This window comes from Pseudoalteromonas sp. G5_S1_54_S4, from assembly GCF_054968565.1.
The window spans coordinates 1-52,128 of sequence record NZ_JBQKUL010000030.1 but is presented as its reverse complement, the minus strand read 5'-3'; the positions used below and the strand labels follow the sequence as shown (position 1 = coordinate 52,128).

Annotated in this window: 48 protein-coding genes, 1 tRNA gene, 1 other RNA gene and 2 pseudogenes; 31 read left to right on the top strand and 21 right to left on the bottom strand. The window is 40.0% G+C overall.

What is annotated here, in order from left to right; translation table 11 throughout:
- Positions 1-82 precede the first annotated feature (82 nt).
- Positions 83-523, top strand: coding sequence for a type II toxin-antitoxin system RatA family toxin (locus ACTRWE_RS12395; protein WP_290218556.1), 441 nt, complete (start codon positions 83-85; stop codon positions 521-523).
- Positions 520-843, top strand: coding sequence for an RnfH family protein (locus ACTRWE_RS12390; protein WP_013465524.1), 324 nt, complete (start codon positions 520-522; stop codon positions 841-843). Before ACTRWE_RS12395 ends, ACTRWE_RS12390 begins: the two co-directional genes overlap by 4 nt.
- Before the next feature lie 50 nt (positions 844-893).
- Here ACTRWE_RS12390 and ACTRWE_RS12385 read toward each other — a convergent pair whose 3' ends face one another.
- Positions 894-1,253: an outer membrane protein assembly factor BamE gene (locus tag ACTRWE_RS12385; RefSeq protein ID WP_013465523.1), complete on the bottom strand. Its 360-nt coding sequence runs from the start codon at positions 1,251-1,253 to the stop codon at positions 894-896.
- A 106-nt stretch (positions 1,254-1,359) separates the two neighbouring features.
- On the opposite strand from ACTRWE_RS12385, the gene ACTRWE_RS12380 reads away from it, so the two are divergent.
- The gene (locus ACTRWE_RS12380; RefSeq protein WP_069438684.1) at positions 1,360-1,701 is read left to right on the top strand and encodes a GIY-YIG nuclease family protein; all 342 of its coding nucleotides are present in this window, start codon (positions 1,360-1,362) and stop codon (positions 1,699-1,701) included.
- Here the strand turns inward: ACTRWE_RS12380 and ACTRWE_RS12375 are convergent.
- The 4 genes and pseudogenes from ACTRWE_RS12375 to ilvC form a co-directional block, all read right to left on the bottom strand.
- Positions 1,647-2,420 carry a M28 family peptidase gene (locus ACTRWE_RS12375; RefSeq protein WP_249362427.1) on the bottom strand — a complete coding sequence of 258 codons (774 nt, stop codon included), beginning with the start codon at positions 2,418-2,420 and terminating at the stop codon, positions 1,647-1,649. The two genes, ACTRWE_RS12380 and ACTRWE_RS12375, sit on opposite strands and share 55 nt — an antisense overlap.
- A gap of 139 nt (positions 2,421-2,559) precedes the next feature.
- Positions 2,560-3,749, bottom strand: a pseudogene (locus ACTRWE_RS12370) (tetratricopeptide repeat protein).
- Positions 3,750-3,826: 77 nt separating this feature from the next.
- Complete coding sequence (locus ACTRWE_RS12365; RefSeq protein WP_350608051.1) at positions 3,827-5,746, bottom strand: methyl-accepting chemotaxis protein; 1,920 nt, start codon at positions 5,744-5,746, stop codon at positions 3,827-3,829.
- 155 nt (positions 5,747-5,901) lie between these two features.
- The gene (gene ilvC, locus ACTRWE_RS12360) at positions 5,902-7,374 is read right to left on the bottom strand and encodes a ketol-acid reductoisomerase (RefSeq protein ID WP_024602049.1); all 1,473 of its coding nucleotides are present in this window, start codon (positions 7,372-7,374) and stop codon (positions 5,902-5,904) included.
- A 137-nt stretch (positions 7,375-7,511) separates the two neighbouring features.
- Here ilvC and ilvY point away from each other — a divergent pair, with 137 nt between their 5' ends.
- The 6 genes from ilvY to ACTRWE_RS12330 all read left to right on the top strand — a co-directional run bounded on the left by ilvY (position 7,512) and on the right by ACTRWE_RS12330 (position 12,850).
- Entirely contained in the window at positions 7,512-8,417 is a 906-nt protein-coding gene (gene ilvY / locus ACTRWE_RS12355) for an HTH-type transcriptional activator IlvY (protein ID WP_024602050.1), read from the top strand.
- A 90-nt stretch (positions 8,418-8,507) separates the two neighbouring features.
- A complete protein-coding gene (locus ACTRWE_RS12350) occupies positions 8,508-9,554 on the top strand; it encodes a GGDEF domain-containing protein (RefSeq protein ID WP_024602051.1) in 1,047 nt (348 codons plus the stop codon).
- 111 nt (positions 9,555-9,665) lie between these two features.
- Positions 9,666-10,505 carry a MipA/OmpV family protein gene (locus ACTRWE_RS12345; protein ID WP_024602052.1) on the top strand — a complete coding sequence of 280 codons (840 nt, stop codon included), beginning with the start codon at positions 9,666-9,668 and terminating at the stop codon, positions 10,503-10,505.
- A 13-nt stretch (positions 10,506-10,518) separates the two neighbouring features.
- Positions 10,519-10,884 carry a DUF3019 domain-containing protein gene (locus ACTRWE_RS12340; protein ID WP_024602053.1) on the top strand — a complete coding sequence of 122 codons (366 nt, stop codon included), beginning with the start codon at positions 10,519-10,521 and terminating at the stop codon, positions 10,882-10,884.
- Positions 10,885-10,898: 14 nt separating this feature from the next.
- Positions 10,899-11,591: a response regulator gene (locus tag ACTRWE_RS12335; protein ID WP_024602054.1), complete on the top strand. Its 693-nt coding sequence runs from the start codon at positions 10,899-10,901 to the stop codon at positions 11,589-11,591.
- A 26-nt stretch (positions 11,592-11,617) separates the two neighbouring features.
- On the top strand, positions 11,618-12,850 hold the full coding sequence (locus ACTRWE_RS12330) for an ATP-binding protein (protein WP_462880094.1): 1,233 nt from the start codon (positions 11,618-11,620) through the stop codon (positions 12,848-12,850).
- Between the two features lie 372 nt (positions 12,851-13,222).
- On the opposite strand, the gene ACTRWE_RS12325 is transcribed toward ACTRWE_RS12330, so the two are convergent.
- Both ACTRWE_RS12325 and ACTRWE_RS12320 read right to left on the bottom strand, forming a co-directional pair.
- Complete coding sequence (locus tag ACTRWE_RS12325) at positions 13,223-13,444, bottom strand: DUF3820 family protein (protein ID WP_010387988.1); 222 nt, start codon at positions 13,442-13,444, stop codon at positions 13,223-13,225.
- A 287-nt stretch (positions 13,445-13,731) separates the two neighbouring features.
- Complete coding sequence (locus ACTRWE_RS12320; RefSeq protein ID WP_024602056.1) at positions 13,732-15,303, bottom strand: cation:proton antiporter family protein; 1,572 nt, start codon at positions 15,301-15,303, stop codon at positions 13,732-13,734.
- Positions 15,304-15,612: 309 nt separating this feature from the next.
- On the opposite strand from ACTRWE_RS12320, the gene ACTRWE_RS12315 reads away from it, so the two are divergent.
- A complete protein-coding gene (locus ACTRWE_RS12315; RefSeq protein ID WP_013465509.1) occupies positions 15,613-16,356 on the top strand; it encodes a sporulation protein in 744 nt (247 codons plus the stop codon).
- Between the two features lie 49 nt (positions 16,357-16,405).
- Entirely contained in the window at positions 16,406-16,849 is a 444-nt protein-coding gene (locus ACTRWE_RS12310) for a GNAT family N-acetyltransferase (RefSeq protein ID WP_462880093.1), read from the top strand.
- Positions 16,850-16,903: 54 nt separating this feature from the next.
- Here ACTRWE_RS12310 and ACTRWE_RS12305 read toward each other — a convergent pair whose 3' ends face one another.
- The 6 genes from ACTRWE_RS12305 to ACTRWE_RS12280 all read right to left on the bottom strand — a co-directional run bounded on the left by ACTRWE_RS12305 (position 16,904) and on the right by ACTRWE_RS12280 (position 23,003).
- Complete coding sequence (locus ACTRWE_RS12305; protein WP_024602058.1) at positions 16,904-18,259, bottom strand: sodium-dependent transporter; 1,356 nt, start codon at positions 18,257-18,259, stop codon at positions 16,904-16,906.
- Positions 18,260-18,463: 204 nt separating this feature from the next.
- Complete coding sequence (locus ACTRWE_RS12300; RefSeq protein WP_462880092.1) at positions 18,464-19,753, bottom strand: HAMP domain-containing sensor histidine kinase; 1,290 nt, start codon at positions 19,751-19,753, stop codon at positions 18,464-18,466.
- Between the two features lie 86 nt (positions 19,754-19,839).
- Positions 19,840-20,544, bottom strand: coding sequence for a response regulator (locus ACTRWE_RS12295; protein WP_028834012.1), 705 nt, complete (start codon positions 20,542-20,544; stop codon positions 19,840-19,842).
- A 57-nt stretch (positions 20,545-20,601) separates the two neighbouring features.
- A complete protein-coding gene (locus tag ACTRWE_RS12290; RefSeq protein ID WP_016899250.1) occupies positions 20,602-20,988 on the bottom strand; it encodes a DUF3019 domain-containing protein in 387 nt (128 codons plus the stop codon).
- Positions 20,978-21,835, bottom strand: coding sequence for a MipA/OmpV family protein (locus tag ACTRWE_RS12285; protein ID WP_024602061.1), 858 nt, complete (start codon positions 21,833-21,835; stop codon positions 20,978-20,980). Before ACTRWE_RS12285 ends, ACTRWE_RS12290 begins: the two co-directional genes overlap by 11 nt.
- 358 nt (positions 21,836-22,193) lie before the next feature.
- Entirely contained in the window at positions 22,194-23,003 is an 810-nt protein-coding gene (locus ACTRWE_RS12280; protein ID WP_013465502.1) for a hypothetical protein, read from the bottom strand.
- Between the two features lie 115 nt (positions 23,004-23,118).
- Between ACTRWE_RS12280 and ACTRWE_RS12275 the strand changes: the two genes are divergently transcribed.
- Positions 23,119-24,270: a serine hydrolase domain-containing protein gene (locus ACTRWE_RS12275; RefSeq protein ID WP_033104098.1), complete on the top strand. Its 1,152-nt coding sequence runs from the start codon at positions 23,119-23,121 to the stop codon at positions 24,268-24,270.
- Positions 24,270-24,758, top strand: a complete 489-nt coding sequence (locus ACTRWE_RS12270) for a SixA phosphatase family protein (RefSeq protein WP_033104099.1) — start codon at positions 24,270-24,272, stop codon at positions 24,756-24,758. Before ACTRWE_RS12275 ends, ACTRWE_RS12270 begins: the two co-directional genes overlap by 1 nt.
- Before the next feature lie 58 nt (positions 24,759-24,816).
- Here ACTRWE_RS12270 and yhbY read toward each other — a convergent pair whose 3' ends face one another.
- The gene (yhbY, locus tag ACTRWE_RS12265) at positions 24,817-25,113 is read right to left on the bottom strand and encodes a ribosome assembly RNA-binding protein YhbY (RefSeq protein WP_008112687.1); all 297 of its coding nucleotides are present in this window, start codon (positions 25,111-25,113) and stop codon (positions 24,817-24,819) included.
- Positions 25,114-25,201: 88 nt separating this feature from the next.
- Here yhbY and rlmE point away from each other — a divergent pair, with 88 nt between their 5' ends.
- The 8 genes from rlmE (at position 25,202) to ACTRWE_RS12225 (ending at position 33,347) form a co-directional block, all read left to right on the top strand.
- On the top strand, positions 25,202-25,831 hold the full coding sequence (gene rlmE, locus ACTRWE_RS12260) for a 23S rRNA (uridine(2552)-2'-O)-methyltransferase RlmE (protein WP_013465499.1): 630 nt from the start codon (positions 25,202-25,204) through the stop codon (positions 25,829-25,831).
- A gap of 66 nt (positions 25,832-25,897) precedes the next feature.
- Complete coding sequence (gene ftsH, locus ACTRWE_RS12255) at positions 25,898-27,841, top strand: ATP-dependent zinc metalloprotease FtsH (RefSeq protein ID WP_033104106.1); 1,944 nt, start codon at positions 25,898-25,900, stop codon at positions 27,839-27,841.
- Between the two features lie 95 nt (positions 27,842-27,936).
- Positions 27,937-28,782 carry a dihydropteroate synthase gene (gene folP, locus ACTRWE_RS12250; RefSeq protein ID WP_033104100.1) on the top strand — a complete coding sequence of 282 codons (846 nt, stop codon included), beginning with the start codon at positions 27,937-27,939 and terminating at the stop codon, positions 28,780-28,782.
- On the top strand, positions 28,783-30,132 hold the full coding sequence (gene glmM / locus ACTRWE_RS12245; RefSeq protein ID WP_013465496.1) for a phosphoglucosamine mutase: 1,350 nt from the start codon (positions 28,783-28,785) through the stop codon (positions 30,130-30,132).
- Between the two features lie 72 nt (positions 30,133-30,204).
- A complete protein-coding gene (gene tpiA, locus ACTRWE_RS12240) occupies positions 30,205-30,954 on the top strand; it encodes a triose-phosphate isomerase (RefSeq protein WP_013465495.1) in 750 nt (249 codons plus the stop codon).
- A gap of 1 nt (position 30,955) precedes the next feature.
- The gene (gene secG / locus ACTRWE_RS12235) at positions 30,956-31,309 is read left to right on the top strand and encodes a preprotein translocase subunit SecG (protein ID WP_013465494.1); all 354 of its coding nucleotides are present in this window, start codon (positions 30,956-30,958) and stop codon (positions 31,307-31,309) included.
- Between the two features lie 78 nt (positions 31,310-31,387).
- Positions 31,388-31,472, top strand: a tRNA-Leu gene (locus tag ACTRWE_RS12230).
- 249 nt (positions 31,473-31,721) lie between these two features.
- A complete protein-coding gene (locus tag ACTRWE_RS12225; RefSeq protein ID WP_462880095.1) occupies positions 31,722-33,347 on the top strand; it encodes a methyl-accepting chemotaxis protein in 1,626 nt (541 codons plus the stop codon).
- A gap of 98 nt (positions 33,348-33,445) precedes the next feature.
- On the opposite strand, the gene ACTRWE_RS12220 is transcribed toward ACTRWE_RS12225, so the two are convergent.
- From ACTRWE_RS12220 to ACTRWE_RS12210, 3 genes are all read right to left on the bottom strand, one after another.
- Positions 33,446-33,853, bottom strand: a complete 408-nt coding sequence (locus tag ACTRWE_RS12220; protein ID WP_462880091.1) for a type 2 periplasmic-binding domain-containing protein — start codon at positions 33,851-33,853, stop codon at positions 33,446-33,448.
- A gap of 12 nt (positions 33,854-33,865) precedes the next feature.
- Positions 33,866-35,011, bottom strand: a complete 1,146-nt coding sequence (locus tag ACTRWE_RS12215; RefSeq protein WP_350608068.1) for a porin — start codon at positions 35,009-35,011, stop codon at positions 33,866-33,868.
- 241 nt (positions 35,012-35,252) lie between these two features.
- Positions 35,253-35,849, bottom strand: a complete 597-nt coding sequence (locus ACTRWE_RS12210) for a LuxR C-terminal-related transcriptional regulator (protein WP_033104102.1) — start codon at positions 35,847-35,849, stop codon at positions 35,253-35,255.
- 374 nt (positions 35,850-36,223) lie between these two features.
- Between ACTRWE_RS12210 and ACTRWE_RS12205 the strand changes: the two genes are divergently transcribed.
- Complete coding sequence (locus ACTRWE_RS12205) at positions 36,224-38,446, top strand: TonB-dependent receptor (protein WP_462880090.1); 2,223 nt, start codon at positions 36,224-36,226, stop codon at positions 38,444-38,446.
- A gap of 72 nt (positions 38,447-38,518) precedes the next feature.
- Here the strand turns inward: ACTRWE_RS12205 and ACTRWE_RS12200 are convergent, their stop codons facing one another.
- Positions 38,519-38,884 (bottom strand): hypothetical protein, encoded by a 366-nt coding sequence (locus ACTRWE_RS12200; protein ID WP_013465487.1) that lies wholly within the window; start codon positions 38,882-38,884, stop codon positions 38,519-38,521.
- Between the two features lie 48 nt (positions 38,885-38,932).
- Between ACTRWE_RS12200 and ACTRWE_RS12195 the strand changes: the two genes are divergently transcribed.
- Entirely contained in the window at positions 38,933-39,478 is a 546-nt protein-coding gene (locus ACTRWE_RS12195) for a GNAT family N-acetyltransferase (RefSeq protein WP_028834019.1), read from the top strand.
- A gap of 111 nt (positions 39,479-39,589) precedes the next feature.
- A complete protein-coding gene (gene ggt, locus ACTRWE_RS12190; RefSeq protein WP_033102934.1) occupies positions 39,590-41,254 on the top strand; it encodes a gamma-glutamyltransferase in 1,665 nt (554 codons plus the stop codon).
- A gap of 77 nt (positions 41,255-41,331) precedes the next feature.
- Here the strand turns inward: ggt and ACTRWE_RS12185 are convergent, their stop codons facing one another.
- The gene (locus ACTRWE_RS12185) at positions 41,332-42,534 is read right to left on the bottom strand and encodes an aromatic amino acid transport family protein (protein WP_081844651.1); all 1,203 of its coding nucleotides are present in this window, start codon (positions 42,532-42,534) and stop codon (positions 41,332-41,334) included.
- 568 nt (positions 42,535-43,102) lie between these two features.
- Entirely contained in the window at positions 43,103-43,981 is an 879-nt protein-coding gene (locus ACTRWE_RS12180; protein ID WP_033102935.1) for a flagellar protein MotY, read from the bottom strand.
- Positions 43,982-44,499: 518 nt separating this feature from the next.
- Between ACTRWE_RS12180 and rnt the strand changes: the two genes are divergently transcribed.
- Positions 44,500-45,174: a ribonuclease T gene (gene rnt, locus ACTRWE_RS12175; protein ID WP_010388028.1), complete on the top strand. Its 675-nt coding sequence runs from the start codon at positions 44,500-44,502 to the stop codon at positions 45,172-45,174.
- A gap of 62 nt (positions 45,175-45,236) precedes the next feature.
- Here the strand turns inward: rnt and ACTRWE_RS12170 are convergent, their stop codons facing one another.
- Positions 45,237-46,862 carry a DUF342 domain-containing protein gene (locus ACTRWE_RS12170; protein ID WP_033102936.1) on the bottom strand — a complete coding sequence of 542 codons (1,626 nt, stop codon included), beginning with the start codon at positions 46,860-46,862 and terminating at the stop codon, positions 45,237-45,239.
- 249 nt (positions 46,863-47,111) lie between these two features.
- Between ACTRWE_RS12170 and ssrA the strand changes: the two genes are divergently transcribed.
- The 6 genes and pseudogenes from ssrA to ACTRWE_RS12140 all read left to right on the top strand — a co-directional run.
- Positions 47,112-47,468: a transfer-messenger RNA gene (ssrA, locus tag ACTRWE_RS12165) on the top strand.
- Positions 47,469-47,642: 174 nt separating this feature from the next.
- Positions 47,643-48,878, top strand: a complete 1,236-nt coding sequence (locus tag ACTRWE_RS12160) for an integrase domain-containing protein (RefSeq protein WP_462880089.1) — start codon at positions 47,643-47,645, stop codon at positions 48,876-48,878.
- Positions 48,879-48,885: 7 nt separating this feature from the next.
- Positions 48,886-49,251, top strand: a complete 366-nt coding sequence (locus tag ACTRWE_RS12155) for a hypothetical protein (RefSeq protein WP_462880088.1) — start codon at positions 48,886-48,888, stop codon at positions 49,249-49,251.
- Positions 49,238-50,131, top strand: coding sequence for a PDDEXK nuclease domain-containing protein (locus ACTRWE_RS12150; RefSeq protein ID WP_462880087.1), 894 nt, complete (start codon positions 49,238-49,240; stop codon positions 50,129-50,131). The genes ACTRWE_RS12155 and ACTRWE_RS12150 overlap by 14 nt, the downstream gene beginning before the upstream one ends.
- Positions 50,132-50,341: 210 nt before the next feature.
- On the top strand, positions 50,342-51,331 hold the full coding sequence (gene cas1f, locus ACTRWE_RS12145; protein WP_262975984.1) for a type I-F CRISPR-associated endonuclease Cas1f: 990 nt from the start codon (positions 50,342-50,344) through the stop codon (positions 51,329-51,331).
- Positions 51,328-51,984: pseudogene (locus ACTRWE_RS12140) on the top strand (type I-F CRISPR-associated helicase Cas3f); the annotation flags it as partial. The gene cas1f and the pseudogene ACTRWE_RS12140, both read left to right, overlap by 4 nt.
- Positions 51,985-52,128: the final 144 nt, after the last annotated feature.

Below are 52,128 nucleotides of genomic sequence, written 5' to 3'. Positions count from 1 at the left end.
CGAAGGATTCATTTAAGCGCGATGAAAGTTTGGGGAAACGCACAAAGCTTGCTAAAATTCCTGCACACAGTTGGGAGTGAGTATGCCACAAATAGAGAAAAGTGCGCTGGTTATGTACAGCACTAAAGAGATGTTTAATCTAGTCAATGATGTAGAAGCTTATTCGCAGTTTTTACCTAATTGTTCAGACTCAAAAATTATTAAGCAGCATGATAATAACATGACCGCCAGTTTAGAAATATCTAAAGCCGGTATAAAAAAATGGTTTACCACTGAAAATACGCTAATTGATGAGCAAACAGTGATGCTTCGCTTGGTCGATGGGCCTTTTAAAACCTTACAAGGTCGCTGGCATTTTCAGCAATTAGATGCGCATGCGTGCAAAGTGCATTTACAGCTAGACTTTGAATTTTCTAGTAAGTTAATAGAACTTGCGTTTGGTAAAATTTTTAATGATGTAGCTAAAAATATGGTGAGTGCCTTTACTCAACGTGCAAAAGCGGTATATGGAGAGCGTGCATGATCAATATTGAAATTGTGTTTGCGTTGCCAACGAAAGCAACCACGTTAAATATAGAAGTATTCCAAGGTACCACCGCAGAGCAAGCGGTGATCCAATCAGGTATTATTAAGAAGTGCCCTGAAATTGATGCAACCGCTTTAACTTTAGGTGTATGGAACAGAACGGTAAAGCTTAATCATGAGCTTAAAGACGGCGATAGAGTTGAAATTTACCGCCCATTAATTGCCGACCCTAAAGATGCCCGCAGAAAGCGCGCCGAAAAAGCCAAAGAAGAGGGCCGCGCAAATAAAGTAACTGGTGGCCGACCGTTAGATCGTTAGATACAAAAAAGGTGAGCCATGCTCACCTTTTTAAATTAAACCCAAATGGCTTATTGCTCTAAAGGGGTTGTAAAGTTTTCTGGTTGCTCATAGTCACCAGAGACCGTTACCAACTTTTCATTTTCAAAGTTTAATACTAATGATTTATATTGTTCATTAGCGCGCCCTTTATTAAAGCTATAAACGTAACGCCAGGTATTTTTATCGAAGGCGTCTTCGGCAATCGGTCTGCCTAGTACATAAATTACTTGCTCGCGAGTCATATTAACGCGAAGCTTATCAACGTCTGATTGTTCTAAAAAGTTACCTTGAGGGATGTTGATTCTGTACACCCAGCTAGAACAACCTGCGGCTGAACTAAGCGTTAAAGCGACAATAAGCCAAAGAGAAAAAGTTTTTAACGACTGCATTGTTAGTTGTGATCCTTATTTTTTATAATCTGCATGATACCGATTAGTCACTCAAGGTAAAACCCTTTTGAGTAATTGTTTTTGTTTAGCGCGTTAAGGCGAGGTTTTGACCATTAATAATCAAAAAAGTTTAAACGATGAGTTGTGCAATAGTAAAAGTAAACCGGCTGTTTGGTCACTGTATATTGTGCAAACACGGTTTGGTCATTGGTATACCGGCATTACAGTTGATGTAGCGCGTCGTTTAGCAACGCACCAAGCGGGTAAAGGGGCAAAAAACCTCAAAGGGAAAGGACCGCTGGTGCTCATTCATCAGCAACAAGTTGGGACTAAAAGCGACGCAAGTAAATTAGAATATGCGATTAAAAAACTTCCACGGGCAAAAAAAGAGGCTTACGTTGCTGCTTTTAAGGGGGGGCTGAATACCTCAGGGTTTGTCAAAAGCTGATTAATAAATTCCTCAATTAGCAATACGGCTTCTTGATAGAGGGGAGTGTTAATATTTTCGAGCGTATCTTTGGCACTATGGTGGTAGTTATCTGCCCCCATAGAAAAGTACACATACGGAATTTTTTGTTTAGCGAATGAATAATGGTCGCTGGCTCTGCGCCAATCTATTTGTTTCGTGTTGGTGAGTCGGCTCATTTTTCGTGATGAATAAACAGGCTTTAATTTGATCTTGTCCCCGTTAATCTGAGTAAATAACGGATTAAGCTGGGCTTTTAAAGATCGACTTGTTAGCGCGTATAAACGCTTATGTGACTTTTTAATTGCCAACATATCTAAGTTAATATTTAAAACAATCGGGAGCTGGCGTATTGTTTTAGCAAAGTGCTCACTGCCGTGTAAACCATTTTCTTCAGCGTCTGTTGCAACAAACATAAAACGATATGAAGAAGAATCCGTTAGCGCATTCGATAAATAAAGTAATGCAGCAACACCCGAGGCATTATCGTTAGCACCTGGGTGTAATTTTCCTGCTTTTAGACCTAGATGATCATAATGCGCAGTAATAACAATTACAGGTAAATCTTTTACAGTATTAGTGGCAATAATATTAACGCCTTGTGCGCTAGAGAACAGCCCTGAGGAATAAGTAAAAGGTTGTTCACTTACTGTAAGTTGATGCTCTTTGAAGCGTGTTTTTAAATACTCCCTTGTGAGCAAGGCTGCCTGGCTATTCGTTTTTCTACCAGCTAACTCCGAGCTGGTTAATATAGTTAAATCAGCTAATAATTGCGGCTCAATCTGTTTACAAAGGCCGCTCCAACTTATAAAAACTATGATACAGGTTAAGCTAAATAATTTAATGATGATTCGCCTTAGCGGTGAGTGACTTTAATGCGATAAGCTTATTGTCATAGCGCTGTTTTTCATGATCAAAGTCTGCTTTTTTTCTAGCTTTACGCAAATGAAACTCCGCTCTAGTTATATTATTTAATTCAAAATAACTGCGCGCTAGCCCAAAGTGGCTTTCATGAAGTGTCGGTGACATAGCGTTTGCTTTTTTATAATGGCTAATTGCATTTGCGTAATCACCATTTACATAGTCACTGTTACCAAGCGATATATGATAGTAAGGGTTTTCTTGGCGCTTTTTGTCAAGCTTTGCCAATAGCTTTTCGCCTTCGGCTACTCTATCTGTAAGTTTATATAATAATGCTAAATTACCTTGCGCAGTATTATCATTGGCGTTTAAGGCAATAGCATAGCTGTACATTTGCTCCGCTTGCTTTAAATCATCTAATTGTTTAAAGAGTACCCCTAAATTGCCCCAGCTAGCACTAAATGAAGCATCGGTATTAATTGCGGCTTTGAAATAGCTATACGCTAAATCATAGTGTTTATTTACCAGTGCCTCACCGCCTTTATTATTATAAAACATGGCGGTCACTCGTTTTTTGACAGCGATGAGGTTGCAAAACGGGCTTGTCGGCTATTGGGGTCAAAATCAATAATTAAGCGCTTATTACGCTGATAAACAAGTGAGCTGTCTTTGAGCTTAGTTTTATTGTCTATGGCAAGGTTGATGTGCCCAGTGAGTAAATTAAATCCTTGATTTAACGCCCAGTACTCAGGAACATGTACTTTTTGAAAGCGGGCTTTAAGGCCTAAATGTTCGGCTAAGCTATACGCTAAAATAGAGAGGGAAAGACAATTAGCATTTAAATTTTGATAGCTTTGAGATGCAGTTTGTGTGCTAGTAGATTGGTAAGATAGTGAGTTATCACCATTTGTGAGTAAAAAACTAAGTAGACTATAGGCAATTTTATCAGCCGATTTATTTTTTTGTACATAAGCACTTAATTGCTGTTTGAGACTCTGGTCGAGTTGAAATATTTGCTGCTCAGACTCGATAGGCTGCTGTTGAAGTTGCATTGGGGGGGTAATAATAGGGATTGGCACGCTTAAATTGGCGTTATTTGTAGTGCTACACGCACTTAAACTCAGCAAGCAGACAGCCAGTAAATAATGTTTACCTTGAACAGCACTCATACACACCTCTGTACAAAAAACACACTTAAGTATAGTGGTTATTTTGTACAGAGGTTATTTAAAACGTAACAAACTATTTAACGCTGCTGATTAAACGTGGCAACGAGTGCATCAAGTGTTTGTGCGCTGGTGGCTAAATCACGAATTGCTTGTTCGGTATTTATTTGTTCACTCATTGATTTATCACTGATCTCACTAATTTGCTCAATACTACGACCCACATCGTTCACTACACTGCTTTGTTGTTCGGTGGCTGTGGCAATTAGAGTTGCCATATCGTTAATTTCATTCGCTGTTTCAGTAATAGTATTAAGTAACTCAACCGAGTTTTGCATTGCGCTAACGCTTTGTTGGGCTTTATTTTTTGATTGGCTAATATCATTTACAACATCATCTGAAATTTGAGTGAGCTCTTCAATCATTGATTGAATTTCAGTGGTTGATTGCGACGTACGATTCGCCAGCGCTCTTACTTCGTCAGCAACGACAGCAAAACCTCGACCATGTTCACCTGCACGTGCAGATTCAATGGCTGCATTGAGAGCCAGTAAGTTGGTTTGCTCTGAAATCCCTCTAATTGAATCTACAATACTGGCAATGTCTATGGTTTTTTTAGAAAGCAGTGCAACTTGCTCGGTAATACCATCGATGTCGCTGGCAAGGGCTGAGATTGTCGTCTGGCTTTGTAATACTTGTTGATGGCTTTGTTTGGTATTATCGCGACTATCGTTGGTTAACTTAGCTGCATTCGCTGCACTTTGTGCTATTTCTTGCACTGTAGCGCCCATTTCATTGATCGCTGCAGCAACTGAAATAGTTTGCTCTTTTTGTTTATCCAGCGCTAAGGAGTTTTGTTTTGCTTGCGCAAAGACATGATCAGAACTTTGACGAATACCATGGCTTTCATCAGCGACTTGCACAATGGCGGTTTCTATTTTCTCAATAAACTGGTTGAACCCTGACGTTAAATTATTGAGTTCAGGTTGAGGTGATGCTGGTAGACGATACGCTAAATTAGCATCACCGCGGCCTAAACGAGAAAACAACTCCGCCATTTTTGATAACGGTGAGGCTAAAGAGCGAGCTAACAAGTAACTTATCACGCTTGCGATAAGTGCTGTAATGATAGTAAATGTGAATATTTGCCACTCGAGGGTGTTTACACTTGCGAATACCTCGCTTTTTGGTACTTGAGCCAACACAAATAAGTCGGTGTTTTTAATTGGTGTGGCAGCAATCAGCGTCGCTTGTCCGTTAATATTTACTTCTTCTAAAGTAAAACCATTTTCATCAAGTAATTTGTTATGAATATTAGCACTGTAAATACTATCTATATTAACCTTAGCGACTTTAGCTGCATCTTTGTGTAGCTGAATTAAGCCACTTTTATCGGCAATAAACACAAACCCTGATTGCTCAATTTTAAATTGTTGTAGCAGCTTTTGCATATCTGTAATGCTTTTTGCTAAGCCTGCCAAGCCTAAACCATTAGGTTGTTGGTGGTTAACAAACATTTTTACATCGTTTTCAGACTCTTGATAAATACTAATTGAGTAAGGTTGCTTTGATTGTGTAAAAGCAAAAAACCAGCCATCTGCGGCATCATTTTTTAAAACACGTAAAAAGCCATCTTGATTCCAATATTGTGCAGTGTTTTTATTCGCCCATGAAGCCGTGGCAAGATCGTATTGGTCAACCAAACGATTGAGCTCTTTAAGTAATAGCGTGTCGTTGTTGTTGCCAGCATTTGCCCAATCTAAAATAAAGGTATTTGCCGAAAGCTGCTGTGCTGCACCAAGAAGTTCATTGATCTCGCCACCAATATGATTACTGATTGTTTGCAATTTACTTGGCAATTCAGATTCGATCATGCGTTGCTCAATAATATTCTTTGAGTTATGCAAAGACGTCAAACCAATTAATACAGCAACACAAATAGCAATAATGCTTCCAAGGGCTGTTATTTTTTGAGTAATAGAGAGATTTTGTATCGTCATGATAGTGCTTATATTTACAACTGAGGCAATGAGGGGAATTATTTTAGCACATTATTTATTTTCAGCTATTGATGATTAATTTGCACTTAAAAAAGCCCACAGCAAAATGCAAGTGGGCTTGGTTTCTAACAAGTGAAAGTTCTAGGACCCTTGGGTTAAACTATTTTTTTCATTGCAGACATGTAGCCGCGTAATTTTGCGCCTACTTTCTCAACAGGGTGCTCACGTAGAGCCGTATTTATTTGAATTAAAGTTTGGTTATCAACTTGATTACTTTGTTCATTTAATCCTTTACCAATAACATCAGTATCAATACCTTGCATAAATTCTTGTAGAAGCGGCAAACAGGCATGGTTATATAAATAGCAGCCGTACTCAGCGGTATCTGAAATAGTGCGGTTCATTTCAAATAACTTTTTGCGTGCAATAGTATTGGCTATCAGCGGCGTTTCATGCAGTGACTCATAATAGGCAGATTCTGCAATAATACCGGCCGCTGTCATGGTTTCAAATGCCAGTTCTACACCCGCTTTTACCATTGCCACCATTAAAATACCGTGGTCAAAAAATTCTTGCTCAGCAATTTCTACATCGCCTGCAGGGGTTTTTTCAAAATGAGTTTCTGCAGTTTCAGCACGCCATTTTAGTAAGTTAGCGTCATCATTTGCCCAGTCTTCCATCATTACACGTGAAAATGTGCCATCGATAATGTCATCTTGGTGTTTGTTATAAAGAGGACGCATAATTACTTTAAGCTCTTCACTTAGCTCAAACGCTTTAACCTTTGCAGGGTTTGATAAGCGGTCAAGCATGTTTGTCACACCGCCATATTTAAGTGCTTCTGTGATCACTTCCCAGCCATATTGAATTAGCTTTGAGGCATAACCGGCATCAAGGCCTTTATCAATCATTTTATCAAAACATAAAATAGAGCCAGTTTGTAGCATGCCACATAAAATGGTTTGCTCGCCCATCAGATCAGATTTCACTTCAGCGATAAATGATGATTTAAGTACCCCCGCGCGATGACCACCTGTACCTGCTGCATAGGCTTTTGCTTGTGCCAAGCCATGGCCCTGAGGATCATTCTCTGGGTGAACCGCAATTAATGTAGGTACACCAAAGCCGCGTTTATACTCTTCACGTACTTCTGACCCCGGGCATTTTGGTGCAACCATAATAACGGTAATGTCTTCACGAACTTGCATGCCTTCTTCAACAATATTAAAGCCATGTGAATAGGCAAGGGTTGAGCCGTGTTTCATTAATGGCATGATGGCATTAACAACTGCAGTATGTTGTTTATCAGGTGTTAAGTTAAGTACTACATCGGCTGTTGGGATTAACTCTTCATATGTACCCACTTTAAAACCATTGTCAGATGCATTTAAGAATGACTGACGACGCTCAGCAATGGCTGAATCACGTAGTGTATAGGCTACATCTAAACCAGAATCACGTAAGTTTAAGCCTTGATTTAGGCCCTGAGCGCCACAGCCTACAATTACCAATTTTTTACCTTTAAGTGCAGCAACACCGTCGTTAAATTCGTCTGCGCCCATAAATTCACATTGTGCCAATTGCGCTAATTGTTCGCGTAAAGGTAAGCTATTAAAATAATTTGCCATGATAAGTTTCCTATTAATTCAGTTTGTTAGATGCATTGCTTTTGCTTTGCTTGGAATAACAATATGGAAAATCTTTTCTTGCGTAAAATGATATATTTGAATTAAAGTGTTTCATAATATGAAATACTGGTGTTGTTATGGATCATAAGCATTTAAATTACTTTTTGGCGTTGGCAAAAACGCTTCATTTCTCTCGTGCCAGTGAGTTATGCCACATAAGTGCGCCCACTTTAAGTCGTAATATTAAGCAGTTAGAAGATGAAGTAGGGGTGATGTTATTCCAGCGTGATAATCGCAGTGTAAAGCTTACCCGCGAAGGCGTTGCATTTAAGGAGTATGCCAGTGCAACACTTAGTCATTGGCAGCGGTTTAAAGCTAATTTAAACGAACCGCAACAACATATTTATGGCAATGTGAGCCTTTATTGCTCCGTTACCGCGTCTTACAGTTTTTTGCATCATATTTTAGAGCAACTGAGAGCTCAGCATCAGCATATTGAAATTACCTTAAATACGGGCGATCCCGCCTTGGCTATTAACCGAGTGTTAGATGGACATGAATCTATGGCCATTGCAGCCAGACCAAGTAAATTACCAGCACAAATTGCATTTGTAGATATTGGCTACTCGCCATTGGTATTAATTGCACCCACTATTCAATGTCCGATCACAGAAAAATTAGCCACTAGTAGCGAAACTATTGATTGGTCTGAGCTTGAATTTATCGTTGCTGAACAAGGATTTTCAAGACAAAGGTTGGAGCAGTGGTGGCGAAAAAATAATGTCCAAGGAAAAATTTACGCGCAAGTGGCAGGGCATGAAGCTATGGTATCTATGGTGAGTTTAGGGTTAGGCGTGGCCATGATCCCAAAAATTGTACTCGATAATAGTCCGCTTAACGATAAGGTTCAGGTTTTAGAGTATAAAGGCGAACCACCACAAGGGTTTAAAATTGGTTTGGCTGTATTACATAAAGAACTAAACGACCCTGCTATTAGTGCACTTTGGAATATTGCACAAAATATGGGGGAAAACATAATATAGGCTTGTTGGATGATAAAAAACTGTTAATATAAACCGCTAATATTTATGTGTTTATTAACATCTTTGTTGTGATGTCTAAGAGTTTTAATTATGGATAATACGGTTTCACTTGCTCATTCTGCCCAGTGTTTAAAAAAAGCCATTCCGTTGATGGTTAAATACAAAATGCCTGTAACGCCAATAAATTATGCTATTTGGTACTGTTATGTACAGGGCGACAACCCACAACTAAACACAGAGCTTGATAAAGTCATCTCTTTGCACAATACGTGTTCAGCTCAAACCGCCCAAGAAATTTTTAATAAGCATATTAATGACGAAGAGCTTGCATTTTTTCAACAAATGTCTGAAAGGTTTCATGGCACCGTAGAGCAAATGCAGTTTGATCTTAGTGACTCCATTCAATATTCGAAAAGCTTTACTACCTCGTTAGTTGATTCACAAAATGAATTAAAAACGCTCTCTAGTATTAACTCATTTAATGAGATCCTTTCTTGCGTTGAGCGCCTAACTGACGAATCAATTGCGATGCAAGATTACGCCCGTGGATTCCAAACCAAATTAGCGCAAGCGTACAACGAAATTAAAGATTTAAAAGAAGCGCTTAGCGTGACCCAAGAAGCGGTTGATAAAGATTCCTTAACCGGATTATTTAATCGCGGTAAGTTTGATACAGACATTGTTGAGTTTTGTTTGCACGCCTCTTCACAAAATGAACACGGTAAATTAGCGGTGTTGATTATGTTCGATATTGATCATTTTAAACGTTTTAATGACGATTTTGGCCATCAAAAAGGCGATGAGGTACTCAAGCTAGTCGCTCAAAAAGTGCAAAATAGTGTACAAGAGCAATACAGAGCTTATCGTTTTGGTGGTGAAGAATTTTGTATTACGGGTTACTTTGAAAGCATTAATGATGCGATGGCATTTTGTAATCAGCTTCGTTTGAGCATTGCCAAATTGACGATTCGTAAAAAAGAAGACAGTAATAATAAACGTAATATTTCAGCCAGTTTCGGCATTGCTTTAATGGAACCCTTTAGTAAAAGCTGTTTATTAGTTGAAAAGGCAGACAGAGCACTTTATTTAGCTAAAACCCATGGTCGTAATCGGGTCGAAATAGCGGCCGATATGTAAACGTGTTCTGTTTGTATCAAATTTGTTAATGATTGTAACCCTCTAGAGCTTGTGTTCATACTACTTGCTACTATAGGGTCAAAGCCACTTTATAAACTAGCGATTAACTTCATGCGGTTCCATCTGAGAATAAACACATGCCTGTTATTAGTGCTATTAAGCACTAATGCGATTGCTCAGAAGCAGCAACATATATCCACTGATGAGCTTAACCTTAGTGTGAGTGTTGGTGTTGGGGTGATCACTAATCCTCTGTATGGTGCAGATAACATCCCCTTAGTTGTTATTCCGCAAGTGGCCTATTATGGTCAAAATTGGTTTTTTGATAATGGCCGCCTTGGTTATTCTTTTTTACAAAGCAAACAACATAACGTTAGTTTTGTGTCAGAAATTAACCCTGAGTCACGCTTTTTTATTGATTGGCATCCACAAAATATTTTCCCCTTTAAAACAACCGCTGAGAACGAGATATTAGAATCGCTACACACTGACTCACCTCGTCAAGTAAATATAAATAATATACAAAAAAGACGAGTCGCACTTGATGCCGGTATCAGCTATTTTTTTGTAAAGCAGCAGCAAGTATTTTCTGCGCAATTATTGCATGATGTAAACAGCGTTTATAATGGCTACAGGGGATCGTTGCAATGGCAATATCATCATGAGTTTAAGCAATTAACGTTAAAGTCGACTTTAGGCGTTAATTACAAATCAGCCCAACTAAATAACTATTTTTATGGTTTAAATAGCGCTGAATCTATTTATGGTGAAATAGAAGTTGGTAGTAGTTGGCAACCTTATGCTAAAATCGACGCCCGTTGGCCTGTAGATGAAGTCAACGCGCTTCGTTTTCATTTAGCCTATTATGACTATTCAGCAATGGATAGCAGCCCGCTTTTTGAACATGACTATTCAATGACCGCCTTTATAGGATTCGAACATACATTTTAATATGAAGTGTTTTATGTTGGTTGTGCTTGCAGCTTCATTTTTTAGCAACGTTAGTTTTGCAAAAGCCTCTTCACTTAACGTATCACCCAAAGTCTGTGTGGTTTCCGAACAACAAGAATTTTGTGATCTTGAGTTAAAATTTAAGTGGCAACTGTCAGCGGCTAGCGATGTGTGTTTATACCAACAAGATACACAATTACAATGCTGGCAAGGTGCAAAAAAAGGCCAACTTAGTTATAAAGCGCGTGTTCAGGTGGAGACCATATACTCCCTGATTAATCCCCATACAGGTGTATCGTTAGCGAGTGTGCAAATAGAAGTGCAAACCGCATACGCTAAGAAAAAACATCGGCTACGCTCACCTTGGAGCTTTTTTTAATTTAGGAGCAGTAAATGCCAAAGATATTACTTGTTGAAGATGATTTAGGGTTGCAACAATTAACCAAAGACTATCTTGAGCATAATGGCTTAGAAGTTGACGTTTTAGAACGCGGTGACGAAGTGTTTCCTTATCTTAGTGAAAACCACGTCGACTTGATCATTTTAGATGTAATGTTGCCAGGAAAAGATGGCTTTAGCGTGTGTCGACAAGTACGCGATAAATACACTCTCCCTATTTTAATGCTAACAGCAAAGGGTGAAGACTTCGATCAAGTTATAGGCTTAGAGCTCGGGGCTGACGACTACGTTATAAAACCGGCAGAGCCGCGCGTACTACTTGCTCGAATTAGTGCATTACTTCGCCGTGGACAGCCAAGCGTTAAAGCAATTGAAGAGCTACAATTTGGTGACTTATCAATAGATAAAACCAGCCGTATTGTAAAGCTGAGCGATGTTGAAATTGTCCTGACTTCTCATGAATTTGAATTGCTGTGGTTATTGGCTTCAAATGCTGGTGAAGTGCTCAGTCGAGAGCATGTCCATCAACATATGATAGGGCGTGAGTACGACGGGTTAGACCGCACGGTGGATGTTCGTGTATCACGCATTCGTAAAAAGCTCGGTGATAACAGTGATAAACCCTACCGAATTAAAACGGTGTGGGGGCAAGGCTATTTGTTTGTTTCTGATGCTTGGGATATGTAATAAATGCAAGGTATTAGGCTAGGTTAATGGGAAAGCTATTTATAAGCCTTTACGTGTATATTATTGCCTCTTTGTTTATTGTTAGTGGCGTTATAGAGCAGTTTTGGCCCTATGATGAATCTCAGCAAAGTGTATTGTTAGATGACGAATTCGGGCAGTCTTTATGGCTGCTTTCACAAACCCCAGATGGGCTTGAGCAGCTTAAACATAATTTTGATAGCCAAGTCATTGCCCTGCAAGATCTGGTGCTCCCACCAGAACAGCAAGCACAACTATTTCAAAACCATTACCTTTATTTATATGATAAACAGCAGCGTATCGTTTGGTATGTAACGCTAAATAATTCACAATTGCTACAAGTAGGCCCTGTAGGTGTTAAACACAGCAGCTCCGGGACTGTGTTACCGTATTTACTGGTGTTGTTTATTATAAGTTTACCAATAGGTTTGTGGAGCTTTTTGTTGTGGCGAGACTTTGCAAAGCTGAGTCATGCATGCGAGGCAGTGGGTGGCTCGCAAGACTTTCAATTAAGCCATGGCTCAAAGTCATTCTTCTTACCCATCACCGATACATTGCAAGTAATGCAGCAACGTATTGAGTTTTTACTTAGTGCTCAGCAAGAGCTCACCTCTTCTGTATCTCATGAATTTAGAACGCCATTAGCGCGGTTGAAGTTTGCTATTGCAATACTCGAGGATAAAACTCACGATACCAAAGCACAGCAGTATTTATCTGACATGCAAATGGATATTCATGAACTGGAGTCCTTGGTATCTGAAATGTTGGAATACGCCCGTTTAGATACACAGCAACCTAGTCTACAATTAGCCCCTTGCGATATCGTTGCATTAATTAAAACTAATATTGAAAAAGTAAACTTTGATACCCGTATTAAACTAACAACAACGCTCCCCACTCAATTTATTTACTTATGCGATAGTCATTTTATGTCGCGGGTGCTGCAAAACTTAATCAGTAATGCACTTAAACATGCCTCGAAAAGTGTACATATTAGTTTAAGTAGTGCCGATGAAAAGTTACTGCTAGTGGTTGAAGATGATGGCCCTGGTATTGCCTTCTCTGAGCGCGAAAAAGTATTTAAGCCGTTTACACGCTTAGATAAAAGTCGTGATAAAAAAACCGGTGGGTTTGGGTTAGGGCTGGCGATAGTGAGTAAAATTGTGTCATGGCATAAAGGGCAGTGCACGATTGAAGACTCTACACTGGGTGGGGTTAAGTTTATTATTAGCTTAGACTAGGGTCTGTTGATCTTTCAAGGTTGAATTTGCAGCAGTCTGTTTGGTATTTAGGCAAGGCAGAGCCTATGTGGTGTATTCCCCATAAATAGGCGATAACGCAGCATCAATGTCAAACAGGCGCTGCCCGAAGGGTTCTGCCTAGGGGCGATTTACTCTTTGTTGCTTGGTTTTTACTTAGCCCACTAGGTTACAAACCTCGCGCCGCGATTAAACCGCCCCTAGTTTGAACAAATTTTAATCCGCAAAGGTCAACAGACCCTAGTAAATTCCACACAATAAAAAAGCGCCGTAAAGGCGCTTTTTTGCGGTTTAAAACCAAAAAATCAACAAGTAGCAAATAGATAGACAGGCCACTTATAGAAAAGTTCTATTTTATTTACTATTTTTTTCTAGTAATGGCATCAACATTTGCTCTAAACCATTAAGCTTCACTTCGTACATCATTGCAAGTTGAGAGCCGAGCTTGCTATCAGGAAAGCCTTGCTGTTTAAACCACACTAAATAAGGCTCAGGCAGCAAAAGTAAGGGGCGTCCCGCATATTTACCAAACGGCATAATGGTATTAATGGCGACTTTAAGTTGTTGAGGATCCATTATTGACATCTTTTATGAGTAGAGGTGTTAAGTGTAAGGGATAATAAAGAAATAAAATAGGCTGTAACGGGCAAGTAACAGCCTATTGATAGAGGGAGTAGGCCCTCTAATTTGAGAATCTTATTGGTTAATTAAAAGCAAGGGGTCCAGTTGTGTATATTTTATTTAAATACACACTTAGGTATTAGCTTTACTAAACCAACACAGACATTTTACCTTATTTTTAAACGTATAAAATACGCAGATGTAAAGGAATGTAAATGCAATCTATTTGCATCTAAACCCTATTAAGGAAACAGGGTTTGCTTTACATGCTCTGCAAAACCGCTACCTGCCTCTAAGTAAAAGTTGTAAGTAGAGTCTATTCCCATTTCTTCTAATTCTTTTTGCTGATCGGGGTAGTTGGCAATCGCCGTTACTTGCCCTTTATAACCCGATGCTTGTAATTGCTCTAAAGCAAAAATATTTTGCATGTGCTTAGGCATAGCTAGCATTACCATTTCAACGTGGGAGTGGTTAACACGTTGCCAAAAATCAGGATCGGTGGCATCGGCAATTAATACTCGGCGACCTCGCTTTACATGCTTATCAACTACCTCAGGCTTAATATCAATACCTGCAACAACATCCGGATGAGTTGCGTTTATTGTTTCATAGGCACCTGTGCCAATCCTACCCATACCAAAAATAACAATTTTTGTGTCATTTAAGTTTACTGGGAGCTCTTCAGCTAAGCGGGTTTTGCTTTCAAACTTTAATAAAAAGCGTTCAATTTTAACGTATAGCTCGTTAGAGCGTTTATTTAAAGGAGAAGCAATTACAAAGGTGATCGACACCGCAATCGCAATAACAGCAAGCCACTCAGAGGTAACCATGCCGGTAGATGCGGCAACTGCACACACAATCAAACCAAATTCGCTAAAGTTAGCTAGGCTAAATGCTGTTAACAAAGAGGTACGCGCACGAAGTTTAAATAGGTTGGTTAGTATGTAATAAAGCAGGGTTTTAATTGGAATAATTAATACCAGCACTAAAGCGACGACTAAGGAGTGGGCAGTAAGCTCTGCACTTAAACCAATGCTTAGGAAAAAGCCAACTAGCAATATATCTTTTAGGCTAAGCAATGACTTAGACAATTCACCGGCTTTTTTGTGTGGTGCGAACATCATACCTACAATCAAAGCACCTAAATCACCTTTGAGACCTGCAAATTCAAAGGCGTTATAACCTGCTACTAAGGCAAAGAAAAACCCAAATAGCGGCAGTAACTCACCATGTTTAGAGCGGTTTAACACCCAGTACATAACAGGGCGAAATAAAGGTAAGGCAATAATTAACCCTAAGGCCCAAATATTCGGCAACTTACCGGTACTGACCGCTAAAAATATAACCGCAAATATATCCTGCATAACTAAAATACCAATGGCTATTTTACCGTGCAGGCTTGCCATTTCACCGCGCTCTTCAAGAACTTTTACCGCAAATACGGTGCTTGAAAAGCTCAGAGCAAAACCAACTAACAGCGCACTTTGCCAACTTAAATCGACGAATAATGGCAGTGCAAAAACACCCAGTAGTAGCATAAAGCCACTAAATAAAGCGCTGCTTAGAATAATATGTAAGGTGGCCGGAGCCCAGACTTGAGGTTTTATTAAATTTGAAATTTTAAGCTTGAGGCCAATACTAAAAAGTAGCAGTGTAACCCCTAAAGATGCAATTGTTTCCAGCAGTTCCGTGCTTTTATAACCAGCTAAATTAAGAATAAATCCAGCCATAAGAAAGCCGATAAGTGGCGGCAATTTTAGCTGGTATATACCAAAACCGCAGACGAAGGCGGTAGCAAAATAAATTAGTTCCATAGTTATTAATACCACTTTTTTAGGCACTGTAGTGTAGCGAAAAACAATGCTTATTGACAATTAATCTACTTATTTAACGCAGTTAGTTACGTGATAGTGAGTATTTATCAAATGATTGCTACTGTCAGTTTATGCAGAGGTAAAGTAGCTTTAGTGTATAAAAAATGCACATATATGGCTAGTTTTATGGTAAACAGCATGTAAATAGCAGTTTTTCGCTGACAAGAGCTTTTAAATGTGGTTAAGATGCCATAACGAAGGAGTTTAAGCGTAAGCAAACATTAGAGTTGCTTAGCTTAAGGAGAAAATATGTTTAAAAAGATTTTAGCATCGGTAGGCATTGGTGCCGCCAAAGTAGATACTATTTTAGAGACCGAGCATCTTCAGCCGGGGCAATTATTTAACGCGCAAATTGTAATTACTGCAGGTGATGTGAGCCAAGAAATTACCGGTTTAGACTTAATGTTAGTTACCCGTGTAAAAGTGGCGAGTGAAGACGGTGATTATTTCACTAATCATGTGATTGACCAGTGGCGCATTACCGATATTGGTATTATTGAGCCCGGTGAAGTAAGAACTATTCCGTTTGAAGCCCGTTTACACTCAGAAACGCCTATAACTGAAATTAATGCAGGTTATAATCAATCTTATGTATGGTTAGAAACAGGCCTTGATATTGACCTTGCGCTTGATCCAACAGATAAAGACCATTTACACATTTATCCTAATGAAGCGGTTAAAACATGCATGCAAGCGATGGAAAAGCTTGGTTTTAGTTTAGTTAAAGCCGATGTAGAACAAGGCCATTTACGTGCCCCTACTTTTCAATCTGTATCGGGATGTTATCAAGAGCTTGAGTATCAGCCTAATAGCCGCAGTTTGTTTGGCATAAAAGAAATTGAGTTGTCGTTTATTCCTGAAGCGCATAAAACCCATGTATTGATTGAATTAGACAGAGCGTTTAGAAGTGATGGCTATGTTGATTTAACCATAGAGCATGACCATGTTAATTTATCGCAGTTATGTGATCAGCTAGAACGGTTATTTGCTTAACAAAGTGATAGGGGCTTTAAGCAGCCCCTGTAATAAAAAAGGTGTTTAAATGGCGTTTAAATGTGAGCCATTCTCTGCGCTCGACTCCCAAACCCTATTTTCAATCATGCGTGAACGTGTCGATGTATTCGTTGTAGAACAAGCATGTCCTTACCCCGAACTTGATGATCACGATATCGCAGACACTACACATCATGTCTATTTACTTGATGGGCTATCGGTGCATGCCTATGCCCGTTGTTATGAAAAAGATGCTCAGTACAGTGCGATAGGGCGTGTATTAGTTGCTCAATCACAGCGAAGTTCTGGATTAGGCAAACAGTTAGTCAATGAAGCAATAGCATGCTGTAAGGCGCAATGGCCGACTCGCGGTATTTATATTGGCGCACAAACCTACCTACTGAATTTTTATCGCTCATTCGGTTTTGAATGTGTTGGTGATGAATATATAGAAGATGGCATACCCCATCAGGATATGATTTTAAAGCAGTAGTATTGATCCACTAAAAAGGCCCACTGATGTGGGCCTTTTTTATGCATCTTTAAACTAGCTTAGTAGGGAATGTAAAAATACTAAGCTAATGGCAATAGGGCATACAAACTTAGTATACCAAGGCCATATCTTCCAAAATAACGTATTATGCACCTCAGGGTTACCTTGTTGAATCGCTTTAAGTAGTGACGATCTGTACCAGATCCAACCTACAAATATACAGCACATAAGCCCTAATAAAGGTTGTGCAACTTTGGTTGTTAGGGTGATCACCAAGCCAAATAAAGTGCCTAGGTTACACACTATGGTAATGCTCACTATGGCAATTAAAGCGCCTATTAACCACGTTGCTTGAACACGTTTCATCGCAAAGCGCTCTACCGTGTACGACACTGGCGCTTCTAACATGGAAATAGATGAAGTTAGTGCGGCAATACTCATCAATGCAAAAAAAGCAAAGCCAACAAATAAACCTACACCACCCATGCCATCAAATAAGGCAGGCAATACCTGAAATACGAGAGTATCTTCAGAGAGAAGTTTACCTGTAGTTGCAGAGAATATTTCAACACCTTGCGCTTGTGCCACGTACATAGCAGGGATGATCAATAAACCCGCTACAAACGCTATAAACACATCAATTAAGGTTACATACGCGCCAAGGGACACAAGGTTTTCTTTTTTACTGATATATGAGCCATATATAATCATCACACTGGTGCCCAGTGACAATGAAAAGAAAGCTTGGCCTAAGGCACTCACTAACAATGTAGGGTCAAAAATAGAAGAAAAGTCAGGGACTAAGTAAGCTTTTAACCCCTCAACAGCGCCTTCTTGAGTCATCACGTAGGCAATTAGGGCAAACAAAATACCGAGCAGAGCGGGCATTAAGCGTTTAGACCATTTTTCGATGCCGTTTTCTACACCGCGGCTGATAATAGCAACAGTTAAAATAATAAATAAAACAGTGAAAAGAATATTACGAGTAAGCGATTGCTCACTTAACCATAAAGAGGCGGCATCAGCGCCGACCAATGTGGTTACCGGTTCTAAAGTGGCACTTAACATCCAACCGGCAACAATGGCATAAAAACTTAAAATAAATCCAGCACATAAAATACCACCAAAACCGACAGCAAAGGCAAATTGCTTTTGCCATGGTCGCGTGGTTAATTTAGTTAATGAAGAAACCGCATTAGCTTGCCCATGGCGACCTATCATCAGTTCTGCCATTAGCGCGGGGTAGGCTAAAAAGAAAGCCAGTACTAAATACGCGACTAAAAATGCAGCGCCCCCATTACTTGCTGTTTGGGTCGGAAAACCCCAAATATTACCCAAGCCAACAGCTGATCCTGCCGCAGCCATTATAAAACCAAAGCGGGAGCTAAACTCACCTCTTACTGCACTCATATTATTCTGCTTCTCTATTTTTTCGACGCCGTGACAATCTACTGGAATTATAATTAAATAAAAAGTGCTTATTTGTCTCTGTTGCACAATTATTGCGTTTTATTTAGCTGTATAAATAACACGTGCGTATTTTGATTATAAATAGCACAATTTTTTTAATTATATTTCGTTTATCAGCTGTATTGAGCATCTTTGCATTGTTGATTAATGTTCAAACTGAGCGATGGTTAATGTGAAACAGGCGCCTGAGAGCCGTTCACTTTTACTCACTTTTACGGTGCCATGATGCCAATCGGCAACTTTGGCGACGATTGCTAACCCCAAGCCATAACTATTATCACTGCGATTACGGTGGCTGCGTTCACGAAAAAATGGGCTAAATACTTTATGATTATTTTCTTGAGCAATGCCTGGTCCGTCGTCGGCGATGTTCACCACCAGAAAACGTTCTTGTACTGAAGCGGTTACTTGAATGCTGTGATTTGCAAAGTCGCAGGCATTATTAATTAAGTTGGTGATTGCTCTTGCCAGCCAATGTAAGTCAGCATAAACGGTATGATCATCACATTCTAAAGAAATATTAAGCGAGCGAGAGGTTATTCTAGGCTCAAGTTGCAATACAATATCACTTAGGTATTGTTTAAGGTTTGCTGATGAGTAAGTAAGCTTATTCGCATTTTGCTCTAAAGTAGCAAACGTTAAATAGCTTTTTAGCATTGACTCCATATGGTCTAAGTCGGTTTCCATGCGAGTTAAATAATGCTTTATTTTACCCTCGTCATGACTATCAAGAGCGGCGTCGACACCAAAGCGTAAGCAAGCAATTGGAGTTCTAATATCATGCGATAAGCTGGAGGCCATTAGCTTGTTTTCAGCAACTAGCTTTTCAATTTGACTCGCCATACTGTTAAAGGTCAGTTCCACATCTTTTATATAGGTAAATCGAGAGGGGGTAATACGCGCTTTAACATTACCAGATGCAAATTGCTTTGCTGCTTCGTTTAACACCGTAAGGCGCTTTGCTAAAGGGGTAATAATAAAACCCATAAAAACACATAAGCCAGTATAAAATAATAGCGTTAAAATAATATCGTTTCGTTGTGTGGCCTCATAGGGTTTATCTAAACGCATGGTTAAATGATAAGGACTTAACTCATCATTTGTGTAGAGCATATAAAAGCCTTGCTCGTCTTCGAGTATTAATCCTCCTTGGGTTTGCATTTTATCTAATAGCGCTAAGGGCAGTGCCAGAGACTGATTTAATTTGTAGTTAAGTATAAGGTCAAAGTCAGCGGCGAGCTTTGATACTTGTTGTGGGCGAGCATCGGGTTTTAGTGTCGTGAGCTGTTTACTTAACCCGACAATAATCTGACTTTGTACGCTAAACTCATCCAAAGGCGCATGCGCTTGTTGGCTAAATGCATCAATAAGCCAACCTAAAACAATAATTGAAAGCAGCGCACTGCCTAGTAGTGAAATGTAAAACTTTTTCATTGATGCTATTCCATAATAGGCTGGGTGTATTGAAGTGACTTTTATTACTATCGCGCTAATTATTTTAAGCACTTAGGCATTAAAACTTACCACGCTGTAGTCACAAACAAATAACCACGTCCCCAAATGGTTTTAATTTTTTCTGGTTTTTGTGGGTCATCATTAAACTTTTTACGCAAGGCAGAAATAAGCACATCAACGCTTCTATCTAAGCCATCATATTCCCTGCCTTTGGTTGCTTTAAACACCGCATCGCGGGAAACAACTTGTCCAGCATTACTGGCTAAGTAATGCAGTAATAAATACTCTGCGCTTGAAATGTTCACATCCTGTTGGTTAAGGGTAACGTTGCGTGACTCGGTATTAATACTTAATTGACCGATATTGATCATATTTGCTTGATCATCGGTTTTAGGCGTGTCGCTACTGTAGCGCAAGGCAGATTTAATGCGTGCAAGCAATGCGCGAGGGCGTACTGGTTTTATTATATAATCGGTAGCACCGACTTCTAGCCCAATGACTTCATCCATTTCTTCATCGCGGGCAGTAAGCATTATAATTGGGGCATGATAAAAGCTACGTAGCTCACGACATACACTAATACCATCAAGCCCTGGCAGCATAATGTCGAGTAAAATAAGTTGTGGGTTTAAACGTTTTACTTGGCTTATTACCTCATCACCTCGATGACATACGTGTACAACATAGCCTTGCTCTGTTAAATACTCAGTGACCCATTGTGCAAGAGAAATATCATCTTCAACCAGTAAAATAGTACCGTAATTATCCATAAGCTTTCTTCGCATACCTAAATGATGTTTAGCTATCATAATGTTTATAGTGTGTGACTAAAATAACCGCCAACGCCGCTTTTTTTGCCTATTTTGATACACCCATTGTAATTTTACTTCTGTGACGGCAATGACTTGTGATGTATTACTGTCAAATAGTTCAAACGAAATACTTTGCGTTGAGTCAAAGGCATAATTAAACGAACCTTGTCGCTGTTTAAGCCAGCACTGCATAATGTACTTTGAGGTGGCATCGCGTAGACAATAATTTCCCACTTCTACTTGCTGCCATGACAAAACAACATCGGCGTAACAGTGACGCCCTTCACGTAAGGCCACACAGGTATCAGGTACTGCACTCAATTGAGCGGGTATTTGCACTGGGGCTGCCAGCAAAGAGCCTGAATAACTAAACAATAAACAGTAAAAAAATCTAAAGTACATAACGCACGCCTACCTTGGCTTTGTGTTGATATCCTTGGGAAATAATTGGGCTGTCATCAATTTCTTTTGAAAACCACGTCGTTAACCAGCCTGCTAAAAAGACCCAATCTTGATTAATGGGATATTCAGCATGAAATTCAAACATAATACTGGTACTGGCATTGGTTTGATAAATAGGGCGAGTTGCGTTTGCTTCATCGCTATCAATACCAAAATAATAGTTTGTAAAATCTGCAGAGTAGGCACTTAGGCCAATACCAGAGCGAAACTCCCAATTACGCCAAGGCTGAATATGACTAAAAAATACGTTTGCCACCCAGCCATTATGAGCACCAGATATGTCATGTAAGTATTCAAGGGAAATTTGTGAGTTTTCAAATCGACGTGTTAATCGAAGGCCAGTATCAAAATCATAGTTACGTTTTTTGATACCGCGCAGTGGCTCAATAATGCCATCGTTATAAATACCTAAGCCTTGCTCGTCAAACCCGGCTTGCGAATTAGTACCTAATAAATCAAGGCCCCAATCGTATTTGTTAATTAAGCTATAGCCTAAAACAAGTCCACCGCTGAGTTGATTATGATCAAAATCAAGGTAAAAATTATCGTAAGAAACCGCAAGGCTTAAATCTAACTCGGCGCCAACATCATAAGAATTCATGCCCACCAAATAAGAATCTTCTATGTAATAACCAGCTCCTGCACTCCAGTCCCAGGCAAACCCTGTAGTGGGTTCCAATGTGTTATCGGCATAGTAACGATTGCTTGCTGTGCTCTGGCCACTAAAAATGAGCGCAAACAATAAGGCTGCACAACGGAAAAAATGTCTTTGTGGGAAATGCTTCATCCTTGGAACCTAAATTAGAGTTTGCTAAAGAGGCTAGGGTCTGTTGACCTTTGCGGATTAAAATTTGTTCAAACTAGGGGCGGTTTAATCGCGGCGCGAGGTTTGTAACCTAGTGGGCTAAGTCAAAACCGAGCAACAAAGAGTAAATCGCCCCTAGGCAGAACCCTTCGGGCAGCGCCTGTTTGGCATTGATGCTGCGTTATCGCCTATTTATGGGGAATAACCACACCACATAGGCGCTGCCTTGCCTAAATACCAAACAGACTGCTGCAAATTTAACCTTGAAAGGTCAACAGACCCTAGTATATTGTCAAACTCTTGGCTAAATCTGTAAAAAAATGTAGCGGTCGTCCTGCAACTACTGAACCTTAATTTTATCGATAAGTATACTGCTTAAGTAAAATTGCATCATGGGAGTTAATGCGCTGATCTCAGTACGTGTACATGGCCCATTTAATTTAGTTAAACGACTCAGTTTAGTAATGGTTTTATAAGCAGGGGCCGTTACTTCATTTTTAAGTTCAGCACGCTTAAGCCGAGCCTGTTCGGTATTATGTTTATGAATAAACGCAACAACTTCTAACTCGTTAGTGATCTTTTTTTCTTCAGTAAAGCTATAGATTAGGGGCTCACGGTGAAAGCTTGCACTATCTATTGATGATTTGGCAAACCAAACTACATCTCCCGATGCTTTGTGTGTAAGGCGCATACTAACTTGTGCCAGTATATTTGCGCATTGTTGAGAAGGGAATTGCTGTGCTACTTTTGAAAACAATGAATAAGGTTTTTCTGGCTGCGCTAAGATGTACTTAGCATCATCTATAAACTCAAGGTCAACTTGATGGATAGCTAACGTGTAATCACTATTATCGGTTGTGGTAACTTTTAGTTGTTTATCGTTAAGTGCTTGGCTAATTTGAGATACTAATGTGTCGGTGACACTTGCACGGTCTACGATCACTCTGACAGTCTGATTTTTTTTAATGTTATGTGCAGGTAATTGCACCGATTTTACTTTCGGTGAAGCATGCTCGGTTTCATATTTAAGTTGGTAAGTTTGACTCTTAAGCAAAGGTTTTGCAGGCATTGCTAAAGGTTCTGCAGGCTGCTTAACTACGGCACAACCTGAAGCTAATACAATAAAAAGTGATACAACTAAAAAACGCATAAATATTTTACATCCACTCAAAAGCCATTAATCGAACATATTGTACGTTAGTCCGAGCAAAAGTTCATGATATTATAGAGGCTGATTATGACTAAAAAAGAAAAATTAGCTAAGAATGAAGTATTTTAACTCCTTACCCTTTTATTTTTTTGCTTTATGTATTTTAGGGACGCATTTACAGGCAAGCGCAAGCACAGATCCTGACTGGGAAGCTTTTGTTAAAAATTATGGGCGCTACGTAGAAAAAAAACTAAAAGTAAAAAAGATTCCGGGCGGAGCGCTTTCCATCGTCAACGCACAAGCGCGTGACTATATACATACTATGGGGCATACCAAAGTGCGCAGTGGGCAAAAAATTAATCCACACACTCGGTTTCGTTTGGCCTCAGTATCTAAAACGTTTGCAGGGTCGTTAGCGGCAAAACTTGCAAATGAAGAACAACTTAATTTGTATTTTCCTGTTAGTCATTACATTCCTGAATTTAAACAAACCGACTACAAAGATGATTTAAAGGTTTTTCATATTTTAAGCCATTCTAGTGGGCTAGTACCGAATGCATACGATAATTTAATCGAATCGCGAATGGGGTATAGCGATATTGTAGAAAAGCTATTAAGTGTAAAACCTATATGCGAACCCGGTGACTGTTATGGCTATCAAAATGTCATGTTTAGTTTAATTGATGACGTGATTTTAAAAAGCACCAACAAAACTTATACTCAGTGGCTCAATGACGCATTTTTTATCCCTCTAAAAATGAACGATGCAAGCTTAGGCTACGATGCCATGGTGCAAGATAGTAACTACGCACACCCTCATGTGCGAGGGAAAAAGCGTTGGTACAGTGCCCGTTTGAAAAAGAATTATTATAAAGTCGCTCCGGCGGCTGGGGTAAACGCCAGTGCGTCAGATATGGCTATTTGGTTAAATGCGCAACTAGGGCAATATCCATCGGTATTATCCTTAGATGCATTGGCCACGCAAACGCGTCCTTATACACATACTAAAAAAGAACGCTACAGACGAGTATGGCGAGAGCACATGAACGAAGCCTACTATGGGCTAGGCTGGCGTGTGTATGATTATGATGATGAAACGCTTTATTACCACAGTGGTTGGGTGCAAGGCTACCGCAGTGATTTGGTTGTGTTTCCACACTTAAATGTAGGCTTTAGTTTGATTTTAAATGCAGAAACTGGACTCATAAATGAGCTTACAACTGAGTTTATAAATCGCCTATTAGTATATAAACGAGAGAAGCAATAATGAACGCCCACATAAAAACATTGTTAATAGCATTATTACTTATTTGCCAACCCGCCTTTTCTGCCCCTGAACAGGTTTACTTGTTTCGACATAGCGAAAAACAAACAGGGGAAAATCCATTTCTAACTGCCCAAGGCCAAGCGCGTGCTGAGCACTTGGTTTCGTTAGTTAACACCTATCCAAACATAACGTTATTCAGCAGTAACTATAACCGCACCCTAAGCACGGCAGCGCCATTAGCCGCGTATTATAATATTAAAGTTATTACCTATGATGCTGCTGATCTAACGACATTGAAAAAACAATTATTAGCACAAAATGGCGTTGTGGTAGTAATAGGACATAGTAATACCACACCGCAGTTGGCTTCATTATTGAGTAACCAAGCTATTGAAAGTATGGATGAGAGTCAGTACGGGCATTATTATTTAGTGAGTAAGCTAGAAAATAATAGTTATGAAGTTAAAACGCTGACAATGGGTTTTTAAGCAGGCATAAAAAAACCAGCAATGGCTGGTTTTTTTTGTTTTACCTTTAAATGGCTTATTAGCCACGAGGTAATTGAATTTTTTTCTCAGGGCTTTGACGATAAAGCACAATCGTATGACCGATAGTCTGTAATTTAGTAGCCCCTGTTTCGCGAACAATGGCATCAAAAATAAGCTTTTTGGTTTCACGATCGTCTGTTGGCACCTTCACTTTAATTAATTCGTGAATTTCTAGTGCGCTTTGGATTTCAACTACTACGCCTTCGGTTAAACCGTTAGAACCTAGTAAAACTACAGGCTTAAGGCTATGCGCCTGACCTTTTAAAAACTGCTTTTGTTTGTTTGATAATGTCATGATATTACAAATTTTGCTGAATATGGCTTGAATTAAGGGTATTCTAACGCCATCTAGAGAATATTACTAATTAGTTGCGTGTTAATTTATGACAAATAAAAAACAGTCAGCCAGTTCACAACGTTGGCTTAAAGAACATTTTGATGATAAATATGTTCAAGAAGCGCAAAAAAAAGGCTGGCGCTCTCGAGCTGTTTTCAAATTAGACGAAATCCAAAACAAAGATAAGTTATTGCGTCCAGCGATGACCGTTGTTGATTTAGGCGCGGCCCCAGGGAGTTGGTCACAATACTTAGCTGAAAAAGTGGGTGACAAAGGCCAAGTGGTTGCGTGTGATATTTTACCTATGGATTCTTTAGCGGGCGTTGACTTTTTACAAGGCGATTTTCGTGAAGAAGCGGTACTTGATGCATTGTTAAAACGCATTGATGGTAAAAATGTAGATGTGGTATTGTCTGATATGGCACCTAACATGAGTGGCAATAACTCGGTTGATCAGGCAGGCAGCATGTACTTGGTTGAGCTTGCACTTGATATGTGCAACCAAGTTTTAAAGAAAAATGGCGCGTTTATTGTTAAAGTATTCCAAGGTGAAGGCTTTGATCAATATTTGCAAGATGTACGTAATAGTTTTAAAGCAGTGAAGATACGTAAACCGGATGCCTCGCGTCCCCGTTCTCGGGAAGTATATATAGTAGCGACTGGATACAAACTGTAGTACAGTTGCTTGGCGTTTAGTTGAATTTAAATTAATTGGATACAAGAGGTTAACCCCTTGAGCGATATGGCGAAAAATCTAATACTCTGGCTGGTTATTGCAGTAGTGCTTATGTCAGTATTTCAGAGCTTTAATGGCGGCGATCAAGTTGATCGTCAAACAAGTTACAGTCAATTTGTAAAAGACGCCCGTAGCGGCTCTATACAAGAAGTGTCCATTGAAAGTGGTAGTGGCACAATTACTGGCATAAAAAATAGTGGCGAGCGTTTTCAAACCATTATGCCTATTTATGACAAAGACATTTTAAATGATTTGTTAAAAAGCGATGTGAACGTTAAAGGTGTTAAACCTGAAGAACAATCGTTTTTAGCAAGCATTTTTATTTCTTGGTTCCCTATGATCCTGCTTATTGGTGTGTGGATTTTCTTCATGCGTCAGATGCAAGGTGGCGGTGGAAAAGGCGCCATGTCATTTGGTAAAAGTAAAGCCCGCTTAATGAGTGAAGATCAAGTCAAAACGACCTTTGCTGATGTAGCTGGTTGTGATGAAGCCAAAGACGATGTAACCGAGCTGGTGGACTTTTTACGTGACCCTTCTAAGTTTCAAAAATTAGGCGGTAGTATTCCTAAAGGTGTACTTATGGTCGGTCCTCCAGGTACAGGTAAAACATTACTTGCTAAGGCTGTTGCTGGTGAAGCAAAAGTACCGTTCTTTACTATTTCGGGTTCTGACTTTGTTGAAATGTTTGTAGGTGTAGGTGCATCACGTGTACGTGACATGTTCGAACAAGCTAAAAAAGCAGCGCCTTGTATTATCTTTATCGATGAAATTGATGCGGTAGGGCGTAAACGTGGCGCTGGTATGGGGGGCGGCCATGATGAACGTGAGCAAACTCTAAACCAAATGCTTGTTGAAATGGATGGCTTTGAAGGTAATGAAGGTATTATCGTTATTGCTGCGACAAACCGCCCTGACGTACTAGACCCTGCGTTGCTTCGTCCTGGTCGTTTTGACCGTCAAGTAGTGGTCGGTTTACCTGATATTCGTGGTCGTGAACAAATTCTCAAAGTACATATGCGTAAAGTGCCATTAGGCGATAACGTTGAAGCGGCCGTGATTGCACGTGGTACACCAGGATTCTCGGGTGCTGATCTCGCTAACCTTGTAAATGAAGCGGCTTTGTATGCTGCACGTGGCAATAAACGTGTTGTTAGTATGGCTGAATTCGACGCTGCGAAAGATAAAATCATGATGGGCGCTGAGCGCAAGACCATGGTTATGAGTGAGCAAGAGAAAGAAATGACGGCTTACCATGAAGCTGGCCACGCAATTGTAGGTCGTATGGTGCCAGAGCACGACCCGGTTTATAAAGTATCTATTATCCCACGTGGCCGAGCGCTAGGTGTGACTATGTATTTACCAGAACAAGATCGTGTTAGTCACTCTAAAGAGCTTTTAGAATCAATGATTTCAAGCCTTTACGGTGGTCGTATTGCTGAGGCAATCATTTATGGTGAAGACAAAGTAACCACGGGTGCAAGCAACGACATTGAACGTGCCACTGATATTGCGCGTAAGATGGTGACTCAGTGGGGCTTAAGCGAAAAATTAGGTCCATTACTTTACGCTGAAGATCAAAGTGAGATGTACATGGGTGGCGGCGGTGGTCGCTCTATGAGCATGTCTGATGAGACGGCGAAAGTAATTGATGCAGAAGTACGTTTATTCTCAGACCGCAACTATCAACGTGCAGAATCAATATTGAAAGAAAACATTGATATTCTGCATGCAATGAAAGATGCATTAATGAAGTATGAAACCATTGATGCGAAGCAAATTGATGATTTAATGGCTCGTCAGCCTGTACGTGAACCACGTGATGCGCATGACCGTCATGAAGCTAAACCAGAAAAAGAAGATGTTTCTAAAGACAAACCAGTTGATGAAGTACAAAAACCAGCTGATGAATCTAAAAAAGATGAAACAAACCTTGATGATAAAGCTGAATAATCGTTAAAATAACATATCCAAAAGCCCCGAAGTTCGGGGCTTTTTTGTATCAGTTTGATGTAAATAACTAAAATTATCACATATTAAGGTTAGCGATGAATAATAAAATTAACCTTGCGCGTGGCCGAACGCTTGATTTTGCAGAGCCTGTGATTATGGGGATCGTGAATGTTACCCCTGATTCATTTTCTGATGGCGGTCAGTTCTTAAATACAACTGCCGCGCTGAGTCATGCGATACAATTACTTGATGATGGTGCGACCATTTTAGATATCGGTGGCGAGTCAACACGCCCAGGCGCACCTGATGTTAGCCTTGAAGATGAGCTAAAGCGTGTTATTCCTATTATTAAAGCTATTCGTGAGCAAAGTGACTGCGTTATTTCAATCGATACCAGTAAAGCTGAGGTGATGCGCCAAGCGATTGAAGCCGGTGCTGATATTGTCAACGATGTACGGGCATTGCAAGAGCCCGGCGCAATCGATGTGGTTGCACAGTTTCCTGAGGTAGCAGTGTGTTTAATGCATATGCAAGGGCAACCTCGTAGTATGCAACACGCTCCTCACTATAATGACTTAGCGGGTGAGATAAACGATTTTTTTAGCCAGCGAATAGCCGCATGTGAAGCTGCTGGCATTAAACAAAGCCAGTTAATTTTAGATCCTGGTTTTGGTTTTGGAAAAACACTAAAGCATAATTATCAAATATTGGCTCAATTTAACGATTATGCAAAATTGGGACTTCCTTTGCTCGCGGGATTATCGCGTAAGTCAATGATTGGTAATTTATTAAATAGAGACACAGACGATAGATTGGCAGGCAGTTTAGCTGGAGCACTGATCGCCGCACAAAACGGTGCACACATTATTCGTGTGCATGATGTAAAAGAAACCGCAGATGTGCTTGGCGTATATCAAGCCTGCAAACAAGGAGTACTTTAAATGAAAGAAAGAAAATATTTTGGCACGGACGGTGTGCGTGGTTTAGTAGGTCAAGGTCCTATTAACCCAGAGTTTGCGATGAAATTGGGTTGGGCCGCAGGGCGTGTACTCTCACTTCATGGCACTAAAAAAGTCATTATAGGTAAAGACACTCGTATTTCAGGTTACATGTTGGAGACTGCCCTAGAGGCTGGATTAATTGCAGCAGGTATTGATGTTATTCTTTTAGGGCCCATGCCAACGCCTGCAGTTGCTTATTTAGCGCAAACGTTTCGCGCTGAAGCGGGGATAGTGATCAGCGCATCACATAATCCTTATTATGATAACGGCATTAAGTTTTTCAATGGCCAAGGTTTAAAGTTAGATGATGAGGTAGAGCTACAAATTGAAGCGATGCTTGACGAGCCTATGACCTGTGTTGCTTCTGACAAGTTAGGTAAAGCAACACGTTTATCTAGCGCTGATGGCCGTTATATTGAATTTTGTAAAAGCCAGTTTCCACAAGGATTGTCCCTTGAAGGAATTAAAATTGTTTTAGATTGTGCTAATGGTGCTACATACCATATTGCCCCTTCTGTAATGCGAGAGCTTGGTGCAGAGGTGATCACCCATGCATGTGAGCCAAACGGTGTAAACATTAACCATGAATGTGGCGCAACCCATGTTGATACATTAAAGCGTAAAGTACTTGAACACAAAGCGGATGTCGGTATCGCCTATGATGGCGACGGCGACCGTGTGATGATGGTTGATCATAATGGCCGCGTATTCGACGGTGATGATTTGGTTTATATTATTGCTTGCCAAGCTGCACAAGATGACAATTTAGGCGGTGGTGTTGTTGGCACGGTTATGTCGAATATGGGACTTGAAAATGCGTTAAAAGCAAAAAACATTGCTTTTGCTCGCAGTAAAGTCGGTGATCGTTATGTGATGGAACTGCTGCAGCAAAAAGGCTGGAAAATTGGCGGTGAAAGCTCAGGGCATGTGTTGAATTTAGATTTAATCAGCACGGGTGATGGCATCATCTCAAGCTTACAAGTGCTTGCTGCTATGGTAGCACAAAATCGTACACTTCAAGACTTAGGAGCCGGTTTTACTAAGTACCCAATGAAAATGATTAACGTACGTTACACTGCCGGTACTGATCCGACCCAAGCACCCGAAGTGCTCGCTGCAGTTGCTGAAGTAGAGCAAAGCTTAGCAGATAAAGGGCGCGTATTACTGCGTAAATCAGGCACTGAGCCTGTAGTACGAGTAATGGTTGAAGCTGAGCAAGAAAAAATAGTAATAGATAGTGCACAGAAAATAGCAGCGGTTGTCGAATCTATGAGCAAACAAACTGATTGATAACAATAACCTCTTGTAACTTTGGGCGAGTCGAGTTAATATCTCGCCCGCTTTCTAATGTGGAGTGGAAAAATGGCAGCACGCAAAGCGATGGTCGCAGGCAACTGGAAAATGAATGGTTCATTAGAACTCGTTCAACAACTGTCTGATGCTATTAACGATGTTAAATCTTCTGAAGTAAACATTGTTTTATTTCCTCCGTTTCCTCTAGTCCCAGCAATGATTGCAAGTGGTGTAACAACAGGCACGCAAACAGTGTCTGAAAATACCCCAGGTGCGTTTACTGGAGAAGTAGATGCAGAGCTAATTAAGCAGCTAGGTGCGAAATATGTACTGGTTGGTCACTCTGAACGACGCAGCATATACAAAGAAAGCAATGATACCGTTGCTGCAAAATTTGCTCGCGCGCAACAAGTAGGTCTAACGCCTATTTTATGTGTTGGCGAAAGCGAAACAGAGCAAGAAAGCGGTCAAACAGAACAAGTAGTTGCTGCGCAGATTGACGCGGTAATTAATAAATTAGGTGTAGCAGCACTAAAAGAATCTGTGATAGCATATGAGCCCGTTTGGGCTATAGGCACAGGTAAGACTGCATCGCCTGAACAGGCACAAAGTGTTCACAAATTTATCCGTGACAAAATTGCTGCACTAGATAGCGATTTAGCACAAGGGCTAACCATCTTATATGGTGGTAGCGTTAATGAAAAAAATAGCGAATTATTATTTGCGCAAACAGATATAGACGGCGGCCTAATTGGAGGCGCAAGTTTAAAAGCAGAATCATTTACTGCTATCTGCAATAGTGCAAAAGGGACCGTATAAGATGTACGAAATTTTATTAGTAGTGTATTTAATTGTAGCTTTAGCGCTTGTTGGTATGGTTTTGATCCAACAAGGTAAAGGTGCGGACATGGGGTCATCATTTGGTGCCGGCGCATCGTCTACAGTTTTCGGTTCTTCTGGGGCTGGGAATTTCATGACGAAAACGACAACGGTATTAGCTACAATCTTTTTTGTGCTTAGTATTGTGTTAGGTAACCTAACTGCCGGTCAAATTAAAAAGACTGACGAATGGGAAAACCTAGAAGCGGCTCCAGCTGTTGAAACAGTGACTCCAGTTGAAGAAGATGTGCCAGTCACATCAACTAAAGAGCAAAGCTCTGACGTACCAAATTAATTTAGTTTTAAATCGTTAAGTTGTTTATTTCCCTCAAATAAACATGCGGACTTAACACTAAGCAATAGCTTAAAAAATGCGGATGTGGTGGAATTGGTAGACACGCTACCTTGAGGGGGTAGTGCTTTCGGGCGTGGGGGTTCAAGTCCCCCCATCCGCACCAAATACAAAAACCAGTAACAGCAATGTTACTGGTTTTTTTGTGCCTAAAATTTAAAATATTAAACAACTCTTTTAGGATTAATGTTGCTCATTGAGTAGAACACTCTATATTTCAATTGTTAGTGTTTATGAAAGAATACTACTGTATATTTAACTTTATGTATAAAAAGCGTCTAAAGTTAAAAATAAAGTTAACATTTTTGCATCTTAAGCCGATAATAACTATAGATAATAAACGGAGTAAATGAATATGGCTTCAGGTTTCTCTTTTAAAAACCTCAGCATTACTAAAAAAATACATGCAATTACATCTATAGCGATCATCGCATTCTTAGTAATCGTTTTGGTTAACTACTTTGCCATGAACGAAAATCGCATATCACTCGATGAAATGGAGAAATCGTCTTATAAAGTAGCCAAATTAACCTTGGCTAATGTAAGTATTTTAGAAAAATTAGATGAATTATACACGCAGGCTGTAACTTTCGGTGAGCAAGACCTAGTAACAAAGGCGAGTGAAACCTATGCGCAGCTGGTTACTAACCTTGATTCGATTGAGGCAATTAATGCTTCTTATATTGATAATGATACAAAAACACGACTTGCTAATTACGAAAAGATATCTGCAACTATTGCAAACGGTATGGTTAATGGCACGGCAGACTTCAGTAAAATACAACAACAAGCTCAGTTAAAAACAAGCCTATATGAAGCCGTATTAACGAGCTTTAAAAACGCACAACAAAAAGCTGATGCTCGCTTTTTCGAACTGGTGGCCAATACAAAAGCACGTTCTGATGATGCACTTAATCTGATGTTAGTTGTGGCTGTTGTATCGCTGACCCTATTATTACTAATGGCCATTTGGATTGCGCGTAATATCGGTTCATCAGCAAGTGATGCCGCTAATAACTTAAGTCTTTTGGCAAGTGGTAAAGGGTCGTTAAGCACTAAGCTCGCTGTTAACTCAGAAGATGAAATAGGGCAAGTTTCAATTAACTTTAATGCATTTATTAGCCTGCTTAGAGAAACCGTTTTAGAAGTGATTGCAGTATGTGAACCGTTAATGGAAAACTCTACCCGCCTTGTACAAGGAATGGAACGAGCTGAGCGAGCAACCACAAAACAAACCACCGATGCAGATGTTGTTAAACAGTCGATGGAAGAAATGAAGCAAAGTGTTGGGGATATTTCACAATCAGCAGCGAGCGCATCTAATGCAGTGCAAACCGCAGAAAAAGAGGTGGATCAAAGCCGGATACAAGTAAAAATGTCTGTAAACGCGTCGCGAACGTTAAGTGATGAAATAAATATAGCGGCCAGCACCATTAATAAGTTAGCTGATGACACTAAAAATGTATCGCAAATATTAAATGTAATTACATCAATTGCTGAGCAAACAAACTTATTAGCCTTAAATGCCGCGATAGAAGCGGCAAGGGCTGGCGAGCATGGCCGAGGCTTTGCCGTGGTTGCTGATGAAGTTCGTGAGCTGGCCTCTCGTACTGCACAGTCAACTAATGAAATACGTGAATTGTTAAGTACATTAAGTGTGGCAGCTAATGAATCTGTAAGCGCGATGACCTCTGCAAGAGATATGGCAACCGATAATGCTAGTGCAGCAGAGCAAACGGGTGTTTCGATAGAAAAAATAGCAGAGCAAATACTAGAAATTAATGGCATGAACTCGCAAATTGCAGCTGCAACAGAAGAGCAAACCTCAGTAGCCGCAATGGTTGTAGATAACGTATCTAATATGCATGTTTCATTTGAAGATACTATGAGTTCACTAAAAGCAGTAAGAGATGTGGCTAAAAACTTACATTACCTTTCAGATAACCTATTGGATGCAACCGCTAAGTTTAAAATTGAATAGCCATAGGCTATTTGATTGACGTCTTAAAAGATTATTTTTTTACAAAAAAAGCCCGCAATAAAATTTATTGCGGGCTTTTTGATGAACTATTTAGTGAACTAATACTTGCCCACAACTTTAACTTTATCATTCGCTTTTGCGCTATCGATATAGCCAATTGCATCTGCATTAGCAGCGACAAAATCAATAACAGCTTGGTCATTATCAAGTTTACCAGGAGGTGTGCCTTTACCGGTAAAAACGAGTTTTGACCAATAGGCATTTAATTGGCTACCCGATTTACCGACTAGCTTGTCGTTAAACTCATCAGCGACTGCAGTGCCGTTTTGGTTAACAGGGTTTACTTTTGTGCCATCGGCAAACGATTTGCTTTTACCAAGGTATATTTTTTTAATATCGTCTTGGCTTACTGCATTGGCATTCGCAGGGTTAACGATGACTGCAACTTCTGCAAAAACTGCTGAGCTGCATAGTGTTAGCATGCTGGCTAAAATTAATTTTTTCATTACTCGCTCCAATTAAAATACTAAATCAACGCCAACGGCTACTACATCAGTTTCAGTATTTGTTATATCGTCTTTCAAGCGGCTAAAGTCTACTTTAAAGGCAGCCATTGGGTGGAAGTCGTAACGAGCACCGATGGTGTACACATTACTTTTTGCTTTAGAGCCTTCCAAAACTTGGTTAAGGCCAGCATTTAATTGCGGCACAGTTGGGATTGCATTATAACGATTACTGTCATGCTCATCATCGTTATTTTCATAGGTTAAATGAACAAGCCATTCATCCATACGGTAGCCTAAGGATGTGTAATATTGAGTTTGCTTAGCGAGCGCACTGTTATCTACTTCAAACTGTGTGTATTCAGCGTCAAACAAGATATTGTTGTAATCAATTGAAAAGCCAAGCGCTAAAAATGCACCATCGTCTTCGTCAATAGCAATACTGTTTGCTTGGTCAACAAAACCTGAGTTACGAAGGGCTTGTTCTAAGCCGTTAAGGGCCATACCTTCGGCCGTATCATTTTCAATCTCAATACTCGTTTCGGCAACAAAGTAAGCAGCGCGAGCACTGAACCAATCGTAACTTAATGTCCAGTTTAACCCTGCAATATCATTAAGCTCGGTATCACCATTTACAGATACTACGGCAATATTATCATCGAAGCTGCCGTAAATAACCTGTAGAGTAGAGTCCCAATCACCAAGCTGAGTTGTATGTAATAAGCTTAGGCCTTCATAGGTTGAAAAAGGTAAGTTATATACAGACTGAGGTGGGCGCACCCAACGGTAGGTATAGCCAACATCTAAAAAGTCAGAGTAACGATAAAACGGTGCACGCATTTTACCAGCACTGATCTGTAATTCGTCAGATATCTCATAAGTTAAGTATGCCCATTCAAAATCGGCATCAAAATCATTTTCGCCGCGAGCCACTATCTGCGCCGTAGCGGATAGCTTCTCTTGCAGGTCAGCGGTTAGCTGAAGAGCAAACACGCTTTCATTTTTAAATGAAATATCATCATCATATCCATATAACGTTTGATCACTATCGAGCGACTTACCACCGACAATAGAAGCAAACCCATTAATACGAACTTCAGCACTCGCGTTGCTTGTGGCAAGTGCGCAACAAATTGCTACTGCTACAGATAGTTTTTTCATTGTGTATCCTATTTAATTTCATGTGTATCCCGCTGCAGTATAAGACGAGGATTAACTTTTTTCTAATTAAAATTAATAAATTAAGTACTTTTCACTACCTTTTTGCAACAAGAACACATGACTGAGATTGAAAATTAAGGCTTTTATATTTTAAGGTAATGTAACTAGCTGAGTTTTTTGGAATTATTTATGATGAGATAATATTTACTGCAGTACGTATTAAGTAGTAATTATTTTTTAGTTATAAACGTGAATTTATATTTTTTAGGTTATCTTGGCACCAACGAATTGCTTGCTGTTTATTTTTGACCGCTATTTTTTTATAAATTTTATGTAAGTGCACTCTCACCGTCGCTTCACTTATAAATAAACTATCAGCAATAGCACTGGAATGAAGTCCGCTAAAGAGTAGATTGAGTACTTTAATTTCTTTATCGGTTAGGTTAGTTGTTTGCAAAGCGTTTTTTTGCTCTGTATCGAGCATTTGGCGCATCCAAATGTCACTAATGGTTCGTGGAAACCACAATTCACCTTGTTTAATTGCATCTAACCCTCTATTGAACAACTCTTCACTAGTATCTTGATAAAAAAGACCTTTTAAATTTGGCCATTCTTTGAGTGAAGCCGCATCGGTATTTTTAGGGATATTAAAAATAACGAGCCCTTGGTAATTATTTGTATGAATAAATTGGTTTAAAAGTTCGTAATTAGTAAGAGAATTTAGGGCTGAATAGCAGACTAACAATATGTCGTTATTCAATGTAGTAAAAAATAATGGATTATACTGGTTGTTGTTAAAAAGCATGTTAGCTGATTGTGTGGTCTGTTTTTTTGTCATGCTTTTCACCTAAAAATGGCTTTGCTGTAGACTTAAATATAAAGGGTCTTTGGATATTGTCATAATCTCATGTAGCTTTAATGTGTTTTTCACAATAAATTATGTGTGCGATTTATGCACAACATGGCTGCTGGCTAATGTTAAAGTCTTAATTTAAAACCAAAGTTGTGTCATTATTGAGATAATTAGTTCAGATTAAAAACTGAAAATTAATTTTTTTGTATAAACTAAAGTTAAATATACATTTTGTAACTTTTATGTAATACAATACACTCCCAGAGGAAAGATGCATCTAAGCATCTTTTTTTATGCCTACAGTTTATGTTTACACAACATATAACGCATAATTAAATTAATACCCTTTGGAGAAAACCTTGAAATTACGCACCCTCTCACAGTTAAGTTTAGCGGTTATTGCAGCCCTAACAACTTGTGTAAATGCACAAGAAGCTAAAACCACTGCCAAACAAGACGCGTTTGAAAAAATTGAAGTTACAGCACGTAAACGTACCGAGAGCTTGTTCGAATCTCCAACTGCAATTACATCAATAGGCGCTAACCTTATTGATAAAGCCAATATGGGTAACTTAGAAGACATTGGCAAATACGTTCCTAACTTAAACATTACTCGTTATGGTGTTGGTAACGCGGCACATGCTTCTGTATTTATTCGCGGCATTGGTTTACAAGATCACATTATAACAACCGATCCCGGTGTAGGTGTTTACCTAGATGGCGTTTACCTAGGTCGCCAAATGGGGTCTAACTTATCGCTTCCTAATGTTGAGCGAGTTGAAGTTCTACGTGGACCACAAGGCACGCTTTATGGCCGTAATACATTAGGTGGTGCAGTAAACGTAATTACTAAGCAGCCTGGTGATGAAGGTATTTTAACGACAACTGCTAAAGTGGGTAGCCGTGGGCGTATTGCTGGCGATATTTACTTTAATAATGCACTAACCAATGACTTAAGCATGTCAGCCAGTGCGTCATACAAACAACGTGACGGTGTAGGTACGGCGGTAAATTTAGCTAACCCTGAAAAAGAAATTGGTGAAGAGCAAGAGTTTAGTGGTCGTATCGCGCTTAAATACGAAGCCACCAGCGACTTAGCGTTTACTTTCTCATTAGATGGGGTTGATAATGAATCAGGTCAATCACCTTATACTATTGAACTAACAGATTCATTAGATTCAAATGATGTATTCAATGGCGATTTCCCATTATTAACTGAAGACCTAATTCCATCGAATCCAGATGATTTAGGCACAACAGTTGCCGGTATTGAATCAACCTCATATTCAGGTTGGGGTACGTCATTTACCGCTAATTGGGCAATTAATAACACGTATACAACTAAGTTTATTTCAAGCTACCGCACTTCTGAGTATGAAGGTGGCTTAGATGATGATGCATCACCACTTAACTTATCTGAGTTCCCAGAAGTAGGCGGTGCAGATCAATACTCTTTTGAAGTTCAGTTAAACGCAACGTTTGATAAAATGGACTTTGTATCGGGTCTATACTTCTTTTATGAAGATGGTTTTACTCGCTCAGAAGACTTTGTATTTAGCCCATTTAATACACCAGATGGTTTACTAAATGACGGTATAACGCCTTCGTTTGGTGGCTTTGGATTTTTTGAAATCAATCAAGAAACAAACTCATACGCAGCTTACATTAACGGTAGTTACGATTTAACGGATGATTTAACAATTGGCGGTGGTCTTCGTTACTCAGAAGATAAAAAAGACGCGAATGCGATTTTCCCAAGCTTTTCAGAGCGTAAATACATTAGTGCAGACTTTAATGCAGTGACATGGGATATTAATGCTTCATATCAGCTTAGCAATAATATGAATGTGTACGGCCAAGTACAAAAAGGCTATCAAACAGGTGGTTTCCCGCCGCGCCCATTTGGTGGTCCAGATCAGTTTGTATCGTTTGATGAAACCAAAGCAGTTAACTACGAAATTGGTTTAAAAGGCCAAGTACATGAAAATGTGTCTATGATGCTTGCGATGTTTGTTACCGACTACACTGACTTAGCACTACCATTTTCAGACCCAACTGCGGGTGGTGGCTTTGTAACTATCGTTGAGAATGCAGGTCAGTCTAAAGCGCAAGGTATTGAACTTGAAACCACAATTGCAATAACTGATGACTTTACTATTCGCAGTGCGGTAGGTTATTTAGACTCAGAGATTACCGAAGTCGCCGAGGGCGTACAAGGTATTGGTAAAGGTGATTCACCAGCATTGACTCCGCGTTGGACAGTGATGGTTGCGCCTTCTTACTTTGTAGATTTAAGTAATGGTGGCACAGTTGCATTGAATGCAAATTACTCATACCGCAGTGAAATGCAAGGTCAATCAGTTTTCAATAAGAGTGAAACGATTGATTCGCGTGAGCTCGTTGGCTTTAATATTTCTTACACTAACCCATACGGTGATATGGAAGTGACGTTATATGGCGAAAACGTATTAAACGAAGTTTACGATGTAGGACGTCTACAGCAAACTGGCTTTGTTGGCGTTATGCGCAGTAATGATCGTAGTGAGTTTGGTTTAAAATTCAAAAAAGACTTTGAACTATAATCTATATTTTACTTTAAAAGTAAAACAAAAAAGGTAAGCCATGGCTTACCTTTTTTTTATGGTTAAAAATAATTAACCTTCTTTATGTTCTTTACGTGCCTGCTCAATTTCTGCGGCAATTTCACGTGCTTTTTGCTTGGTTTTTTCAGTTAGCTCGCCAGCCGCTTCTTTGCTTTTAATCCATGCATCAACAGCTACTTCTTTGCCGTCGTCGTACATGTCTAAGCCCATTTCTTTACTCTCTTCAAGTAGCTCATTTAATGATTCATCATTTTTAAGCTCATTGGTTTTTTCCTTTACTTCATTCCAAGTTTCATCAAGCTTTTCTTTCACTTGAGCGCTTGTTTCTTTTGCATCTTGTTTTACTTCGTTGGCATCTTCACAGCCAGTTAACGTAATTAAAGTGCCTAATAAAGCTAAACCTGCTAATTTCTTCATTTACTATCTCCTTTAGAGAAAATTATATTCAGGGGTAACTATACAACAATGAAAATGAACATAGCTGTAACAACACGATTAAGTTTTAAATTAATGGACGAACATGATTGGCCGCAATTATACGAGCTCGATCAAGACCCAGCCGTTATGCAGTATTTAACACAAGGTAAACCCACTTCGCTTGAAGAGATAAAAACAGTCAGTATTCCTAGAATGCTTGCTTATCGTAACGAGCAACAAGGGTGGGGGTTATGGCAAGTAACCTTGCGTGAAAGCAATACCTTTATAGGATGGGTGCTTGTTCGGCCGATGGGCTTTTTTTCAGATACGCCTGATTTTAGTGATATTGAAGTGGGCTGGCGGTTTAAGCAAGCGAGTTGGGGCAAAGGGTATGCTATTGAAGCGGCAGGCGCTATTTGTTCAGAGCTTGAAAAACAACGCCAAGTAAAGGCAATTAGCGCTACAGCACTGACCTCAAATGTTGGCTCAATTAATGTTATGAAAAAACTCGGTATGCAGCTTAAACATTATTATATTCATACAGAGGATGGCTCAAATTTAACAGCCGTACTTTATTCAAAGTCATGTGGATAATCTAATAACAATCCTAAGCTCTTTAAATGTGGCGTATAAATATTGACCTAGTGTTTGTTACTGTGCATTAATGTTTGCCATCAATGTATAAAAATAACCTAAGGATATGGGATGGGATCACTTTTTTCACCACGCAAGCTAATTATTAGCAGTGTCTTAATAATACAAGTAGGCTTTTTTAATGTAGCGGCTAAACAAAGTGCGGTGGCGATGCCCGACACATTTAGTGCCCACGCTGCAAAAGCCGTGTTAGAGCAAGGCGGCAACGCGGTTGATGCAGCCATTGCAGCACAGTTTGTATTGGCCGTTACGCTTCCCGAGGCGGGTAATATTGGCGGCGGTGGGTTTATGCTTATTCATAAGGATGGGCAAGGTGATTTTATAGATTACCGTGAAACTGCACCGAACGCCGCGCATCGTGATATGTATTTAGACGCGCAAGGGCAAGTAATTGAAAATAAATCTATTTACGGCATACACGCTAGTGGCGTGCCTGGCAGTGTCGCAGGAATGTGGTTAGCCCATAAAAAGCATGGTACGTTACCGTGGAAAGCGTTAGTGCAACCTGCGGTAACATTAGCAGAGCAGGGCTTTGTAGTGCCTGAAAAGTTGGCTCAGCTGATTGAGGACTATATAGCGCATCTAAATAATAAAAACATTAAAGTAAATTTTGCCAGTTATTTTGCAAGCGCTACATCAGGTAAGCTTTTTAAACAACCTGAGCTAGCTGCCACACTCAAACGCATTCGCGATAATGGCCAAGATGGCTTTTATCAAGGTGAAACCGCAACGATCATCGCAAACTTTATGAAGCAACATGGCGGTATTATTACTCAAGACGATTTAAAAAATTACCGCGCAAAGTCTCGTACTCCTATAAAAGCTAACTGGAACGGCTATCAAGTGCTTACTTCACCGCCACCAAGTTCAGGCGGCATTGCTATATTGCAATGGCTGAAAATGTATGAGCTTAAAAAACCAACGCCTGCACAACAACATAATTCAGTAGGGTATGTGCATTTATTGGCTGAAATAGGTAAGCGAGTATTTGCCGATAGAGCAGAGTACTTAGGCGATCCTGATTTTTATCAAGTACCTACAGCAAAACTACTTGCAGAAAATTATCTTAAAAACCGTAGTAGCAGTATAGATTTAAAGGCTATTTCAACCACCGAAAACATTAAACCCGGTTTAAAAGAAAGCGAGCAAACCACTCACTTTTCCATTGTCGATAACATGGGTAACGCTGTAGCTAATACCACCACCATTAATTTAGGCTTTGGTAGTGGTGTGGTGGTAGAAGGCGCAGGCTTTATTTTAAACGATGAAATGGATGACTTTAGCGCTAAACCCGGGGTTATGAATGTATTTGGTGCCATTGGCGGCAAAGCAAATGAAATTCAGCCGCATAAACGTATGCTCAGCTCTATGACCCCCACTATTTTACTCAGTAATAATCATGTGAAAATAGTAACAGGGTCGCCAGGTGGCACTACTATTATTAGCTCGGTGTATCAATCGATACTCAACGCGATTGAATTTAATATGAGCGCCGATGATGTGGTAAATAGCCCGCGTTTTCATCATCAGTTATGGCCAAAAAATGTGATCAGAGCACATGCCGGCTTGGAGCCATCAGTAAAACAACAGCTAATAAAAATGGGTTACACAGTGGACGAACGCCACTTTGGTGATATGCATGTGATTATTAATCATAATGGCAAATTAGATGCGGCGTCAGAGCAAAGCGGTAGAGGAAAAGCAATCGTGTTTTAACATTAGCGTTTGCATGGCAATCCCCCCAAACTCTTGTTTGGGGGGATTGCCAATAGAGTATTACTTATTATTGGGTATTAACCTATTGCAGGTATTAGCCCTGCCATTTGCAGGCATTGCGCACTAATAATTGAAATACCACACAAAGCGGCTATGGCCAAACCAATATTACCACTGCGTACTTTATAACCGCTTTTTTCAACGCCTTGACGCTGCTTGTACACCATACTCACCGGCAAAAATACAGCCAATATCACCAATGCAATAGCGGCATAACCTAATGCCATAATAAACCCTTGCGGATAAAATAAGGCAAAGCCAAGAGGAGGAACAAAAGTAATAAATGCGGTTTTTATTCTATCTGCGCCCGTATCTGCTTTTTTGAATGTGTCGGCAAAAAAGTCAAACAACCCCAAGCTTACCCCTAAAAATGACGTTGCTAGAGCTAAGTCGGCAAAGAGTTTTACCGCAGTAGAAACATTGGCGTTATTGGCAATATTGGCCACACTGGCTACAAACCCAGTTAATCCTTCGCTTTGTAGTAATTGATCTTGGCTCATTATGCCTTGGCTTAATACTTGCCAAAATACATAAATAACCAGCGGTAAAGAGGCGCCTGCAATCATAACTTTGCGCAAGGTTTTTATGTCAAGTCCGACATATTTAACAATAGAAGGGATAGAGCCATGAAAGCCAAAAGAGGTAAATACCACAGGAATGGCCGATAATATTAGTCCTTGCTCAACAGGCATTTCCAATAAGTGTTGGCCATGTACATAAGGTGTTAACATATAAAACAAGCTAGCTAAAACCACTATTTTTATACTAAACAGCACTCGATTGAGCTTATCAACTTTACTAGTGCCCAAAGTCACCACGCTTGCAATCAATACGGCTAAAATAACGGAGCCTAATTGAGGAGCAATACTTAAGTTAAAACCAGTGTTTATACGTTCTTGTAGCTGGGCTCCGCCACCGGCTATGTAAGCAGCGCACAGTGCATAAAATAAAAATATCATCGAAAAGTTAGCCACATACTGGCCACGTTTACCAAGCCAAAGCTTAGCAAGTGTATTTAAAGTGGCATCGCGAGGGGCATATTGGTGCAGCTCCAACATAAGCAAAGCGGTGTAGGTCATTAGTAACCAACACCCTACAATTAACACCATTGCCGTATTAAACCCGAGCCCCGCAGAGGCGATTGGTAGGGCAAGCATACCCGCACCTATGGTGGTTCCTGCAACAATTAACATGCTACCTATTGTTTTATTTTTAAGCACTTAATGATCCTGATCAAACGTGAGAGACACGCAAGATATAACTAGTTGTGTAAAACTTAAATAGTTTTGTCATAAAAGAGACAAAATAAAATGTAATCTTCTATTTACAACTGTATTAAAAAAGCCAAAATCATCAAAAAAAGGAAATTTAACTTATTAGGGTCTGTTGACCTTTGCGGATTAATATTTGTTCAAACTAGGGGCAATTTAATCGCGGCGCGAGGTTTGTAACCTAGTGGGCTAAGTAAAAACCGAGCAACAAAGAGTTAATTGCCCCTAGGCAGAACCCTTCGGGCAGCGCCTGTTTGGCATTAATGCTGCGTTATCGCCTATTTATGGGGAATAACCACACCACATAAGCTCTGCCTTGCCTAAATACCAAACAGACTGCGGCAAATTTAACCTTGAAAGATCAACAGACCCTAATATAAATGAAAAAATAAAAAGCTAAATGTTAATAATTAAAAGGGAGGTTGTTTGCTATGTATAAAATAGGTATCACAAAAATGGTATGTATTGACCGAAAGCGTTATCCATTACACCGTCGGTCGAAATGGAATACGACAATTTACATTTTAGCGATTTGAATCACTAAGCGGCGGTTTTTATCACGGCCTAAAATATTGTCATTAGTATCTACAAAGCGTTTTTCACCAAAGCCTTCAGTAACCACTTTAGCTTCATCAACGCCTAAGTCAACCATGTAATCTTTAATCTCCTTAGCACGCTTTCTTGATAAATCGAGATTATTCCAACGACCGCCATAACTATCGGTGTACGATGCAATACTAATTGATTCTATACTCGGGTCGTTTTTTAAATACTCAGCAATTTTATCAAGGCGTTGTTGCGATGACTTAGTTAATTTACTGCTATTAGATTCATAATTCATTATAGTGAACGAAATATCTTCAAAATTGTATGGCAGCAATTCGTCTCGGCATTGTAAAAACGCCCAATACGCTTGCTTAAAATTAACATTAGACATACCCACGGCAATTTTATCGGCACTATTTTGCCAGTCCTGGTAGTAAAAAGTAGGTTGGTTCCCTTTTTCAAGCTCAGTCAGCATTTCCCATGCTGTTTTATTACCTAATTCACCATCAAACTTTTTAAGTAATTTCATATCAGCAATATCACGGGCAGGGCGGCCTGCTCGCCAGCTAGGTGGTACCGCTTTTAAACCGGCAATCGCGTAATTTTCTGGGCGCACCACCATGTCTAGATTAAAAGTGAGATCTTTATTTTTACTTGCTGATGCTTTAAAAACAGCTTCACCATAGTAGGGAACTTCATGATTTAATTGGCATTGCAAGCGAGTTGTTTTAACCAAGTTCCAGTTTGAATTATCTTGGTTAGCCGTGTACTGGCGCATTGCTGCAGTTGTATTCAAACTATACAGCACACTACTAATGCCTAGGCTAATAAATAACAACTTACACTTCATCGAGAATTCTCCAGTTATCTAGCTCTGCCAAAAAAGTGACAAAAACCGTAAAATATTACGCAACAGCAAATAATTCAGCGCAAACGCTAGGGTCTGTTGACCTTTCAAGCTTAAATTTGCAGCAGCCTGTTTGGTATTTAGGCAAGGCAGAGCCTATGTGGTGTGGTTATTCCCCATAAATAGGCGATAACGTAGCATCAATGCCAAACAGGCGCTGCCCTTTGGGTTCTGCCTAGGGGCGATTTACTCTTTGTTGCCTACATGGATGTAGGTAAGGGGCGTGAGCAGGACGCGGAAGCTTTGCTCGGTTTTTACTTAGCCCACTAGATTACAAACCTCGCGCCGCGATTAAACCGCCCCTAGCTTGAACAAATTTTAATCCGCAAAGGTCAACAGACCCTAATTACTAAGCAAGTAACATGCCTATAGTTTAACTGTAATTAATCAATAAATCCCCTAGCCGACAGGCCACCAATTTTGACATAATAGACAGCTAATCCCTATAAACCAAGAATACTATGGCAAATACTGAGCAAACACTTTTCGCACAACGCTTTCGTGGCTTTTTTCCAGTGGTTATTGATGTTGAAACCGCCGGTTTTAACAAAGAAACCGACGCATTACTAGAAATTGCAGCATCCGTTTTAAAAATGGATGACGAAGGACTGCTTAGTATCGATCATACCGTTCATTTTCATGTGCAACCGTTTGAGGGGGCAAACATTGAGCAAGCTGCCATTGAGTTTAATGGGATTGAGCCTTTTTCAGCACTGAGAGGGGCAGTCCCAGAAGAAGAGGCGATTAAAGAAATTTGTAAAGTAGTGCGCAAAGCGCAAAAAGCCGCAGGGTGCCAGCGCTCTGTGGTGGTTGCTCATAATGCCGCTTTTGATCACGGCTTTTTAAATGCGGCTATTGAGCGTAATAATATCAAGCGCACACCATTTCATCCGTTTGTTAGTTTTGATACCACATCACTTGCTGGTTTGGCATTAGGGCAAACGGTACTAGCTAAAGCGTGTCGCGCGGCAGGAATAGAGTTCGATAATAAACAAGCACACTCTGCGTTATACGATACAGAACGTACTGCTGAACTGTACTGTTTAATTGTTAATCGTTGGCAGCAACTAGGTGGTTGGCCACTTGCTGTAGACGAAACACAACAGAGCGAAGACGAAGCTAGCAACCAAGATTAGAAAATCAGCTCATAATAGTGAATACTTACTTTTTTGGGCTGAGCCAGTCTTAATATGCGTTATTAAAACGATTGCGTTATTTTACCTTCACTGTGAGTGATTAAATGTGGTGGATAATTACGCGAAAAGCTAATTGATTCTCGTGCAATTTTAAGCTCTACCCCAGGGTGCATAAGCTCATTAACTTTTAAGCGACTGAGCGCTAAAAGCTGCGCCATTTTCTTTCTTAGTAACTGCTTTTGCTGATTGATGCTGGCGCTTCGGTTTGCTATGTGTTCTTCATTCGTTGTTATTTTATTCAAAAACTGCTGACGCTGTGCGCTTGCAACTTGTTTATTAATTCGCTGGCGCGCTTGCTGTAGTTCAATTGACTTACCGATTAAAACTTTTTCAAAGTCAGTGATTTGCGCTTGTTTTTGTTTTAGCACATACCATCGCTGTGCGATGCAAACACGGGTTTTAGTTCCTGCTGGTGCGCCTAACTCGCCTGTTTCAATGCGCATTGCATCGAGAATATGGCCACCAATAATTTTCCCTTTAGGATCTTTTGTATTGCCCACCCTAATTAGATTTCCGGCACTCAAGTCACAATGTAATGATTGGCGATCTATTAGTAAGTTTTGATCCGTTTTTATGTCACAGTATTGAGAGTAACCAAGCGCAACGGTTCGTTTAGCTAAAATAGAACAGGTAAATGGCTCATCGGCTTCTCGCTTTCTGCCAATTGCACCCTTTACTATTGTGATGGCGCTATCACTTTTGAGCTGCGCCGATTCAACAAAGCCTAAAACAGTAATATCGCCGCTGGCGGTCACTCGCATGCCATCTTTTATATCACCACTGACTATAATACTGCCATCAAATTCAACATGACCAGTAGTGGGATCAATATTATGAAAACATAAAACATCATCAACACGCATACCACGGGGAAGGGCAACCGGTACGCCAGTACAGTCGGCAATTAATAAGTTGGGGTTGTCAGGCGCAATTTTAGTGCCGTCAAAAGGTTGTAATTTATGTTCTTTGCCAGGGGTTGCAGTTAGTACATCACCAAACACAGTAAACCCATCAACCCCCGATGTTGCTGGAATGCGCCGCATTAATTCACAACCAGGTTTTACAGTAATAATATCACCTAGGTTTCTCATATCGACTTTACCACCGCCTTTAGCTTGTGGGCTAAGTACGCGGTCTTGCGCTGTGCAGCAAAGACGTACAAATTTGGCATCGTTACCCACTTTAGGTGCACGACCAAAAGCGACTTCGGCGTAATGCGTACTTCCTGGGGGTTGTTCGAACTGTTGCGCCAATAACTGTTCTAATGCATGAGAGCTAATGCCTTTTACAACCCCTGCTTGTGAGAACTCTTCAATCGCTTGTTCCATGCTAAGCAATTTACCGCCCTTGGCAGTAATAAGGGTAGCTTCAACGAGCATATTCTTTTCATCAATGTTAATGGTTAGCTTTGCATCAATGGCTTGAGCAATTACTAAAGAGGGGGCTTCTTCGGCGTTATTTTGAGCAAACAGTTTACCAATATTGCTAACAATAACCTCACACTCGCAATATTCTGACTGGCCAATTAATTCAATAAGCTGTGTTGCTGTTGAGGCTAAACCTGAGACATTAGGGTGGGAGAGCAAAGAGATATACCCCGTTTGCTCATCAAAAGAAAAAACCGACATTTATAAATCCTCTAGGTAATATGCCTGTTATTATTTTTTATATTGTATTAGACCAAGGTCTAGCCTTGCATTTGAGCATAAAGCACCATCATTGTTAAGTAATTGTTTCTTAATTGTTCAATATCTTACATTTACATGTGTGTTTGATGCATGATTAACCAACAAATAAAATAAAACGCCTAAGGTGTTGAGTATTCGTAGGTTACTCGGTTATACTGCTTGTACGCTCTGAATGAGTAACCTTATTCAGGGGCTGATTAGGATTCGACGGAATTCAAGAAGCCCGAGGTGCATGTCGAGGTGCGGTTTGCCTCGTAAAAAAGCCGCAATTTAAAGTAATCGCAAACGACGATAACTACTCTCTAGCAGCTTAGGCTGGCTAGCGCTCCTTCCATGTATTCTTGTGGACTGGATTTTGGAGTGTCACCCTAACACCTGATCGCGACGGAAACCCTGGCCGGGGTTGAAGCGTTAAAACTAAGCGGCCTCGCCTTTATCTACCGTGTTTGTCCGGGATTTAAAGGTTAATTAAATGACAATACTAAACATGTAGTACCGACGGTCGAGGCTTTTCGGACGGGGGTTCAAATCCCCCCAGCTCCACCACTTAAAAAACTAAGACGCCAATAGGCGTCTTTTTTTTTGCCTTGAACCCCCGCATTGCTGGCTTTTCGCCAAGTTACGATTCCAAGTAGAGTTTTTAATGAACAGTAACATCCAGATTTTAAAGTAGTACATTTGGTGGTACCACTTTAATTAAAGAAAATCTGGTACTACTTTATGGCAAAAACAAAACCACTAACCAATACGGAAGTTAAGCAAGCCAAGGGAAAAGAGAAAGTATATAAACTATCTGATGGTGACGGCTTGCAACTTAGAGTTAAACCTAACGGCAACAAATCTTGGTTGCTAGACTATTACAAACCCTACACAAAAAAACGGACCAGTATTGGTTTAGGTGGTTACCCGGCTATATCTTTAGCGGATGCTCGTAAACTAAAATCAAAATTTAGAGAGTTACTAGCTAAAGACATCGATCCCAAAGAATATAAAGATGATCATGAGCGTATACAGTTAGAGGCAGTATCAAACACCTTCAAGCATGTTGCTACTAATTGGTTTGAAATCAAGAAAACGCAAGTAAGTGAAAACTACGGCATTGATTTATGGCGCTCACTAGAAAATCACTTGTTTCCAGAACTAGGAAAACTACCTATAAGCAAAGTAACGGCACCAAAAGTTATTGAGGTAATAAAGCCTTTAGCTGCGAAGGGAAGTTTGGAAACGGTTAAACGCTTTTGCCAAAGGTTAAATGAAATAATGACCTATTCTGTCAATACAGGGCTAATACACGCCAACCCGTTATCTGGCTTAAGGGCTGCTTTTCAAAAGCCAGTCAAAGAAAACATGCCTACTATCTCACCAGAAGAACTTCCTGAACTAATGAAAGAACTTAGTTATGCGAGTATTAAGCTTGTTACTCATCTTTTAATCGAGTGGCAGCTTCACACTATGGTTAGACCAAGCGAAGCCGCTGGTGCGGCATGGCGAGAAATCAATCTTGAAAATAAAGTATGGGAGATTCCAGCAGACCAAATGAAGAAGAAGCGCGGGCATAATGTTCCACTAACAGAGCAAACAATAGAGTTACTAAATAGACTAAAGCCTATTAGTGGTCATCGAGAGCATATATTTCCGGGTGATAGAAACCCCCGAACTCATCTTAATGAACAAACTGCGAACATGGCTTTAAAGCGTATGGGGTATGAAAATCGTTTAGTTGCTCATGGTTTAAGAGCTCTAGCTAGTACAACACTAAATCAGCAAGGTTTCGATGGTGATGTGATTGAAGCCGCATTGGCCCACGTTGATAAAAACGAAGTAAGGCGAGCATACAACCGAGCGGATTACTTAGAGCGTAGGCGAGTGATGATGGGCTGGTGGTCTGAATATATAGAGTTAGCTAAGCAAGGCAAGGTCGGTGTCTCTAATGCTACTCTAAAAATAGTGGGTTGAGGTTATTATGGATAATAAAGAGATGAATATGGAAAATGATTTTAAAAATGACTTTTTTACCAAAGAGCAGCTACAGTCGTTAATTAATATACCAGTTTATGAAGTTATAAGAGATCTTGATACTTATATTTATTATGAAGGCATAGTAAGTGGCATTCCATTTGATGAAGATCCCGTAAAAGTCTATGTAGTCGGGTTTATTAAACAAACTAGAAAGCCTGTTACTCACTTAAACCGGCCAGGGTATAAGCCTATATTTGCTTGCTCTTATAAATGTGGAGATAACTGTTCTCGACCTGACTTAAAAGATGTTGAATGTTTATCCGGTAGTATTGGCAGGTGGGTTATCGCATCAATAAGTGCTGGGCGGTGAGCGAGCCGATTACGGCAAACGAGTGATTGCCACGCTTTCTAATGAGCTAACGGTACAATTTGGCAAAGGCTGGAGCAAACGCAACCTTGCGCAAATGGTTAAGTTTGCAGAGGTTTTTTGGGATATAGAGATTGTGCACGCACTGCGTACACAATTGAGCTGGACCCATATTCGCCAGTTAATTGTTATTGATGAACCCATAAAGCGAGACTTTTACACCACAATGGCCATTCAGGAACGCTGGTCAACCCGCACCTTGGATGAGCGCATAGGTGCCTTGTTGTTTGAGCGCACGGCTATTTCTAAAAAGCCAGACGATACCATTGTGGCTGAACTCTCTGAGCTGCGAAATTCAAGCCAGTATAATCAGGAACTGCTGCTTAAAGACCCCTATATTCTCGATTTTTTAGAACTGAATGACCGCTACTTAGAAAAAGATTTAGAAGATGCCATTCTAAGAGACATTGAGCAGTTTTTATTAGAGCTGGGTGCCGGTTTTAGTTTTGTGGCCCGTCAAAAGCGTATCCAAATTGACAACGATGATTTTTATAACGACTTGCTATTTTACAACCGCAAGTTAAAGCGTTTGGTGGCAATCGATTTAAAGCTCGAAAAGTTTAAACACAGCCACAAAAGCCAGATGGAGCTATACCTCAACTGGCTAAAAAAATATGAAACCGAAGAGGGTGAAAACCCACCACTTGGGATCATTTTGTGCTCCAGTAAAAAACAAGAACAAATTGAGTTACTTGAAATGGAAGGCAGCGATATCCATGTTGCAGAATACCTAACGCATTTGATGGATGTTGAACTGCTCGAACAAAAATTACAGCACTCTATTGCCAAGGCAAAGCAACGATTAAATCAAAAGGATGAGTAAATGAGCCAAGCAAAAACTCACAGATTACTGAACTCACTCTACCCACAATTTAGGCGTAAGTAATAAACACGCATTTGAAGTATAAGCGCTTGATAGTGGTTACTTCTTAGGGATTCGGTATTTACAAAGTCCTATAAAAGGATTGCATAATGTTAAGTTTTATAGTGTATTGAATATTGAAAAAGGATTATGATTTAAAGGATTGAATTAATGGATGACTTTTCACCTTCAGATTTAAAAACAATACTGCACTCTAAACGCGCTAACATGTATTACCTTGAATATTGCAGGGTAATGCAAAAAGATGGCCGCGTGCTTTATCTTACAGAAGCCAAAAACGAAAATCAGTATTTTAATATTCCGATTGCGAACACTACCGTTTTACTATTAGGTAACGGTACATCAATAACCCAAGCGGCGATGCGAATGTTAGCCCAAGCGGGTGTATTAGTTGGCTTTGCTGGTGGCGGAGGCACACCATTACATATGGCCTGCGAAGTAGAATGGTTTACGCCACAAAGTGAGTATCGCCCAACAGAGTACCTCCATGGCTGGTTACAGTTTTGGTTTGATGACGAAAAGCGCCTCAAAGCCGCAAAAACGTTTCAACAAGCGCGCATAACTTATTTGCAAAAGGTCTGGCAAAAAGATCGTGATTTAAAAAGTGAGGGATTCGATTTTAATAGCGAAAAAATACAGGGCGCGTTAACCACGTTTAATGCCCGCACCGATGCCGCAAAAAAACAATCTGACTTGCTGTTGACCGAAGCACAGCTCACCAAAGTACTCTATAAATATGCAGCCAATAATACCAATGCAGCAGAGTTTAAGCGTCAACACCAACCTGATAAAAATAGTATCAATAAAGCTAACGACTTCTTAAATCATGGTAACTACTTAGCATATGGCCTAGCCGCAAGCTGTTTATGGGTACTAGGTATCCCCCATGGTTTTGCCGTTATGCACGGTAAAACCAGACGCGGTGCCTTAGTGTTCGATGTAGCTGACTTAATTAAAGACGCATTAGTCCTCCCTTGGGCATTTATTTGCGCCAAAGAAAACGCCACAGAACAAGAGTTCCGTCAACAAGTGTTACAAACCTTTACCGATCACAAAGCCCTCGACTTTATGTTCGATACAGTAAAGGAAATTGCCTTACAAGATTATTCAACGCAAGACATTGAGGCAAAAAACCTATGATGGTCACGTTCGTTTCACAATGCGAAAAAAACGCCCTCGCCAAAACCCGCCGAGTACTTGATGCCTTCGCCAACCGCATTGGCGACAACACATGGCAAACAGTAATCACTGAAGACGGCTTATTAACAGTTAAAAAGATGCTTAGACAAACCGCCAGCAAAAGCACCGCCGTAAGCTGCCATTGGATCAGAAGCCGTTCACGTAGCCAGTTTTTGTGGGTGATTGGCAATAAGAGTAAATTTAATTGTGAGGGAGTAGTGCCTGTTAATTGTACGAGAAGAAATTTGTTAAACAGTGAAATAGAAAATGACTGGAAATACTTACCCTTAATTAAGTCACTTACTGCACTTTCAGCATTGTTCCATGATTGGGGAAAAGCGTCTTGTTTATTTCAAGAGAAACTTAACCCTAATAGTAAAAATAAATTCAAAGGAGATCCATTAAGGCATGAGTGGATCTCTGTTTTATTACTCAATGCATTGGTAAACAATAAAACGGATGAAATGTGGTTAAGTGACCTGATAGACAATGGTGTAAATGAAAGTGAATTAAAGCAAAGCGTTAAAACACAAAATCAAACACCATTAGATAAGCTACCTAATGGTGCTAAATTACTAGCTTGGTTAATTGTATCTCACCATCGTTTACCTTATATAAAAAGTGATTGGCGTGATGAAAAGGCACCTGATATAGCCACTACGCTTAAACGCATAACTCAAGAGTGGGGTTATGAAAACAAGATAGATGAGTAAGCGCGCAATTAAACCCACATACCAATATTAATGCTACCTATGCAT

Coding starts and splice junctions, on each gene's coding strand:
- ACTRWE_RS12395 (WP_290218556.1), top strand. CDS start 83: ATGCCACAAATAGAGAAAAGTGCGCTGGTTATGTACAGCACTAAAGAG.
- ACTRWE_RS12390 (WP_013465524.1), top strand. CDS start 520: ATGATCAATATTGAAATTGTGTTTGCGTTGCCAACGAAAGCAACCACG.
- ACTRWE_RS12385 (WP_013465523.1), bottom strand. CDS start 1,253: ATGCAGTCGTTAAAAACTTTTTCTCTTTGGCTTATTGTCGCTTTAACG.
- ACTRWE_RS12365 (WP_350608051.1), bottom strand. CDS start 5,746: ATGACGATACAAAATCTCTCTATTACTCAAAAAATAACAGCCCTTGGA.
- ilvC (WP_024602049.1), bottom strand. CDS start 7,374: ATGGCAAATTATTTTAATAGCTTACCTTTACGCGAACAATTAGCGCAA.
- ilvY (WP_024602050.1), top strand. CDS start 7,512: ATGGATCATAAGCATTTAAATTACTTTTTGGCGTTGGCAAAAACGCTT.
- ACTRWE_RS12350 (WP_024602051.1), top strand. CDS start 8,508: ATGGATAATACGGTTTCACTTGCTCATTCTGCCCAGTGTTTAAAAAAA.
- ACTRWE_RS12345 (WP_024602052.1), top strand. CDS start 9,666: ATGCGGTTCCATCTGAGAATAAACACATGCCTGTTATTAGTGCTATTA.
- ACTRWE_RS12340 (WP_024602053.1), top strand. CDS start 10,519: ATGTTGGTTGTGCTTGCAGCTTCATTTTTTAGCAACGTTAGTTTTGCA.
- ACTRWE_RS12335 (WP_024602054.1), top strand. CDS start 10,899: ATGCCAAAGATATTACTTGTTGAAGATGATTTAGGGTTGCAACAATTA.
- ACTRWE_RS12330 (WP_462880094.1), top strand. CDS start 11,618: ATGGGAAAGCTATTTATAAGCCTTTACGTGTATATTATTGCCTCTTTG.
- ACTRWE_RS12325 (WP_010387988.1), bottom strand. CDS start 13,444: ATGGATCCTCAACAACTTAAAGTCGCCATTAATACCATTATGCCGTTT.
- ACTRWE_RS12320 (WP_024602056.1), bottom strand. CDS start 15,303: ATGGAACTAATTTATTTTGCTACCGCCTTCGTCTGCGGTTTTGGTATA.
- ACTRWE_RS12315 (WP_013465509.1), top strand. CDS start 15,613: ATGTTTAAAAAGATTTTAGCATCGGTAGGCATTGGTGCCGCCAAAGTA.
- ACTRWE_RS12310 (WP_462880093.1), top strand. CDS start 16,406: ATGGCGTTTAAATGTGAGCCATTCTCTGCGCTCGACTCCCAAACCCTA.
- ACTRWE_RS12305 (WP_024602058.1), bottom strand. CDS start 18,259: ATGAGTGCAGTAAGAGGTGAGTTTAGCTCCCGCTTTGGTTTTATAATG.
- ACTRWE_RS12300 (WP_462880092.1), bottom strand. CDS start 19,753: ATGAAAAAGTTTTACATTTCACTACTAGGCAGTGCGCTGCTTTCAATT.
- ACTRWE_RS12295 (WP_028834012.1), bottom strand. CDS start 20,544: ATGGATAATTACGGTACTATTTTACTGGTTGAAGATGATATTTCTCTT.
- ACTRWE_RS12290 (WP_016899250.1), bottom strand. CDS start 20,988: ATGTACTTTAGATTTTTTTACTGTTTATTGTTTAGTTATTCAGGCTCT.
- ACTRWE_RS12285 (WP_024602061.1), bottom strand. CDS start 21,835: ATGAAGCATTTCCCACAAAGACATTTTTTCCGTTGTGCAGCCTTATTG.
- ACTRWE_RS12280 (WP_013465502.1), bottom strand. CDS start 23,003: ATGCGTTTTTTAGTTGTATCACTTTTTATTGTATTAGCTTCAGGTTGT.
- ACTRWE_RS12275 (WP_033104098.1), top strand. CDS start 23,119: ATGAAGTATTTTAACTCCTTACCCTTTTATTTTTTTGCTTTATGTATT.
- ACTRWE_RS12270 (WP_033104099.1), top strand. CDS start 24,270: ATGAACGCCCACATAAAAACATTGTTAATAGCATTATTACTTATTTGC.
- yhbY (WP_008112687.1), bottom strand. CDS start 25,113: ATGACATTATCAAACAAACAAAAGCAGTTTTTAAAAGGTCAGGCGCAT.
- rlmE (WP_013465499.1), top strand. CDS start 25,202: ATGACAAATAAAAAACAGTCAGCCAGTTCACAACGTTGGCTTAAAGAA.
- ftsH (WP_033104106.1), top strand. CDS start 25,898: ATGGCGAAAAATCTAATACTCTGGCTGGTTATTGCAGTAGTGCTTATG.
- folP (WP_033104100.1), top strand. CDS start 27,937: ATGAATAATAAAATTAACCTTGCGCGTGGCCGAACGCTTGATTTTGCA.
- glmM (WP_013465496.1), top strand. CDS start 28,783: ATGAAAGAAAGAAAATATTTTGGCACGGACGGTGTGCGTGGTTTAGTA.
- tpiA (WP_013465495.1), top strand. CDS start 30,205: ATGGCAGCACGCAAAGCGATGGTCGCAGGCAACTGGAAAATGAATGGT.
- secG (WP_013465494.1), top strand. CDS start 30,956: ATGTACGAAATTTTATTAGTAGTGTATTTAATTGTAGCTTTAGCGCTT.
- ACTRWE_RS12225 (WP_462880095.1), top strand. CDS start 31,722: ATGGCTTCAGGTTTCTCTTTTAAAAACCTCAGCATTACTAAAAAAATA.
- ACTRWE_RS12220 (WP_462880091.1), bottom strand. CDS start 33,853: ATGAAAAAATTAATTTTAGCCAGCATGCTAACACTATGCAGCTCAGCA.
- ACTRWE_RS12215 (WP_350608068.1), bottom strand. CDS start 35,011: ATGAAAAAACTATCTGTAGCAGTAGCAATTTGTTGCGCACTTGCCACA.
- ACTRWE_RS12210 (WP_033104102.1), bottom strand. CDS start 35,849: ATGACAAAAAAACAGACCACACAATCAGCTAACATGCTTTTTAACAAC.
- ACTRWE_RS12200 (WP_013465487.1), bottom strand. CDS start 38,884: ATGAAGAAATTAGCAGGTTTAGCTTTATTAGGCACTTTAATTACGTTA.
- ACTRWE_RS12195 (WP_028834019.1), top strand. CDS start 38,933: ATGAAAATGAACATAGCTGTAACAACACGATTAAGTTTTAAATTAATG.
- ggt (WP_033102934.1), top strand. CDS start 39,590: ATGGGATCACTTTTTTCACCACGCAAGCTAATTATTAGCAGTGTCTTA.
- ACTRWE_RS12180 (WP_033102935.1), bottom strand. CDS start 43,981: ATGAAGTGTAAGTTGTTATTTATTAGCCTAGGCATTAGTAGTGTGCTG.
- rnt (WP_010388028.1), top strand. CDS start 44,500: ATGGCAAATACTGAGCAAACACTTTTCGCACAACGCTTTCGTGGCTTT.
- ACTRWE_RS12170 (WP_033102936.1), bottom strand. CDS start 46,862: ATGTCGGTTTTTTCTTTTGATGAGCAAACGGGGTATATCTCTTTGCTC.
- ACTRWE_RS12160 (WP_462880089.1), top strand. CDS start 47,643: ATGGCAAAAACAAAACCACTAACCAATACGGAAGTTAAGCAAGCCAAG.
- ACTRWE_RS12155 (WP_462880088.1), top strand. CDS start 48,886: ATGGATAATAAAGAGATGAATATGGAAAATGATTTTAAAAATGACTTT.
- cas1f (WP_262975984.1), top strand. CDS start 50,342: ATGGATGACTTTTCACCTTCAGATTTAAAAACAATACTGCACTCTAAA.